This window comes from Streptomyces sp. NPDC059142, assembly GCF_042755665.1.
In the GTDB taxonomy this organism is placed as follows: domain Bacteria; phylum Actinomycetota; class Actinomycetes; order Streptomycetales; family Streptomycetaceae; genus Streptomyces.
The window spans coordinates 1-44,670 of record NZ_JBHZDA010000014.1 but is presented as its reverse complement, the minus strand read 5'-3'; the positions used below and the strand labels follow the sequence as shown (position 1 = coordinate 44,670).

Genomic DNA, 44,670 nt, shown 5'->3' with positions numbered 1-44,670 from the left:
AACCCCCCCCCCCTGGGGCCACCACCCCTCCGGCGCTGGTCTGGCTCTTGCCGCCCTGATGCGTGTGCCCCCCCCACACGACCAGGGGCGGATGCGCGCCCTGCCGCTGGAGCGTACCGAGCTGGACGAGATCGTCGGCGTACCGGACGACAGGGCGCCCGGCTTCACGGTGGAGCCGCACCGGACCGTCACCGTCCGGGTCCGGCTGGCGTTCACGGCGACGGCCCGTCCCAACGAGATCTCGGCCACCGCCGCGACGGTGCAGCGCCGGGGGGACGGCGGCGACTGGGTCGGCGCGTCCAACACCTACCGCTTCGCCGTCGCCGCCCCCGGCGGCCGGGTACGGGACGCGGCCCGGGGCGCCGCCTCCGCCGCCCCGGTCGCGGCCGACGGACCGGCGGAGCACCGTACGGAGGCGGGCGCACCCACCGGTGAGAGCACGCCGACCGGTGAGAGCGCGCCCGTGTCACGCCCCGAGAGCGCCGCCACGGGAACGGCCACCGGAGCCGCGCCCCGGACCACCGGAGCCGCCCCCGCCGCCGGAACCCGGGGCGAGCTCGTCGGCCGGGCCGCCGCCGCCCTCGCCCTGCTCACCGCCTGCGCCGTCCTCGCCCTCGGCGTCCGCCGCCTGCGCGACCACCGGCCCTGACCGCCGGCCCCGACCCCCGCCGAACTGCGAAGGCCCGCCCCGTACCGTCCCCGGAACGCCCTGGTTAGGCTGGGACGCGTCGACGGCACGTATCCGGCCATCCGGCCCACAGATATTCGGCCCCGCAGAGCGGAGAACAGTCCAGTGGCAGAGCGCAAGCCGATCGAGTCCTGGCTCACCGACATGGATGGCGTCCTCATCCACGAGGGCGTTCCGATCCCCGGCGCCGCCGAGTTCGTCAAGCGGCTGCGCGACTCGGGCAGGCCGTTCCTCGTCCTCACCAACAACTCGATCTACACCCCGCGCGACCTCCAGGCCCGGCTCGCCCGGATGGGGCTCGACGTGCCCGTGGAGAACATCTGGACGTCGGCGCTCGCCACCGCCAAGTTCCTGGAGGACCAGCGGCCCGGCGGCACCGCGTACGTCATCGGTGAGGCCGGACTCACCACCGCGCTGCACGACATCGGCTACATCCTCACCGACCACGAGCCGGACTACGTCGTCCTCGGCGAGACCCGTACGTACAGCTTCGAGGCGCTGACCCGGGCGATCCGGCTGATCAACGGCGGCGCCCGGTTCATCTGCACCAACCCCGACGAGACCGGCCCGTCGACCGAGGGCCCGCTGCCCGCCACCGGCGCCGTCGCCGCGCTGATCACCAAGGCCACCGGCAAGGACCCGTACTTCGCGGGCAAGCCGAACCCGCTGATGATGCGGACCGGGCTCAACGCCATCGGCGCGCACTCCGAGACCAGCGCGATGATCGGCGACCGGATGGACACCGACGTCCTCGCCGGTCTGGAGGCGGGCATGGAGACCTTCCTCGTGCTGACCGGCGTCACCACTCCGGGGGACGTCGACCGCTACCCGTTCCGCCCCTCGACGGTCGTTGACTCGATCGCCGATCTCGTCGATCGCGTCTGAGCACGTCAGAGCGGTGTACGGGGTGACGACGCGCCGTTGGGGATGCGAAAACCCCGCGCACGGGTGAGCCTGGCCAGTACCAGGAGGTTCACGATGCGTACAGCTCTGCTCGCTCTCCGTGCCACGGGTGTGGTCACCGTCCTGGTGACCGCACCCGTTCTCGGCACCGCCACCACCGCCCAGGCCCATGACGCCGTCCGGGTCACCGTCATCCCGTCCACCGCCGCCCCCGGCGACCAGGTGGAGATCCGCGCCGAGGGATGCAAGAGCCGCGAGGCCGTGGCCGTTTCCCGGGTCTTCGCCAACGACGCGAAGCTCATCCCCAGCGCCTTCGGCGAGGACTGGAACCGGGACCAGGCCGAGGCGGCCAGGAACCCGGAGAAGCCCGTCCCGCTCACCGGCCACGCCCGGCTGAAGGCGTCCGCCACCGGGGGACGGTACGAGATCGACATCAGATGCGACGGCCACAGCCACGCCGGCTCCGGCAGCTTCGACGTCGTCGCCAAGGGCCGCCCCGACCCGCCGCGGAACGACCGGCCCGACCACGACCGCGGTGACCAGGGCCGCGGTGACCACGACCGCCGCGGGGACCACGACCGTCGTGGCGAAGACCGCGGGGACCACGACCGCCGGGGCGACGACCGCTGGGACCGCGACCGGCCCGGCCACCACCGGGACCCCTGGGGCCCGGTCAGGGCGGGCGGCGGCGGTACGGCACAACTCGCCGCGGAGGCCCGCCCCGAGAGCCGGGTGGAGAAGGACAAGGCGGAGGAGCACAAGTCCGCCGGAACGGCCGGCCCCGGCACCCCGCACGCCGTGATCGGCCTGGTCCTGGCCGGGGTCGCGGCCGTCGCCGTGGCCTTCAGGAGCGTACGCAGGCAGCGTACGGCGGCAGGGCGGGACACGGACTGACATGTTCTCAGCGCACCGTTCGTCGGACCGACGTCACATAGGGCACTGCTCCTCCGGGCACTGTTCGCCAGGGCACTGCTCCGTGGACCCCTGCTCGTGGGGGCGCCGCTGGCACCGCCGCCACTACGGGTACTACGGGTCCGGCCGGCTGCTGACCGGCGTGGCCTGGGCCGTCCTGCTGCTCAGCCTGTGGATCTGGGGGCGGGACGGCCAGGTACCCGGCGCCGTCTCGGCCCCCACCGCCGGGGACGTGGCCGCGGTCGGCCGCCCGCTGGGCGCGCCGCTGCCGCCGTCCCGTACCCCGCTGGACTCCACGGCCGGGGCGGGCACCCCGCAGCGGGTCGAGATCCCCTCCCTCGGGATCGAGGCGCCCGTCGTCGCCCGGGGCCTCGACGCCGCCGGTGCGGTCGACCCGCCGCCGTACACGACGCCCGACACCGTCGGCTGGTACGGCGGCGGCGCCCGGCCCGGCGCGGAGGGGGCCGCGATCCTCGTCGGCCACGTCGACACCAAGACCGAACCGGCCGTCTTCTACGGGCTCAGCTCCGCCAAGCCGGGCGGGAAGGTCCGGGTCACCCGGGCCGACGGGAAGATCGCCGAGTTCACCATCGACGACGTCCAGGTCGTCGACCGGGACCGGTTCGACGCGAAGAAGGTCTACGGCGCCCACGAGAAGTCCCGCGCCGAGCTGCGCCTGATCACCTGCGGCGGCACCTTCGACCGCGCGGCACAGGCCTACACGGCGAATGTGGTGGTCTCCGCCTATCTGACCGGGGTGAGCTGACGGGGGACGTACGCCCGTGTGCGCCACCGGCGTTACGCGCCGGAGCCGGGACCCGGTATGCCAGGATTGGCGGCCCCGGACGAGGTACCGGGGAGGGGGCCCGCGAAGCGGCGATCACAGGGGCAGCGCACCAAGGGGGAGTGGATGTACGGCAGTTATTCCCGTCGCGGACACAGAGGCACGGGAAGTACGGGTGCCTCGGGGGGTGTCCGTAAGGAGCCGGGAGACCGTAAGGGGCCGGGTGTCCGTAAGGGGCCGGGGGACCGGAAGGGCCGGGCGTCCTTCGCGGTCGCCGTCGCGGGGGTGACGGCGCTGCTGCTGGCGGGCTGTACGTCCGGCGACGGGGGCGGCGGAGACACGAAGGGGCCGCCGCTGAGCCAGCGCCCCAAGGCCGAGGACCCCTACTGGGTCAACCCCGACGGCGGCGCGGCCCGTCAGGCGGCGGCGTACGAGAAGAAGGGCGACAGCGGGAACGCGGCCCTGATCAGGAAGATCGCGGAGCAGCCGGCCGCCGAGTGGATCGTCCCGGACAACGCGGAGGCGCAGACCAAGGGGTTCACGGAGGCGGCGGCGAAGGCCGACCGGGACGCCCTGCTCGTCCTCTACAACATCCCGCACCGCGACTGCGGCCAGTTCTCCAAGGGCGGCGCCGAGGACGGCGACTCCTACCGCGCCTGGGTCGACCAGGTCGCGCGGGGCATCGGGGACCGCAGGGCGACGGTGATCCTGGAGCCCGACGCCGTACTGCACCTCGTGGACGGCTGCACACCCGAGGAGTTCCACGAGGAGCGCTACCACCTGCTCAAGGGCGCCGTCGAACGGCTCAAGCGGCAGCCCGCCACCACCGTCTACCTGGACGCGGGCAACGCGGGCTGGCAGAGCCCCGACGCGCTCTTCGAACCGCTCCAGTGGGCGGGCATCGGCGCCGCCGACGGCTTCTCGGTCAACGTCTCCAACTTCTACACGACCGAAGCGAGCGTCGACTTCGGCAAGCGGCTCTCCGCGAAGGTCGGTGACAAGCCCTTCGTCGTCGACACCAGCCGCAACGGCAACGGCCCGTACACGAAGGGCGACTCCGGCGAGAAATGGTGCAACCCGCCGGGCCGCGCCCTCGGCGAGCGGCCGACCGTCAGGACCGGGGACCCGCTGGTCAAGGCGTATCTGTGGATCAAGCGCCCCGGGGAGTCGGACGGCGACTGCAAGGGCGGCCCCAAGGCGGGGGCGTGGTACGCGAGCTACGCCCTGGACCTGGCGCGCAACGCCCGGTAGACAGGGACGCCCGCCGTCCGTCTCCGTCCGTCCCCGTACGTCCCGTATCTCTCCGTCCCGCTCCCGCCCCTCCTGGAGAACCCCGGTGCACCGTCCGACCACCGACCCCGCGCCTCCCGGGTCCGCCGTACCTCCCGTACCTCCCGCACCTCCCGTACGTCCCGTGCAGCCCGGGGGCGGGCCCGCCGTGGAGACCGGTTTCGCCGCTCTCCTCGACCGGGCCCGGGGGCTCCTGGAGCGCCCCGGCCGTACCGTCCTCGGCATCGTCGGCGCGCCCGCCGCCGGCAAGAGCACCCTGGCCGAACTGCTCGTCCGTGAACTGGGGCCGGGCGCCTGTGCGGTGCCGATGGACGGGTACCACCTGGCCAACTCCGTGCTCCACGCCCTCGGCCGCCGGGACCGCAAGGGCGCCCCCGACACCTTCGACGCCGAGGGGTACATCGCCCTCCTGCGCCGTCTGCGCGAGGGGGCGGGGCCGGACGCGACCGGGGCGGCGGTGACCGTCTACGCGCCCCGGTTCCACCGGGAGATCGAGGAGTCCGTCGCCGGGGAGACCGTCATCGCCCCCGAGGTCCGGCTCGTCGTCACCGAGGGAAACTACCTCCTGCTGCCGGAGGGCCCCTGGGCCGGGGTACGGCCGCTGCTGGACGAGTCCTGGTACGTCGAGCCCGACGAGGCGCTGCGGCTGCGACGGCTGGTCGGCCGGCACGTGGAGTTCGGCAAGAGCCCGCAGGACGCCCACGCGTGGGCCCACGGCACGGACCAGCGGAACGCCGCGGTCATCGCGGCCACGCGCGACCGCGCCGACCTCGTCGTACGCCTCCCGGAGCGCTGACCGCCGGCGGGCACCACGCCCGCCGGCCCGTCGCGGGAGCCGCTACTCGACCTCCACCCACACCGCCTCCGACGGCGTGCCCTCCCCGTCCGTCACGAAGAGCATGTACCACCCCGACGGCACCAGCGCGCTGTTCTTCGGCACCGTGACCTCGACGCCGTCCGCCGTCTTCTTCACGTCCAGCGCGACCGTGCGCTGTTCGACGTCGGTGACGTGCGTGACCGCGCTCGGCCGCATCAGCTTCGCCGTCGTGACCGCGCCCGGATCCTTCACCTTGAAGAGGGCGGAGCCGCCGCGCTTCACCGCCTTCGGCCCGTCCGTGACCTCGGGCCGCGTGTCCGCGTCCCGGTAGAGGTACGGCGGTGTGTAGATCTCGATGCGCTGCTCGAAGACGCCCGGCTTGGTGTTGGCCTTGTCCGCGTAGAGCGAGTCCGAGCCGAAGATCATGACGCGGCCGTCCGGCAGCAGCAGGGACCCGGAGTGGTAGTTGCGCCCCACCTTCGGGTCGGCCATCCGCGTGTACGTGCCGGACGCCGGGTCGTACCGCCGCGCCTGGAGCACGTTCGAGCCGCCGCGTCCCCGGTAGTCCTCGGAGCCGCCCGTGACCAGCACACTGTCGTCGGGGAGCAGGGACGCGCTCGGGTAGCGGGTGCCGCGCTCCAGCGTCGGGCCGTCCTTGAACCGCGGGTCGGCCTCCTTCAGGTCGACCAGCCGGGACTTCTCGCTGGACTTCTCCGACTCGCCGATCCCGCCGCCGCCGATCACCATGAACTTCTGGTCCTGGGCGGGCGGCAGCATCACCGTCGCCGAGGTCTCCATCTGGTCCGGGTCGCTCAGTCCGGGGATCTTGTCGAACTTGTTGGTCTTCAGGTCCCAGATCCCGGGGTCACGGCCGACGTCGGCGGGCCCGTAACCGGAGTTGGAGCCGCTGTAGAAGAGCTTCCCGTCGTCCATCAGGAAGACCGCGGGGTAGGTGGGGAACTTCTGGATGTCCCCGGTGTACTCCCAGGTCCGCGTCTTCGGGTCGTAGATCTCGTTCTTGCCGGGGACGAGCTGGCCGATCTCGTCGAGCCCGGAGAGCGCCAGGACCTTGCCGTCCTGGAGCGTGGTCAGCGTGGGGTACCAGCGTGCCTCGTTCATCGGGTCGACGCTGATGTACTTCTCCGCGACCGGGTCGAACTCGTACGCTTCCTTGATCCCCTGGAAGTCCTTCTTGTCGAGCGCCAGCTTCTGCCCGATGCCGTACACGTTGCGGGCGTCGGAGCCCTTCATGCCGTGCACCCGGTAGTTGTCCTCGGCGCCGGTCTCGTACTTCGCGCCGGACTCGCGCGCCTCGACGTAGACCCGGCCCAGACCCGCGTCGTTGCGCAGATAGGCGCCGGTGGTCTCGTCGAAGACCTTCGTGGCCTTCTCCACCAGGATCGGGTCCTTGGAGACGAAGGTCTTGCCGTTCTCCTTGCCGGTGAACACGGTGCCGGCGGGCAGGGTGATCGGCTTGTCGGGGTCCTCGTTGTGGACGACCATCAGGCCGCCCGCCTTGGTGACGTCGCCCTTGAGCTTCTCGTACCGCTTGGTGCCGCCGGCTATGAGGAGTTTCCCGTCCGGGAGCTGGGAGTGCCCCGAGCAGAACAGGTCCTTGGGGGTGGGGATCTTCTTGTACGTGTCGGTCGCCGGATCCCAGAGGATCGACTCGAACGTGCCCGCGTCGAAGTTCTTCTGGTTGTTCCCCGAGCCGGCGATCAGCAGCACCTTGCCGGTGTGCAGCAGCGAGGCGTGGATCGAGTTGATCCGGAACCGGGCCGGGACGTCCAGGAAGTCCCAGTGGCCGTTCGCCGCCTTGTAGTCCGGGCGGTTGATCTTGTACTCGTGGTACTGCGCCGAGCCGAAGCGGTAGAGCGCGGGCCCGTTGAACCCGGCCACGGCGACGACGACCGCGGCGCCGATCGCGATACGCCTGGCCCGGTTCCTGCGGTGGTTCTGCCGGACGGGAATCGCGCTCATTTCTTACGTCCCCCAAGGGAAATCCGTGCTGTCGGTGCGGTGGGTTCCGCGGGCGCCTGGGCCTGGGCCGGCGCCGCGTGGCGCGGCATCCGCGGGAGCGGCGCCGTACGGTCGAGCGGCGGGACGCCCTGGCGGTCGGCGTACACCCCCGCCTGCGCGCCCGTGGGAGCGGGTGCGTGCGCTCCGGTGGTCGTGGGCGTGTGAGTGGGCGTGTGAGCGGGCGTGGGCGCTCCCTGGCCTCCGGGACCGCGCCTGCCGCGGTGCGAACCGCGCCTGCGCTTGGCGCGCTTCTCCTGGCGCAGCGACCACCACCAGATGAAGACCGGCGCCGCCGTGATCAGCATCGCCAGCGTCGCCCACGTCAGCATCGCCGGATGGTCGTGCCCGAAGACGAACGAGGCGATCATCGAACCGCCGAAGACCAGGATGAAGAAGAAGTGCACCCGGAACGTGCCGAAGAGCGTGTCCGGGCTGGACGAGTCGCCCTTCGGGGTGACCACGAAGCTGCTCTTGCGGCGCAGTACGGCGTCCATCAGCGAACGGGCGTACAGCGGCGCCGACATGGCCGACATCGCCATCCCCGCCAGCCCGCCGGAGCCCTCCGGCTCGTGCGGCGAGACGTTGTGGCGGCGGTTCCAGATGTAGAGGCCGATCTGGAGGGCCGAGGCGTTCCCGTACAGCATCATCCAGATCGCCGGGTCGATCTGCACACCCGAGGCGCCCATGCCCAGGAAGAGCGCGCAGCTCAGCGCGGCCAGAATCCAGTTGAGGGCGGACATCGGGTAGAAGATGATCATCATCGTGTAGTTGAAGAGCTTGCCCGGGGGCAGCGAGGAGAAGCCCTTCCAGTACTGCTTGAGGATCGTCTCGTACGTACCGCGCGACCAGCGGAGCTGCTGCGTGAAGAAGTCCGTCCAGGCGGACGGGCCCTCGCCCACGGCCAGCACGTCGGGCGTGTAGACGGAGCGCCACTTGTTGCCGGACTCGGGGTTGCGGTGGCGGTGCATCTCGAAGCCGGTCGCCATGTCCTCCGTGATGGAGTCGTACAACCCGCCGATCTGCTTGAGCGCCTTGATCCGGACGGCGTTGCTCGTACCGACGAACATGGGGGCGCCGTAGCGGTTGCCCGCGCGCTGGATCAGCGCGTGGAAGAGGAACTGCTGCGACTCGGCCGCCTTCGTGACGAACGAGTCGTAGTTCCCGTACACCTGCGGGCCGATGACGAAGCCGACGTCCGGGTCGCGGAAGTAACCGAGCATCCGCTCCAGATAGTTGGGCATCGGTACGTGGTCGGTGTCGACGGAGGCGAAGTAGTCGTAGTCGTCGCCGTGCGCGTCCAGCCAGGCGTTGTAGTTGCCGTGCTTGGTCTTGGCGCGGTGCGCGCCCTTGGGCTGGTTCCACTTCGCGATGCCCTTGCGGGAGAAGTGGTGCACACCGAGCCGGGCGCAGACCTCCTTGACCGCCGGGTCGTCGCCCTCGTCGAGCAGCCAGACGTGCATCATGCCCCGGTGCCGGATCCGGACGGCCGCCTCCAGGGTCTTCGTCACCATCTCCAGGGGCTCCTTGCCCGGCACGAAGGAGGTGAGGAAGGCCACGCGCGTACCGCCCTCGGGCACGACGGGGATCGGGTCACGTGCCACCAGCGTCGCGTGCGCGTTCGAGATGACATTCATCGTGCGGAACAGCTCGATCAGTCCGATCGAGACGAGCATCACGATGTCGAGGACGAGCAGCGTGTCGTTCTTGAGGTTCGGGTCGCGCTCGGTCCAGTGCTGCGGCTGCATCAGCCAGACGAAGAGGCCGAGCGAGAGCAGCGGCGCCGCGCCGAGCAGCAGGGCGGCCCGGATGCGGTGCGTCTCCTGGGAGAGCAGCGAGCGGTACTGCACCGTGTACGGTTTGTCCGCGTCGGGCCTGGTCAGCGGCCCGGCGAGACGGCTGTAGTGCTCGTAGTCGTACTTCGGCAGGACGTTCTTCGCCGGCCGGGAGCGCTGTAGTCCGGCCCGTCTGAGGTGCGAGGGTATGCGGAGCTGCGTGGTCCGGGACGCGTCGGTCTCCTGCCGCTCGCCGGCCGGGCCCTCTGGCGTCGACGTCATGAGTCATCCCCCCGCACGCACACGTACTGCGTGATGGATCGAGTTTTCGTCCGGATGTTCTGTCCGGAGCGGCCCCCTGGCCGTCACTCCGGGCGTGTGCCTCGCGGCCTTTGTCTCCCTCTGACCGGAAACACGGCCGATCCGGTTGCGTGATGTCGCCGGCGGCACCGCGCAAGCCGTGTCCCTACGGGCCCCCGCCCCGCCGCACCGCCACCGCTGGAACAATCCGGCGCGCCGCGCACAACTGTGCGGATCGCGTGTTCCTTTGATGGCGATGAGTTGAGGATAGGTTGTCCGACCATCGTCCGGATCGCAAGGGAGAGAAGAGCGGATTGCTGCTCATCCGGGCGATTTATGTGATCGGTGTGACGGATGCGATGGCGAGCTGCCGCCAAGTTGGGCGGGTTTCCGTGAGTCGCCGGCGGACGCGGGAATGAGAGAAGCCCCCTCACGTGGAGTGAGGGGGCTTCGCTGTGCGTGCGCCGCCAGGGACTCGAACCCCGGACCCGCTGATTAAGAGTCAGCTGCTCTAACCAACTGAGCTAGCGGCGCCTGCTGACCTGGAGAACTCTACCGGACGGGAAGGAGTGGCTCCGACCATTTGATGGCTGTTGCGGCCTGTCGGATTGTCTTTTCTTACCTTCGATCCGTCAAAATGCGATTTGTCGCGACAGTTGACACACTGGCGCCCGCGCGGCGGGGCTGAAACGTGCGGAGGGAAGGGTTCGCGGCGCCCCAAGAGTCCGAAAAGTCCCAAAAAACTCGAAGAGTCCGACGTATCCGACGTATCCGATGTGTTCGACGGGATTACTTGATGAGGATGAGTGTGGAGGGGATCGCATGACGGTTCCGGTCTTCGAGGAGTACGAACCCGCTCTCGACTGTCCCTGCGCCGGGTGCGCCGAGCGGCGGCGTGACCTGGCCAAAGGTCTGCCCGTACGGTCCGGCGGCCACCCGGCGGCGCACGGCGCCCGGCGGGCGCTGGTCCTGATGACCGCCGCCGGGGTCGCGCTGGGCGCGACGGGGGTGGAACCGGCGCGCGCCACCGACGCGGCGGCGCAGGCGGCCTTCGACCCCGACCCGTCGACCCCGCAGGGGGGCAGCGGGCCCCTCCACGGGCGGCCCCTGCCGGGTCCGGGCGCGGACCGGCCGACGGTGGAGCCCCGTACGTCCACCCGCGCCGAGATCATCAACCGCGCCAAGCTGTGGGTGAACGCGAAGGTGCCGTACAGCATGGAGAAGTACTGGTCGGACGGGTACCGCCAGGACTGCTCCGGCTATGTGTCGATGGCCTGGAACCTCGCGGGCAACGAATGGACGGGCAGCCTCGCGGAGTTCGGCGTACGGATCGAGCGCGAGGAGCTGCAACCCGGCGACATGCTGCTCTTCCACAACCCGGCCGACCCGAACAAGGGGTCGCACGTCACGCTCTTCGGCGGCTGGACCGACTACACGCACACCCATTACATGGCGTACGAGCAGACCAAGCCCCACGCCCGTCTCCAGTCCACGCCGATGGCGTACTGGAACAACTCCGACCGCTATATCCCGTACCGCTACAAGGGCGTGATCGAGAGCGGTGACGGCAAGGGCCCCGAGACGGGTACGGGGAGCACGCCCGCCGCCTACCCCGGGGCGCGCCTCTTCGGGCCCGGCGCCGACAACAAGTACGTCACCCAGCTCGGCCGGATGCTGGTGGAGCGCGGCGGCAAGCGCTTCTACGCGCGGGGGCCGGGCTCCCGGTGGGGCGAGGCGGACCGGCGGGCCACCCAGGCGTTCCAGCTCGCGCAGGGCTGGAGCGGCGCGGCGGCCGACGGGCTGCCGGGGCCGGGGACCTGGCGGTATCTGGTGAAGGGCCTGGGGAAGAACATCCCGTCCGGCGGCACCGCGAAACCCCCGGCGCCGAAGACACCGGCGTTCCCCGGCCGCACGTACTTCCGGCCCGGCGCGAGCAACCCGTACGTGCTCCAGATCGGCCGACAGCTCGTGAAGCGCGGCTTCGGCCGGCACTACACCACGGGACCGGGGCCGCAGTGGACGGAGGTAGACCGGCGCAACGTCGAGGCGTTCCAGCGGGCCCAGGGCTGGCGCGGCGCCGAGGCGGACGGCTACCCGGGCCCGGCGACCTGGCGGCGACTCTTCGCATGACGGACACGAGGATGACGGTGACGATGACGCACACCCCGCGACCGAACGACGACGAGGACGGCCTGCGAGGGCTGTTCACGGTACGCCCCGAGCCCGAGCCCGGACCGGCGCCCGAACCTGAGCGGGTGGAGGAGCGGGCGGAGGAGCCGGGGGGCGCCGTGGTGCCGGAGGTTTCGGTGGCCGCTGAGGCTCCGGTGGTTCCGGCTGTTCCGGCTGTTACGGAGGTGCCAGAGGTGCCAGAGGCTCCGGTGGTACGGGAGGTTCCGGTGGTGCGAGAGGCCCCGGAGGTCCCCGTCATCCCTGTGGCTCCGGCAGCCCCTGTGTCACCGGAGGCCCTGGAGGCCCTGGAAGCGCCCGAAGCGCCCGAGGCCCCTGAAGCGCCCGAGGCCCCGGGAGAGCTTGAAGCCCCACAGGCGGCACGAGCCCCAGAACGCTCAGAGGTCACCGTGTCACCGTCGCTCTCACCGGCCCCCGCCTTCCTCAAGGCCCCCGAGGCCCCCGAGGTCCCGTCGCCCCCACCACCCCCGACGCCTCCCATGGCCCCGCCGGACCGGCACCCCGTGCTCGATCTGGAGCCGGATGCCTTCGGCCGGGGCGCCGGGGTCTCCGTACGGGCGGCGCGTCCCGCGCGGTCCGGTGAGCGTCCCCGCTGGAGCCCGCTCATCGTCGGCGAGGCCACCCACGAGATCCCCGTCCACCTGCTCTTCCGCGACGAGGCCGAGGCGCCGCCGGCCCCCGGGGGACCGGTCAGGCCCACCGTCGTCGGGCGCCGGCTCGGCACCGGTGAGCAGCCCCGGATCCGCCGGGTGCCGCCGCCCGCCCCGGCGCCCGTCGTCCCCGCGCGCGCCGCGCCGTCCGGCGACCCGCACCTCACCGAGCGGCCGGGCCCCGCCCTGCCCGGCTGGTCCGCCGTTCTCGTCGGCCTCGTCGCACTGCTCGGGTGCGCGGCCGTGGCCTGGTGGGCCGGGGCGCTGCCGGCCCCGGTGACCGAGGCGCTGCGGCTGCCCAGGTTCCCGTACGACGGCGTCAGGATCAGGGAATGGGCGCTGCTCGGGCTCGGGGTGACCGTCGCGCTCTTCGCCTTCGGCGGGCTCGGCCGTGGCCGGGCCGGTCACGCGTGGGTGCTGACGCTCTTCGGTGACTACCGGGGGAGCGTGCGCCGTACGGGACTGCTGTGGATGAGCCCGCTGCTGCTGCGCCACCGGGTGGACGTGCGGCTGCGGCACTGGCGCAGTGAGCCGATGCCCGCCGTCGACTCGAACGGTACGGCGCTGCGCGTCGTCGTCCTCGTCGTCTGGCGGGTGCGGGACACCGTACGGGCGGCCCTCGGCGTCCAGGACCACGAGGAGTATCTGCGGGAGCAGGTCGAGGCGGCGATGGCGCGGGTGCTCTCGCAGCTTCCCGCCGACGCGTTCCACGACGAGGCGCCGACGCTGCGCAACGCCGAGGCGGTGGGGGACGCGCTGACCCGGATGCTGTCGGCCGAGGGGCGGCCCGTCGGCGTCGAGGTCTTCTCGGCGCAGCCGACGCGGATCGAGTACGCACCGGAGATCGCCGCGGCGATGCAGCGCAGCCGGATCGCCGCGATCGACGCCAGGCACCGGGACTCCGTACTGACGTCGGTGGTGGACGCGGTGGACGACACGGTGAGCCGGCTGACGACCCGCGGCCTGGTCGAACTGGACGACTACGAGCGCAAGGCGCTGGTGAAGGACCTCACCGTCGCGTTCTACACGGGCCGGCAGGGGGCCGGGGAGCGGCTGTGAGCGTCCCGGGGGCCCGTCAATTGGTCTGGACCGGGTTGTGTAGTTGATATGGACACGATCAAAGTTCCTTCATACCCTGGGGCTTGGTCCAGACCAACCGTTGTCCTCTGTCTGCGCGCGCGTGCGGCACGGCTCACCGAACTCCCCCACGTTCTCTGGAGCGAAGCATGCGAAAGAAGATGGGCGCGGCCGTCGTCGGCCTCGTCGTCACCGCCGTCTCCCTGCTCGCCACCGGCAGCGCCAGCAGCCATGGCTACACCGACTCACCGATCAGCCGCCAGAAGCTCTGTGCCAACGGCACCGTCGCCAACTGCGGCAACATCCAGTGGGAGCCGCAGAGCGTCGAGGGGCCCAAGGGCTTCCCGGCGGCCGGTCCCGCCGACGGCAAGATCTGCTCGGGCGGCAACGGCCAGTTCGCGCAGCTCGACGACGCGCGCGGCGGCTCCTGGCCCACCACCAAGCTGACGAGCGGCCAGAGCCACACCTTCCGCTGGCAGTTCACGGCCCGGCACGCCACGACCGACTTCCGTTACTACATCACCAAGAACGGCTGGAACTCCTCGCAGCCGCTCACCCGCGCCGCGCTGGACACCCAGCCGTTCCTGACGGTGCCGTACAACAACCAGCAGCCGCCCGCCACGCTCTCGCACTCGGGCACCCTCCCGTCGAAGTCGGGGCGCCACGTGATCCTGGCGGTCTGGACGATCGCGGACACCTCGAACGCCTTCTACGCGTGCTCGGACGTCCAGTTCTGATCTGACGGACGCCCGGTACGGCCTTCTCGTCACGGCCTTGGGAGTACGACGCCACCTGCCCGGTACCGACCGGGCGGGGGCGGACGGACCGGACGGACCGTCAATCCGCGTCGCTCCCAAGGCATGTGAGTGCGCCACAGGGGGTTCCGATGGCTGGAATTGGGGGATCATTCCCGCAACGGTCATCGCGCGTAGATCCGTGCGACAGCCGCGGAGTTCACGCTGTGGGCGCTCCTTGTCACCCCGGTCAGGGAGCGTCTCCCCCCATATGCCCGGAGGTTTTCCGTCATGCGCAGACGTCTGGCACTTCCTCTCGCAGCAGCAGTACTCGCCCTCCCCACCGCCCTTCTGACCGCCACCCAGGCCACTGCCGCGCCGGCCGACAAGCCGCAGGTGCTGAGCAGTTGGACCCAGGAGAGCGCGGCGAGCTACAACTCCTGGGTCGCGGCCCGCGGCAATCAGGGCGCCTGGTCGTCGTACGCCTTCGACTGGTCCACGGACTACTGCTCCTCCTCGCCGGACAACCCGTTCGGCTTCCCCTTCCAGACCTCCTGTGCCCGCCATGACTTCGGCTACCGCAACTACAAGGCGGCCGGTCAGTTCGACGCGAACAAGGCCCGGCTCGACTCCGCGTTCTACGCGGACCTGAAGCGCGTGTGCTCCGCGTACTCCGGCGCGCAGAAGACGTCCTGCGACGCGACGGCGTGGACGTACTACCACGCGGTGGACATCTTCGGCGTGGACGGCCAGAAGGGCGGCGGCGCGAAGGGCGCGGCCTGAGCCCCGTCCGATCTCGGCCTGATCCCGGTCTGATCCCGGCCTGATCCCGGCCTGATCCCCACGTCAGGACACGAGGAAGGCCCCCCGCTCGCGCGAGGGGCCTTCCTGTGTCGGTGCGCCGCCAGGGACTCGAACCCCGGACCCGCTGATTAAGAGTCAGCTGCTCTAACCAACTGAGCTAGCGGCGCCTGCTGACTCGAAAATAATACCCGGTGCTGCGGGGTGCTCCGAACCAGCGCCCCGCGGGCCCGGAGGGCCACGCGGGTCCGGCAGGATCCGGAGGCCGGACGGAAGAACCTAGATCGTCAGGGCCAGCGCCACCGGGGCCGCCCCGCGGTTCAGCGACTCCGCCGCCGCGCGCAGCCGGTGCGCGTGTTCGAGCGGGAGGGAGAGGGCGAGGCACCCGACCGAGGAGCCCGCCGTCAGCGGGACGGCCGCGCAGACCGTGCCGACCGCGTACTCCTGGAGATCCAGTACGGGGACGGTGGGCGGATGGCCGTCCAGCCGGGAGAGGAGCAGCCGCTCGCTGGTGATCGTGCGGGAGGTGAACCGCGCGATCTTGTGACGGGCGAGATGGTCCTTGCGCCCGCCGTGGTCGAGCTGGCTCATCAGGCACTTGCCGATCGCGCTCGCGTGGGCCGTGGTGCGGAAGTCCACGTACTCGTTGACGGCGGGGGTGAGCGGGCCCTCGGAGATCTGGGTGATCCTGATCTCGCCGTCGACGTAGCGGCTGACGTAGATGGCCGCGCCGATCGCGTCGCGCAGCTCGGCGAGGGTGTCCTGGAGCCGCGTTTCGAGGACCTGCGTCCGGTCGTTGCCGGAGCCGAGCAGGGTCAGCGAGTCGCCGATCACATAGGCGCCGTCCGCCGCCTGCTCCACATATCCCTCGCGGCGCAACATGGCGAGCAGCGGCGCGAGATGCCCGGCCGGCAGCCCGCTCTCGCTGGCGATACGGGCCGCGGTCACACCGCCGCCGTGCCGGGACACCGTCTCCAGCACACGCAGCACGTACCGCACCGAATGGAACGGGGCGGTCGGCTCCGGCCTCAGCACCACGGTCCCCCCTTGGCAGGTTGTTACCGCAAGCTCACCACCACGATAACCGTCAAGGGTGGGGAAAAGGGCGGCGGTTGACCAGCGAATTCGGCGCGGCCCAGGGCTCTGTACTGGGCCGCGCCACTCTGGCATATGCCAGAGGCGTAGTTCTCCACTCCGGCGCGGACTGCCGCGCAGGTCAGCGCGGTCCGGGTGCGACCCGCATATGCGCCGGGCGTGCGCCGGGCGCAATCAGAGCACGGCGCCGAGGAACTCACGCGTACGTTCGTGCTCCGGGTCCGTGAAGATCTTCTCCGGCGGTCCGGACTCGATGACCTTCCCCGCGTCGAACATCATCACGTCGTCGGAGATGTCCCGGGCGAAGTTCATCTCGTGCGTCACGCAGAGCATCGTGATGTCCGTCGTGTGGGCGATGTCGCGCAGTACGTCCAGGACCCCGGCGACCAGCTCCGGGTCGAGCGCCGAGGTGACCTCGTCCAGCAGCAGGATCCGCGGCCGCATCGCCAGCGCGCGGGCGATCGCCACGCGCTGCTGCTGCCCGCCCGAGAGCTGGGTCGGCTTCGCGTCGCAGCGGTCGCCGAGCCCGACGAGGTCGAGCAGTTCACGGCCGCGCTCCTCGGCCTCGTCCTTGCCGAGCCCGAGGACCCGGACCGGGGCCTCGGTGACATTGCGCAGGACGTTCATGTTGGGGAAGAGGTTGAACTGCTGGAAGACCATGCCGATGTTCTTCCGTACCTCGCGCACATGCTTGCGGTTCGCGGGGAACAGCTTGTCGCCGTTGACGGTGATGGTGCCCTCGTCGGGCTGGACCAGCGTCATCAGCAGCCGCAGGATCGTCGTCTTGCCCGATCCGGACGGGCCGACCAGGGTGACGTGCTTCCCCGGCTGTACGGAGAAACAGAGGTCGTCCAGGACGGTGTTGGTCCCGAATCTCTTCGTGACGTTCTCGAAGCGGATCAGCTCGGTGTCCGCCGTGGATTTCTCGGTGCTCGGGGGAATTCGGTCAGCGGACAAGACGACGCTCCAGGGCTCGCATGAGAAGAGAAGCCGGATAGGCGATGAGGATGAAGGCGACACCGACCACGGTCAGCGGCTCGGTGTACTGGAAGGTGGCCGCGCTCTCCAGCCGGGACTGCTGGAGCATTTCCAGCACACTGATCCCGGCGAGCAGCGGGGTGTCCTTCAGCATCGAGATGACGTAGTTGCCCAGCGCCGGCACGATACGCCGGATCGCCTGCGGCAGGATCACCGCGATCCAGGTCCGGCCGACGGGCAGGCTCAGCGCGGTGGCCGCCTCCCACTGCCCGGCGGGCACCGCGTCGATTCCGGCCCGGTAGACCTGTGCGGTGTACGTCGAATAGTGCAGCCCGATCGCGAGCGTGCCGGTCGTCAGCCCGGAGAACTGCACGCCCCACTCGGGCAGGACGAAGAAGAAGAAAAAGAGCTGCACGAGCAGCGGGGTGTTCCGGATGAATTCGGTGAAGACATGGACCGGCCACCGGATCAGACGCGTCGGCGCCCGGAATCCGATCGCCCAGACCAGACCGAGGGTGAAGGAGAGGAGCGAGCCCACCACGAGCACCTGGAGGGTGAGGAGCAGGCCGTCCCAGAAACGTGGCATGAAGTCCGCGACGGCGGACCAGTCCCAGCTGTTCATCGGGTGCCTCCCGGTGTGCCCGGCGTACCCGGTGTCATGGTGATGCCGATTCCGGCCTTCGTCTTCCGCTCAAGTGCCTTCATGCCGCGCGTGAGGACGAACGCGAGCACGAAGTAGATGACCAGGGTGATCGAGTAGATCTGTGCGCTCTCCTGCGTGGCCAGCCGCACCAGATAGGCGGCGAACGACACGTCGGCCACCCCGAGCAGCGAGACCAGCGCCGTGCCCTTCAGCAGTTCGACGAGGAGATTGCCGAACGGCGGGATCATCTCCGGGATCGCCTGGGGGAGCAGGATGAGCCGCAGCCGCTGCCACGGCGTGAAGTTGAGGGCGATACCCGCCTCGCGCTGCGCGGGCGCCACGGAGTTCAGGGCGCCGCGCACGACCTCGGCGCCGTACGCCCCGTACGACAGGCCGAGCGCCAGGACGGCGGCCCACAGCGGGACGAGGGCCCAGCCGAAGAGGCCGGGCATCACGAAGAACAGCCAGAACATCAGGACCAGCGCCGAGGTGCCGCGGAAGACCTCGGTGTAGAAGCCGGCGAGGAAACGGACGGTGCGCGAACGGTGCGTACGGGCCGTTCCCACGGCGAATGCCACGAAGGCGGCGAGCGCCGCGCTGTAGAGCGTGAGCTGAACGGTGATCCAGACACCGGGGAGCACCCAGTGGGTCCAGAGGCCGGCGGTCATGCGCACAGCTCCTTAGCCGTCAGCGTCGTCATCTCCGACTCGGCGAAGCCGAACGGCTTGAGGACGCGGAACAGTTCGCCGCTCTTCTTCATCTTGTGGATCTCGACGTTGAAGGCGTCCCGCAGACCGGAATCGGTGGGGCGGAAGGCGAAACCGCCGCCGTCGACCTTCTTCTCGCCGTCCACGAGCGGGGCGAACGGCTCGGTCGCCTCGGCCTTGCGGCTGTTCTTGACCACTTCGCGCCCGGTCAGCGCGGTACCGGCGAAGACGTCGACCCGGCCGGATTCGACGGCGTTCAGCCCGGCGACCGGGTCCTGGAGAATGACGATCTCGCTCTCGGGTATCCCGGCGGCCTTCGCGTAATCGATCTCCGCGTAACCGGTTCCCGTGGCGAGTTTCGCCTTGGAGCGCACCACGTCCTGATAGGAGAGCAGCTTCTTCGGATTCCCCTTGCGCACGATGAAGGAATCCAGCATCTGATACTCGGGATCGGCGAAGATGACCTGCTTGCACCGGTCCGCGTTGATGTACATCCCGGCCGACACGACATCGAACTGCTGCGAGTTGAGGCCGGGTATCAGCGAGGAGAAGTCGGTGGCGACCGGCTGTACGGAAGCTATGCCGAGCCGCTTGAAGATGATTTTCGCGAGTTCCACCGCCTCGCCGGTGAAATCACCCTGGTCGTTGATGTACCCGTACGGTGCCTCGCCCGCGATCCCCAGCCGCACCGTGCGCTGCGATTTCAGCCGGGCGAGGGTGTCCCCGGTCGGAACCCGGCTGCATCCGGCGGCGCCGAGCGCCCCCGCGGCGCCCAGCACGGCCGTGCCCAGCAGCAGGGAGCGTCTGCGTATGGGCCGTTTTGGTGCTCTTTCCGTGGTGTTCTCAGGTGGTGAAGCCATGGGCGCGCGGCTACCCGACTCCATCCGGGTTATGCGTATCGATTTGAGCCGATCTTGCCCGTCCGGTGTGCTCTTGACTGTGCGGACCGGACGAGGACGATGAAGGCATGACCGATCGATTCGTCACCGTGTCATTGGACAAGCGCGGCGTGCACTGCACCGCGAAACTGCTGGACGACCGGGCTCCGGTCACCTGCGCGGCGGTGTGGGAGGCGCTGCCGCTCGGCTCGGACGTCTACCACGCCAAGTACGCGCGCAACGAGATCTACGCGCTGTTTCCGGCCTTCGCCGCCGAGGAGCCACCCCTCGAAAATCCGACAGTGACCCCGATCCCCGGGGATCTGTGCTACTTCACCTTCTCCGACACGGAGCTGGGCACGTCGTCGTACGGATACGAGGAGAAGGCCACCGCGGGCCGCCGCACGGTCGTGGATCTCGCCCTCTTCTACGAGCGCAACAATCTGCTGATCAACGGCGACATGGGGTGGATCCCCGGCATCGTCTGGGGCACGGTGGTCGACGGCCTCGACCGGATGGCCGACGCCTGCCAGGACCTCTGGCGGGCGGGGGCCATCGGCGAGACGCTCAGCTTCCGGCGCGAGTAGGGACGCCCTCGGCCGGGGCGCGGGCTTCCGGATCGAGCAGGGGCGCGCGGAAGCCGGGGCGCGCGGGAGCCGGGGCGCGCGGAAGCCGGGGCGCGGGCTCCGGGCGCGCCCCGGCGGGGCGCTCAGGCTCCGGCGGGCGCCGGGATCCGGGCCGCGCCCGAGGCGTACAGCGCGTGCGCCGCGCGCAGCACCAGCTCGTCCGCGTGGCGCGCCGCGACGATCTGCACCCCGATCGGCAGCCCGTCCGCGTCCACCCCGCACGGCACCGTGGCGGCGGGCTGCTGCGTCAGGTTGAACGGGTACGTGAACGGCGTCCACGCCGTCCAGCGCCGCTGCCCCGAACCCTTCGGGGTCTCCACACCCGCCTCGAACGCGGTGATCGGCAGCGTCGGGGTGACCAGCAGGTCGTACGAGGCGTGGAACCGGCCCAGCCGCCGCCCCAGCTCCATCCGCGCGTCCACCGCCGCCAGGTAGTCCAGCGCGCTCCGCCGCTCACCGATCGCGATGATCTCCCGCAGCCCCGGGTCGAGCCCTTCGCGCTGCTTCTTCCCGAACGGGGCCACCAGCCGGGCCGCCCCCGTGAACCACAGGGTGTGGAACGCCTCCACCGGATCGCTGATGTCCGGGTCGGCCTCCTCGATGTACGCGCCCAGCTCCGCGAGCCGGCTCACCGCCGCCCGTACGGCCGACGCCACCGCGGGGCGCACCGCGACCTGCCCGCCGAAGGACGGCGAGTACGCGACGCGCAGCCCCTTCACCCCGTCGGCGCCCGCGGCCAGCGCGTCACGCGCGCCCGGCGCCGGGGCGAGCTGCGACCAGTCCCGCCAGTCCGCCCCGCTGATCACGTCCAGCAGCAGCGCCCCGTCCGCCGCGTCCCGGCTCATGGGCCCGGCGTGCGCCAGCGTGCCGAAGGGGCTCGACGGATAGAGCGGTACGCGCCCGTACGTCGGTTTGAGACCGAAGATCCCGCAGAAGGACGCCGGGATACGCACCGAACCGCCGCCGTCCGTACCGACCGAGAGCGGCGCCGCTCCCAGCGCCACCGCCGCCGCGCTGCCGCCGCTCGACCCGCCGGTGGTGCGGGAGAGGTCGTAGGGGTTACGGGTCACCCCGTTCAGCGGGGAGTCCGTGACGCCCTTCCAGCCGAACTCGGGGGTCGTCGTCTTCCCGACCAGGACCGCGCCGTGCTCCCGCAGCCGCGCGACCACCGGGGCGTCCTCGTCCCACGGGCCCCCCGGCCGCACCGCCAGGGAGCCGCGCAGGGTCGGCCCGCCCCGCTGGAGGAACAGGTCCTTCACGGAGACCGGCACCCCGTCGAGCAGCCCCTGCGGCTCCTGCCTGCGCCAGCGTTCGGCCGAGGCCGCCGCCTGCGCGAGCGCCGCCTCGGAGTCCACCCGTACGAACGCGTTGACCAGCGGCTGCACCGCCTCGATCCGGTCCAGTACGGCGCGGACCACGTCGACGGGGGAGAAGTCGCGCCGCGCGTAGCCCGCCAGCAGCGCGTGCGCGGAGAGGTCGGTGAGGAGGGTGTGGTCCGTAGCGGTGTGATCCCTGGTGCCGCGGTTCGTCATGTGGCCTCCGATGCGATCAGTCATGCATGGGGACGTACCCACGTTTCTTGTCCACCACGTTGGGAAGGGGCTTTCCGGCCACCCACAGTTCGTACAGGCCGACGAACTGCTCCCCCAGCCGGTCCCGCCAGCCGACCGTGTCGCCGCTCATGTGCGGGGAGACGATCAGCCCGGGGACGTCCCACAGCGGACTGCCGGGATCCAGCGGCTCCCGCTCGAAGACGTCGAGCGCCGCGCCCGCGATCCACCGCTTGGAGACCGCGGCGACCAGGTCGTCCTCGACGACGAGCTGCCCCCGGCCCACGTTGACGAACCGCGCGGACGGCTGCATCAGGCCGAACAGCCGGGCGTCGAACATGCCGCGCGTCGCGTCCGTCAGCGGCGCGGCGCCGATCACCCAGTCCGCCCGGGTCAGCAGCCGGTCGAGCTGGTCCGCGCCGTGCACACCGGGGCGCGCCGTCCGGCCGGTGACGGCCACCGTCACGCCCAGCGCCCGCAGCGTGTGGGCGACGGCCCGGCCGATCGGGCCCGCGCCGACCACGACGGCCCGGCTGCCGGCGACGCGCAGCCCCTCGCGGTGGTGCCAGCGGCGCCGGCTCTGGAGCTCCAGCGTGCCGGGCAGATCCTTGGCCATGGCCAGGACGAGCCCCGCCACGTACTCGGCGATCGGCTCCTCGAAGATGCCCCGCGCGTTGGTGACGACGGTCTCGGAGTCGACCAGACCGGGGAAGAGCAGCCGGTCCACCCCGGCGCTCGCGGTGTGCACCCAGCGGGGCCGCGGGCCCGTCCCCGGCCAGGCGTCCCGTACCGCGTCCGAGGTGAAGTCCCAGACCAGCAGGGCGTCGGCGAGCGGGAGTTGCGCGGCGAGGCCGTCCGCGTCGACCGACACGATCCTGGCGTGACCGGTGAGCCGGCCGAGGCGCGGCGGCGGGTCCGCCGTCAGGACGAGGAGGGTGGGTGGGGGCATGGGGAGCAGCCCTTCTGCCGGGGCCGGTACACCCGGCGGGGGCCGGGCGGGGGCCGAGCGGAGTTTCCCGTTGGAAAATTCCGTGCAACGTCTGAGATGTGCCGATTGACCACGCTCGCATCACACTCCTACCGTCGTCAACAAGAGCTGAACCTTGTCAGCGCGGGCGTGAGCAAGGGGGCCGACAATGGATGTCTCCTTTCTGGGCGGACCACAGCCACAGCGTGGTGTGGGAGTGGTCGCTCCGTTCGATTTCGCACTCGACCGCGAACTGTGGCGGTGGGTGCCCGACAACATCTCGTTGCGTCTGACCAGGACGCCTTATGTGCCGGTCGAGGTCTCCCTCGACCTGGCCAGGCTGGTCAGCGAGCACGAGACTCTGGGGGAGGCGGTCCGGGCGCTCGGCGTCTCCGAGCCCGAAGTCATCGCGTACGCCTGCACCTCGGGCAGTTTCGTCGGTGGCCCGGCCGGGGAGCGGGCCATGTGCGAGGCGATGACCAGGGCCGGGGAGGTGCCGTCGCTCACCACGACCGGCGCCCTCGTCGAGGCCCTGGAGGATCTGGGCGTGGGCAGGATCGCGCTGGTCACGCCCTATACGGAGTCCGTCACGAGGTCGCTGGAGGAGTATCTGGCGGAGGTGGGGGTAGCCGTTACGGGTCGCGCTTTTCTCGGGCTGACGCGGGACATCTGGAAGGTTCCGTACCGGTCGGTGATGGACATGGCGCGACAGGCAGTCGTCGGAGCGGCCGACGCGCTGTTCATCAGTTGCACGAATCTGCCGACGTACGACGTGATTCCGCAGTTGGAGGCCGAACTGGGCATGCCGGTGCTCTCCGCCAACCAGGTCACCATGTGGGCCGCGCTGCGCAGGCTCGGCGCCCACGCGGTCGGCCCGTACCAGGCGCTGCTGCTCGATCCGCCGCCGGTGCAGACGGCTCCGCCGATGACGCCGATCGCACCGATCACGCCGATCTCGCCGATGACATCGGTTCCGGCGGTCCCGCCGATCGCCCCGGTCACGCCGATCTCTCCGGGGGTGCCGGCCCAGCCGGTGGCGCCGGGACCGGCGCCAGGACCGTCCGTTTCGCCCTCCTCGCCCGTCGAGGGCCTGTCGGCGGCGGAGTCCGTGCCTACGGTGGAATCGGTCGCCCCCGCGTCACCCGTCGCACCGGCAGGCCCCGGCGGGCCCGTCCCGCCGTCCCTGCCGGACGATACGGAAGGATGGACATGACCACCGTCGGATTCCTCTACCCCGGCCACTCCGCCGAGGACGACTACCCGCGCATCGAGATGCTGCTCGCCAGCGACATCAGACTGCCCGTCGTCCACACCGACATCGGGGAGGACGCCCACCGCGTCGACGCGCTGCTGGAGATGGGCGCGGGGGAGCGGCTGGCGGCCGGGGTGGAGGAGCTGCGGCTGGCCGGGGCCGAGTCCGTGGTGTGGGCCTGCACCAGCGGCAGCTTCGTCTACGGATGGGACGGCGCGCACGAACAGACGCGCGCCCTGGCCCTGGCGGCCGGGCTGCCGGCGTCGAGCACGTCGTTCGCGTTCGCCCACGCGGTACGGGCGCTCGGCGCGGAACGGGTCGCCGTCGCGGCGACCTATCCGCAGGACGTCACCGAGTACTTCGGGGTCTTCCTCAAATCGGCGGGCATCGAGGTGGTGGCCGACCGCGCGAGCGGGATCATCACGGCCGCGGAGGTCGGTACGTGGGAGCGCGACGAGGTGCTGGAGCTGGCCCGCGCGGGCGATCATCCGGACGCCGAGGTCGTCCTCCTCCCGGACACGGCGCTGCACACGGCGGCGTATCTGCCCGAGCTGGAGGAGGCGCTCGGCAAACCGGTGCTCACGGCGAACCAGGTCAGCGTCTGGGAGGGGCTGCGGCTGGCAGAGCGCAAGGCGTGGGCGCCCAAGCTGGGCACGCTCTTCGCGAGCCGGCCGTAGCCGTCCTGTCGCGCTGTCGGACTGTCGGCCGTCGGGCTGTCGCGCTGTCGGGCTGTCGGGCTGTCGCGTCAGCGTGCGGGAATAAACGGAGATACCCTCCTGTTGGTGGTGGAGCAGTGACTTCACGTTGACGCACACGCAGGAGGGTCTGACCGGTGGACGAGGCGAGCCGAGGCGCTACGGATCGAGACGCGACACAGACGGATCGGGAGACCGGCGACGCGTCGCGGGGCGCCACCGGTCCGGCCGCAGGCGCCGCCGACCCGGTACGGGGGACCGTGCGGGGCACCGCGCCCGTACCGCTGTCCGTACTGGACCTGGTCACCGTGGGCAGCGGCTCCACCGCCGGCGAGGCGCTCCGCACGAGCGTGACGCTGGCGCGGCTCGCCGAGCGCCGGGGCTTCCACCGGCACTGGGTCGCGGAGCACCACTCCATGCCGGGCGTCGCGTCCACCTCGCCCGCCGTGATCCTCGCGCATCTCGCCGCCCACACCGAGCGCATCAGGCTCGGCTCGGGCGGCGTGATGCTGCCCAACCACGCGCCGCTGGTGATCGCGGAGCAGTTCGGCACGCTGGAGGCGCTGGCTCCGGGCCGCGTCGACCTCGGTCTGGGCCGCGCGCCCGGCACCGACGGGGCGACGGCCGCCGCGCTGCGCCGCACCGAACGGCTGAACGAGGGCGCCGACGACTTCCCGCAGCAGCTCGCCGAGCTGACCCGGTTCCTGGACGACGACTTCCCCGACGGCCACCCGTACTCCCGGATCCACGCCGTGCCGGGCCCGGTCCAGGGTCCGTCGGGCCGCCCGCCGATCTGGCTGCTCGGATCGTCGGGCTTCAGCGCCCGGCTGGCCGGGGTGCTGGGGCTCCCGTTCGCGTTCGCCCACCACTTCTCGGCGCAGAACACCATCCCGGCGCTCGACCTCTACCGCGAGTCGTTCAGGCCGTCCGCCGTGCTCGACGCGCCGTACGCGCTGATCGGCGTCGCGGCGCTGGCGAGCGACGACGAGCGGGAGGCCCGCCGCCAGGTGCTGACCGGCGCGCTCTCGATGGTGCGGCTGCGCACGGGGCGGCCGGGGCTGGTCCCGACGCCGGAGGAGGCCGAGGCGTACCGGTTCAGCCCGATGGAGGAGGAGTTCGTCAACGGCTGGCTCACCAACATCGTGCACGGCACCAAGGACGCGGTGATCGACGGCCTGAACGACCTTCAGAAGCGGACGGGCGCCGACGAGTTGATGATCACGGCCAACGCGCACGGCGGCGAGGCGCGGCTGCGCAGCTACGAACTGATCGCCGACGGGTACGGACTGCCGGGGTCGGACTGACCCACGGAACCCGGGGGCGCCCGGCCGCCTCAGGGGTGTCACCCGGGGGGTGGTGAGGGGAACCTCGGGGTGGGATCGGGGGCTGCCCGGATCCGGCGGGAGGCGCGGAGCGTCAGTCTGGAGACATGACCGAATCCTCCGCACGTCGCTCCGTTCCGCCGCCCCCGCCCGGCGTGGTTCCCCCGCGGGCTCCCCCGGTTCCGCAGGCTCCCCCGGTTCCGTCGGCTCCCGCGGCTGCCTTCGCCATGCGTCGGCCCACCCGCCGGGTCCTCCACGGAGCTGCGCGGACCCGGTCGGCTCACACGCCGTTCGGGCTGACCGCCGCGATCATCTCCGCGATCCGCTCCGGCGCCACGGGGCGGGAGAACAGCCACCCCTGTCCCGTGTCGCAGCCGATCCGCTGGAGCCGCGCCGCCTGCCCCGAGGTCTCCACGCACTCCGCCGTGACCGTCAGCCCCAGCCGGTGCGCGAGCTGGATCAGCGCCTCGACGATCGTCTCGTCCGCCGGACTCGGGTGCACGCCCTCGTCGTACCGGAACCCCCGGACGAAGGAACCGTCCAGCTTGAGCACCGAGACGGGCAGCCTGCTCAGATAGGCGAGATTGGAGTAGCCCGTGCCGAAGTCGTCGATCGCGATCCGCACGCCCATGTCGCTCAGCGCCTGGAGCGCCTGGAGCGGGCGGCCCGCCGAGCCCATCACCGCGGACTCCGTCAGCTCCAGTTGCAGCAGATGCGGTGAGAGCCCGGTCTCCGCCAGGATCCCCGCCACGTCCCCCACCAGATCGGAGTCCCATACCTGGCGTACGGCCACATTGACGCTGACGAACAGCGGCTGGGCGTGCGGGTGGTCGAGCTGCCAGCGCCGCGCCTGGCGGCAGGCCGTGCGGAGCACCCAGCCGCCGAGCTGCACGATCGAGCCGTCCTCCTCGGCGATACCGATGAACCGATTCGGCGACAGCGTCCCGAACTGCGGATGGTTCCAGCGGACCAGCGCCTCCACACCCCGGACGATCCCGTCGGCCATCCCCACCAGCGGCTGGTACTGGAGGACGAACTCCTCGCGCTCGACGGCCGGACGGAGCGCCGAGGTGAGCGCCTGCCGCGTCATACGGTGGGCGTTGCGCTCCGGGTCGAAGAGGGTCCAGCGGGCCTTGCCGTCGGCCTTCGCCCAGTACAGCGTGGTGTCGGCGGCCTGCATCAGACCGGTCGGGGTGGTGCCTTCCGCGGCGCGCTCCACGACCCCGATCGACGCCGACACCGAGAGCCGCTGCCCGGCGAGGTCGAAGGGACGCTGGAGCGCGGCGAGCACGGAGCGGGCGAGATCGGCGAGCTGTTCCGTACCGGTGGAGTCCTCGACGAGGATCGCGAACTCGTCGCCGCCGAGCCGGGCCACGAGGTGGCCGCCGCTGCGCGTGTAGCCGCCGTGGTCGGCGCACTCGGTGAGCCGGCCCGCGACGGCGGCCAGCAGCCGGTCGCCGGTGCGGTGGCCGAGGGTGTCGTTGACCGCCTTGAAACCGTCGAGATCGAGGTAGCAGAGACCGATCCGCCCTGTTCTGCCATCCCCTCTCCCGTTTCCCGCGCCCCGGTCGTGGCCACGCGCGGAGTACGCGGCCGACACACCGTAGGCGACGCCCGTGCCGTACGCCGCCGCGCCCGTGGTGTACGTCCTGCTGCCGTACGTCCCGCCCTCGAAAGGACCGGCGCCGTAGGACGACGTTTCCAGCGCCGCGGCCAGCCGTTCGAAGAAGAGCGTGCGGTTGGGCAGCCGGGTCACCGGGTCGTGCTGCTGGAGATGGCGCAGCCGGGCCTGGAGTTCGCGCCGGTCGCTGATGTCCGTGACCGACAGCAGTACGCGTTCGGTGTCCGGTACGGGCGCCACCGTGACCTCGGCCCACAGGGTCCGCCCGTCGGGGTGCTTGAGCCGGCGGGTGCAGCGGAAGCGGGCGCGCAGGCTGTCGAGGGCCTCGCGGTACGCGTTCCAGGTGCGGGCGTCCGACGCCAGGTCGAGGAGGTCGGCGGCGGCCTGGTCGGCCAGCGCGTCGGGTCCGGTGCCGAGGAGCGCGCCGAGCGCGTCGTTGGCGTCGAGGACGGTGCCCTCGCGGTCGAGCAGCGCCATGGCGAGCCGGGAGACATGGAACGCGGCGCGGTAGTCGTGCGCCTCGCCCGTCCGGTGCGGCGCGCGCTGTTCGGTGCGCTCGGTCTGTTCCGCGGTGGTCCTGTCGTGCCGCTCGGTGTCGTCGTCCGGCAGGGCGTGGCCCGCCTCCTGACGCTCCGTGGGTTCCGCGCGCGGCGCGGGGTCCGCACGCCGTACGGGGTCCGCGCGCGCCGCACGGTCCGTACGCTCCGTGTTCGGCGGGTGGCTTCCGCCTGCCGCCGCGACCGCCGCTGGGCGCGGCCCTTCGGGGGTTCCGCTCACGGCTCGCTCCCGCGGTGCAGTCGTGTTGTACAGGGGGGTGGTGGAGACGGGTCAGCCAGAGAAAGTGTGCCGATCATAGAGGTAGGCCGGGTTGCCATTCCAGCTCCCCCGTACCGGAGGCGGCCCCCGGGAGACGTTCCCACATGATCGAGCGATCGTTTCTGCACGGCTGTGGCACCGGGCCACCCGATGGTGACGGGTGGTGACATCGCCGCCGCGCCCGGGGTGTCGGGCCGCGCTCACCCGCGTGGGGCAGCCCAACAAGGCGTACCCCTGCAAACCGTCACAAGGTGGAGTGCGACGTGTCCCCGCGTCGCAGCCTGCCCCACCCGCCGTGTCCCCATCCGCAGCCGGAGGTCGATGTGGAGCGTCCGCAGCCACCCGAGGCGGTGGAAAGGCCCCGGCTGCGCAGGGCCGCTGCTGCCTTCACCTCGCTCATGGCGGTCGCCGCCACCTCCCTGGTGACCGGGCCCGCCGCGACCGCGACCGCGCAGGGGCCGTGCGCCCTGCCCCGTACCGCCGCGCACCACTCCCTCGGTCTGGACACCTGGAACGACGCCTATCCGCGCCCGGCCCGTTCCCTCGACGCGGTCATGATCTTTCTCTCCTTTCCCGACTCCCGGCCGCTCGCCACCCCCGAGGCGCTGGTGGCCGACCACTTCCCGGCGACCAGCCGGTTCTACGAGCGGGCCTCGTACGGCAGGTTCACGCTCCGGGCGCACCCGCAGCTCCGCTGGTTCGCGATGCCGCGCCCCTCCACCTCGTACGGGATACGGCGCGACTGGGAGCCGGCGCGGCGCACCGCCTATCTGCGGGACGCGCTCGCCGCCGCCGACCCGGAGGTCGACTTCTCCCGCTACGACGTGGTCTATTTCGTCGCCGACCCGGACGCGCCGGGCGTCGACTCCGACGCCACGAAGGTCGTCAACTTCGACCAGCCGATGCGCGCCGACGGCAAGGACATCAAGCGCGTCGTCACCGTCTTCGAGCGCCATCCCCCCGACCGCAACGTGCTGGCCCACGAGACCGGCCATGTCTTCGACCTGGCGGACCTGTACCACCGGCCGACCAACGACAAGGGCGACTGGGACACCTATGTGGGTGACTGGGATGTGATGGGCAGCCAGTTCGGTCTGGCGCCGGACTTCTTCGCCTGGCACAAGTGGAAGCTGGGCTGGCTGGACCGGCGGCAGGTGAGCTGTGTCTCCCCCACCGGCACGACCCTGCTCACCCTCGACCCGGTCGCCGCCGAGCCCTCCTTCGGCGGCGGCGCGGGCACCCGGCTCGCGGTGGTGCGGACCGGTACGGACTCGGCGCTGGCGATCGAGGCGCGCGCCGCCACCGGCAACGACCTGCACACCTGCACGGAGGGGGTGCTGATCTACCGGGTACGGAGCGGGAAGGCGTCGGGCGGCGGCCCGGTCGAGGTGGTGGACACACACCCAGGCAGCGAGGCGTGCTGGGAGCGGTCGGTCTACCCGCCGCTCGCGGACGCGCCGCTGGAGGTCGGCGAGACGTTCACGGTGCCGGGGGAGCGGACCCAGGTGCAGGTGGCCGACCGTACGGCCTCGGGCGCCTTCACCGTCAAGATCACACCGGCCGGCTGACGGCGCCGGGCGCGGGAGGGCGCCGCGCGGCCGACGGCACACGAAAAGGCCCCCCGCCCGGGCGCGGGGGCGTTGCCCTGGGGGGGCCGCCAGGGACTCGAACCCCGGACCCGCTGATTAAGAGTCAGCTGCTCTAACCAACTGAGCTAGCGGCGCCTGCTGACGTCGTAGACCTTAGCACCCGGATCGGCGCGAAGAAAAATCGATCGTGCGCAGGCGTTCGCGGAGGTCAGGCCAGGCGGCCGAGGGCGGTGCGCGCCGCCGTGCGGGCCGCGCGGACGCACGCCCACAGCAGCACGTCGGGGCCCGGCAGCCATGGGTGGCGGGTGTCGGGCGCGACCACCCAGCGCGGACCTGACCGGGCGCCGGGGGTGAGCGCCGGTACGGTCACGGCGTCGCCCGCGCCGTGGCAGAGCAGCGGCGGCGGCGCCGCGGCCCGCCCGTCGGGCCCCCGGCGTCCCCACTCCTCCCAGGCGAGCAGCGACGGCAGCCGCTGCGCGGTGCCGGGCGCCGCGAACAGCAGGGTGCGGCCCCGGTGCGCGGCGACCGGCCCCGAGCCGGGGCCGTCGCACCACAGCCGGTTGAGCATGCGGCGCCCGAACATCGAGGGCGCGCTCACCACGTCGAAGGCCGAGCCGCAGGGCAGCACGCCGGGGGCGGCCGGGCGGGCGGCCCACAGGGACAGGGTGGAGCGGGGGTAGGGGCCCGCGGAGGCGAGCCAGTCCGCCCCGGCCGGGGTCACCTGGGCGGTCTCGTGGCGGTCCTCGTCGTGGAAGAGGCCGAAGATGTCGGTGCGTCGCTCCTCGTCGCTCGCTCCGGGGCTCAGTGGCTGTACCGGGGATTCATCTCGTAGCCATGCACTCATGGCAGACAGATCTACCCGGAGTAACGATTCGGTTCCCCAGAGTTCACGAAAATCGGGACAGGGCGCCGCAGAGGGGCGTAACCTGCCCCACCCGGCATATGCCATGGACCCGGTTCGCGGGGTCACCACCCCGGCTGTACGTCCCCGGCCACCGCCCCGGCCGGCCGGGTCACTGCCCCGGCTGTACGTCCCCGGCCAGCAGGCCCCTGCCGAACTCGACCATCTTCTTCGCGTAGTCCTCGGTCCACTCCGCGCGCTCGGCGATGGCCGCCGTCGTCAGCCGGTCGAAGCGGCGCGGGTCGGCGAGCTGCGCCGCCGCGACCGCCTGGAACTCCACCGCCCGGTCCGTCGCGGCCCGGAACGCCAAGGTCAGCTCGGTCGCCCTGGCGAGCAGCTCGGCGGGGTCCTCGATCGATTCGAGCGCGAAGAAGTGCTCGGGGTCGGCGGCCGCCTCGGACGGCTCGAAGAGCAACGGCGCGGGGCGCAGCCGCCGCTCGCTCCGCTCGGGATCCGCCATGTGTCTCCTCCTGCTCGTGCGTGTACCGGGCCCTCGGGCCACGATCCATTGTCCCGCCCGCCGCAAGGGGGCCTCGGGCCCCGGCGGGAACGGGACGCCGGGCCGGCGGCACGGACCCCCGGGCGGCGGTACGGAACGGGCCCGGCGCCGCTGTCGGTGCCGGTCGGCATAATCCGGCCATGACCCTTACCGCGCGACAGCTTCTGCTGTCCACCCTGGACCGTCAGTTCCTGCTCGAACGCCGCCGTATCGAGGTGGCCGAGGCGGTACGCCGGATCTGCGCCGTGCAGGCACAGACACCGGCGTCGCCGTACCTGGCCCTGTGGAACCGCGTCCAGGACTTCGCCCCCGGGGATCTCGACGCGGCGTTCGCGGACCGCCGGGTCGTGAAGGCGACCCTCCTGCGGGGCACGCTGCACGCCGTCCACGCGGAGGACTACGCGCCGTACCACGCCGTCATGGAGAGCACCCTGCGCGCGGCCCGCCTCCACGACCGCCGCTTCACCTCGACGGGGCTGACCCTGGAGGACGCCGACGCGCTCCTGCCGGAGCTGGCCGCCTTCCTGGCGCGGCCGCGTACCGGCGCCGAGGTGGAGCGGGAGGTCACGGGGCGGTTCGGCGCGCACGCGCACCTCATGTGGTGGGCGCTGCGGACGTACGCGCCGATACACCACGCGCCGACCGGCGGCCCCTGGTCGTTCACGCAGCGCAACGCCTATCTCGCCTCGCCCCCGGCGCCCGGGGACGGGCCGCCGGACGCGGCGGCGGGGGCGGTGCGGCTGATCCTCGCCCACCTGCGGGCGTTCGGGCCCGCCTCCGCGCGGGACATCGCCCGGTTCACCCTGCTGGGACGCCAGGTGATCACGCGGGCGCTGAAGGAGCTGGAGGACCGGGTGGTGCCGGTCGCGGGGCCCGGCCGCGCCGCCCTGTTCGACGTGGCGGGGGCGACCGTGCCCGCCGAGGACACCCCGGTGCCGCCGCGGCTGCTGCCGATGTGGGACAGCACGCTGCTGGCCCACGCCCTCCCCGGGCGGCTCATGCCCCCGGAGTACCGGCCGCTGGTCGTCCGGCGCAACGGCGACATGCTGCCCTGTCTGCTCGTCGACGGGCAGGTCGCCGGGGTGTGGCGCGCGACCGCCGGCGGGCTGGAGCTGACCGCCTTCCGCACCCTCGGCAAGGACGCGTGGCGCGGGCTGACCGAGGAGGCGCGGAAGCTGTCCGTGTTTCTCGCCGACCGCGATCCGGCCGTCTACGGGCGTTACGGGCACTGGTGGGACAAGGGGTTCCCCGGTGTCGAGACCCGGATCGTCAAGGACTGAGGGCCCACCGGCCCCGCCCGGCCCGCCGGTAGGGTCCGCCCGCCGGTAGGGTCCGGGCGGCTCCGCCGGTCTCAGGGGCGCCACGGGACGCGGTGGTTCGACCACTGCGCCCACGTCGACTGCATGGCCTCCCAGCCGTCCGGGAACTTCACCGTCACCCCGAGCTGCACCGGCTCGGTGGACGGGTGTTCGTCCAGCAGCTCCGCGACGCCCGCCCGGCAGACCACGATGCACGCGTGCCGGTGCCGGGAGGCCAGGACGCAGAGCCGGCCCGTCTCCAGATGGAAGGCGGTGGCGTCGGGGCGGCCCGAGAGCGGGTGCAGGACGACCGTGACGTCGAACTCGCGCCCCTGGAGCCGGTTCGCCGTGTCCACCGCGACACCGCTCACCCCCAGCTCCGCCAGGGCCGCGCGGATCGCCGCCGCCTGGTCGCGGTGGGCCGTGCCGACCGCGATCCGGTCCGCCGTCACCGGCACCGGGCCGGGAGCGCGCTCGCTCGTGGCCGCCGCGCCCCGGTCGAGCAGCCTGCGCACCACCAGCGCCACGGCCCGCACCGCCTCGGGATCCGTACGGGGCGTGCGCCGCGCGGGCAGCTCCAGCAGCCCCCACCCCGACGCGGCGGCCTCGTCCAGCACCCGGTCGGGCCCCGATCCGTCCGACGCGACGCCGAACGCGAGCCGCCGGTCGCCGTGGTCCGTACCGCTGCGGAACGGGGTGTACGGGTAGAACGCGTTCGAGACCAGCGGCGCCGCCGAGGCGGGCAGCCGCCACGAGACGGGCAGCCGGTGCTGCGGCAGCTCGGGGTTGTGCGCCAGGAGCGTGGAGACGGCGCTCGCCGACGGGTCGTACGAGAGCCCCGCCCACTGGTCCGCGCCCACCACGCTGAACGGGTCGAGCTGGCCGGGGTCCCCGACGAACAGCGCGTGCTCGAAGAGCCCGGCCACGGCGAGCAGCGCGTCCGAACGCATCTGGTACGCCTCGTCCACGATGGCGTGCCGCCAGGGCTCGACACCCTGGACGTGCGCCCACTTCGCGGCCGTCGAGATGACGATGTCGAGACCGGCCAGATCGGCGGCCTTCGCGGACTTCCGTACGTTCTCCAGCCCGTCCAGCGTCTTGTCGTACGGGTCGGGGTCGTTGCTGTGCAGCCGGCCGACGGGCAGCTCGGGGTCCTTCTCGGCGAGGCGCCCGACCAGATCGTCCACCTGCGCGTTCGTCTGCGCGACGACCATCAGCGGGCGCCCCGCCGCGGCCAGTTCCAGAGCGGCCCGCACCACGAGCGTCGACTTGCCCGCGCCGGGCGGGGAGTCGACGACGACACCGCGGTGCGCGCCGTGCAGCGTGTCGCGCAGGATCGCGTCGGTGGCCCGGGTCGCGGCGGCGCCCGGGTCCAGGACGGTGGGCTGGTTCATCGACGGCGCTCCGGGGATCGGGTACGGAACCGGCTACGGGGTCGGGGGCGGGGTCGGGGCCAAAGCGGGAGACGGGGGCGGCGGGGGCTCACAGGAAGTCCTCCTCGGTCACCGGATCCGGCACCGGGAGCGCGCCGTCGAGCGTCGCCTCCGGGCCCGCCGGGGGGCCGCCGTGGGTCCACGGCGTGTGCTCCGGGTCCGGCAGCTTGGGGCCGCCGCGCTGGTCGTGCTCGAAGAGCGTCCACACGATCCGGTCGCCCTTGGCCGGTACGGAGCCCGGCGCGGGCTCCTTGCTCCGGCCCATACGGTCGGTCAGCCGCACCACCAGCACGCCGCCGCCGTCCTCCGCCGGACCCGACGCCGCGTCGCCGTCCTCCGGCGGCGCGGACTCCTCGTACCGGACGAACTCCGCCGTCTGCGGTTTGCCGTCCAGCGAGCGGAAGACCTTCACCCCCGCGCCCAGATGCGGGCGGTCGTCGGTGCGGAGGGTGACCAGCGGGCGCGGGCTCGGCCGTTTGCTCTCGCTGTACGCCATCTCCACCTCCGTCACCTCCCCGAGGAACGCCTCCCCGGAGAGCCGCCGCCCCGCCAGCACCAGCGGATCGTCCAGGGCCTCCTGCGCCTCCAGCTGTCCCTGGGCCGTCTCCCGCGAGGCGAGCTTCTGGGCGGCCGTCACCGCGTCGTCCCGGCGCGGCTGCGGCGGCTCCCCGGCACGCACCCGGTCGCGGTGGCCGGTGAAGGACCAGCGGTCCCGGGTCCAGCGGTCGCCGACGCGCTCGCCCTCCGGCAGGGCGCGCAACAGGTCCAGACCGTGCCAGACCGCGTCCCACGTGGGCCGCAGCACCGACTCCAGCAGGACCCGGATCCGCCGCTCCGCCGCCGTCAGCCGGGCCAACTGCTCCTCGGCGTCCGGCCCGTCCTCCGCCGCCGCAAGCGCGGCGCGCGCCCGGTCGTACGCCTCGATCGCGGGCGCCAGCAGCGTGTTGTCGAACGCCGGGTCCGTCGCCGGGCCGGCCGGCGGGCAGACCAACTGCCCCTCGCCGTCCCGCGCCAGCTCCGCCCGGAGCGCCGCCTCCGCGCCCGGGGCGCCGTCCGGCGGATCGAGCCAGGCGAGCAGCGCGCCCAGGTGCTGGTCCTCCAGGTTGGACTGGCCCGTCGCCCAGTGACGGTTCAGCAGATCGGTCGTCGCGAGCAGCAGCGAGGAGCCGGGAACGCGGGCCCGCTCGCCGTAGTGCGTCAGCCAGCGGCCGAGCAGCGGCACCCGCGGCGGCGCCGGGTAGGGCGCGTCCGGGTCGTCCTCCGCCGTCCGCCGGAACCGCATGGACCGGCCCAGCAGCCGGACGAAGTCGACACCGGGCCGGTTCGGCACGATCACCTGCGGCGCGTCCACGCACAGCTCGACCTCGACCTTGACCCGCTTCCCGGTCTCCGGGTCCGTCTCGTTCCGCTCGGCCGGCTCGATCACGTCCGCGTACCCGTCCAGGTACGGCAGGACCGTCTCGGCCAGCTCGCCGAGGAACGCGAACCGCAGATCCCGGTCGCGCGGCTGTGCCACCGTCAGCAGCCGGGGCGCGTCCCGGTCCGTCCCCACGAGCGCGCCGAGCGGCGCGCCCGCCTCGCCCGCCGTGGTGAGCGGGACGAGCACGAGCGGCCGCTCGGAGATCCGGCGGTGCCGCACGGTCGTCAGCGGCTGGGCCCGCCCGCTCTCCGTGGCCTCCAGTCGTGCGAGCGTACTGATCAGCGACATACGGCCTCCTCGGCGCGCGCGCCGGCCGCGCGGCGCCGCCCCTCCGCCAGGGCCTCCGCGCGCAGCGCCGCCGCCCGCCGGAGCGTCGCGACCGTCGGGTCCGCCGGATCGCCCGCCTCCCCGCGCGCCGCCGCCAGCACGGCGGGAACCGTCGTCAGACCGCCCAGCTCCCCGCGTACCCCACGGCCCAGCGCCTCCACCGCGCCGTCCGCGCGCGCCGCCGAGCGGCAGTGGAAGGCCAGCTCGCAGGCGGCCAGGCAGTCGGGCGCGTACGCGGCGGAGACCGCTTCGACGGCGGTCGTCAGCTCCGCGCCCGAGCAGCGCTCCACGTCGAAGGTGGTGCCCTCGGGAAGCGCCTCGGCGATCTCCTCGATCCGGGTGAGCCGGGCGAGCTGGCGGCGCGTCACCGAGAGCTGTTTGCGTACGTCGACCACGGACGCGGTCGGCAGGTTCGAGAAGTCCTTGGGGCAGACCAGCAGCACCCGGTGGCCCACCTCGGCGCCCTCGGTGACCTTCGCGACCCGTTCCAGCGCGAGCGCGTACACCGCCGCCTGCCGGGCCGCCGCGCCGACCTTGGCGGCGTCCGCCGAACCGTCGATCATCGGGAAGGACTTGATCTCCACGACCGTCCACCGCCCGTCGGGCCGCACCACCACCGCGTCCGGCTCCAGATAGGCGGGGGAGCCCGCGACCTCCAGCGCCAGCAGCGGATGGTCCAGCAGCGCCCACCCCGCCGCCTCCGTCGCCTCACGCAGCGCCAGCGCCGTACGCGCCACGCGGCCCTCGGGGCCGGCCGCCGACAGGTCCGGTACGAAGACCTCGCCCGCGCCCGGCGGCGCCGCGCCGCCGAGGCGCTCCGCGACCAGCCGCATCAGCTCCGTACCGCCGTCGGCCTTGACCTTCGCCTCGAAGGCGTTGCCGCGCATGAACGCGAACTGCGACTGCCCGAACGGTGCGGGCGAGCCCAGCGCCGTCGCGAGCGCGGCCTTGTCGACGCCCGCGCCGTCGAGCAGCGCACGGCGCCGGCAGCCGGGGTTGGCCGCGAGGGCGGCCAGCGCACGGGCGTCGAGCGGATGCGGCGCGACCGTGGGGCCGCGCAGCTCAGCGAGCCGTCGCCGGAGTGTCGTCTGCGGAGGAGTTGCTGGTGCTGCTGCGGGTCCGCTGCCCAGGGAATCGCTCACCCGCCGAAGTCTCGCATCCACCGCTGACAATCGGGGCCGGGCGGGCCGAAAGGGCCGGGGGCGACGCCGGGGACAGGGCGGTCGGCCGGGACGGCGGCGGCTGGTGGGGAGCGGTGCCCGGGGTCAGCAGGGCCCGTGCGCGCTCCACGGCGCGCGTCGCGGGGCCGGTCAGCAGCGCGCCCGCGCCCATCACGGCGGCGCCCGCGACCGCGTCCAGGAAGTAGTGGTTGGCGGTGCCCATCACCACCACGGTGATCAGCAGCGGATAGGCGAGCCCCAGCCACCGCACCAGCGGGGTGCGCGCGTGCTTCCACAGCAGCACCCCGCACCACAGCGCCCACCCCACGTGGAGGCTCGGCATCGCCGCGTACTGGTTGGTCATCCCGCCCAGTCCGCGCGGCGCGCTGGCCTCCGTGCCCCACCAGCCGTACGCGCTGTACTGCGCCATGGTGTCGACGAAGCCGTACCCCGCGTCCAGCAGCCGGGGCGGGCAGGTGGGCAGGAGCGTGAAGCCGACCAGCCCGAGGAGGGTGGAGACCATCAGCCAGGTGCGGGCGGCCCGGTAGCGGGCCGGGCGGCGGCGGAAGAGCCAGACGAGGACCGCCGGGGTCACGAGGTAGTGCAGCGAGGCGTAGACGAAGTCGGCGGGTATCCCGATCGCCGGGGTGCTGGTGAAGAGGCGGTTGAGGGGGTGTTCGGCGTTGAGGAGGAGCGCCTTCTCCACCCGGAGGATCGCCAGCCCGTGGTCGACCGCCGTCGACACGTCGCCGCGCGCCAGCAGCCGGCCCGCCGAGTACGCGGCGTACACCACGACGAGAAGGGCCAGTTCGGTCCACCAGCGGGGCCGGGGGCGCGGGCGGTGCGTCGCTCCGGTGTCCCCACGGGTGGCACGGGCGGCGCTGACGCTGGCGCGGTACGGCATCCGGGCGGTCTCCATCATGTTTTCATGCGGCTTTCGGCCGACGTTCAACCGTACGGTGTAGGCGCCGGCCGCCTTCGGCCGGGTGTACCCGGGAATCCGTGTTCGACAACCGCACTCCGACGCACTGTGGGACGCCGGTACGGGGCGGGAGGTTGCCCCCTGGAAGTCGCCGTTCGTTCAGGTGCGCGATGATGGAAAGGCACCAATGTGAACCTCAGGGAGCATTTCCATGGCACCGCGCATCCTGCTCGCCCGGCACGGCCAGACCGCCTGGTCGCTGTCCGGACAACACACGGGCAGGACGGATGTCCCCCTGCTCGAGGAGGGCCGCAGGGGCGCCAAGCTGCTCGGTGAACGGCTGCACCGCGAGCCCTGGTCGGGGCTGGCGGACGCGGAGATACGCACCAGCCCGCTGGCCCGCGCGAGCGAGACCTGCGCGCTGGCGGGGTTCGGGGAGCGCGCGCGCCCCTGGGACGCCCTGATGGAGTTCGACTACGGCGCGTACGAGGGGATGACCCCGGCGCAGATCAAGGCCGGCCGCCCGGAGTGGCTGATCTGGCGCGACGGTGTCCCGGACGGCGAGACCCTGGCGCAGGTCGCCGCCCGCGCGGACGAGGTCGTCGACTGGGCCCGCTCCGCCGACCGTGACGTGCTGGTCTTCGCGCACGGCCACATCCTGCGCGCCATCGGGGCCCGCTGGCTGGGCGAGGACATCTCCTTCGCGGCCCGCATCCGGCTCGACCCGACCTCGCTCTCGGTGCTGAGCTGGGCGTACGGCCTGCCCGCGCTCCAGGTCTGGAACGACACGGGCCACCTCGTGGCGTGAGCGTGAGCGGGCCGGGGCCGGGCGCGGGGGTGCGGTCCGGTCGGCTACGGGCGCGCGTCGAGCGTCGCGTGGCGCTCCAGGAAGGCGCCGACCTCGGGCAGCCGCCGGTGCGGCAGCAGCACCCGCGCCGTCGCGGCCAGCTTCGTCAGGATGCGCGACGACTGGACGTCGTCCAGCAGGTCGAGCACCTGGTGCCCGGCCGCCGCCGCCTCGTCCGGCGCCCCCGCGCGGGCCAGGTCCGTGGCCAGCTCCGCACGGTAGAGCGCGAGGTTGCGGGCGAAGTGCGGCTGCTGGAGGACCGTCGCGCGGTACGCGTGGCGCGCGGCCCGCGCCCAGTCGCCCAGCGCCGCGTGGCACAGCGCCTCCTGCGCCTCCAGCTCCGGCTCGCCGAAGAACGACATCCACTCCGGATCGGAGTCCGAAGGGCCCCGCTCGAAGTAGCCGTGGGCCTGGGACAGCGCCTGCGCGCACCCCGTACGGTCGCCGAGCCACGCCCGGCCGCCCGCCTCCCGCAGCGCGAGCAGCGACAGCAGCCGCTGCGAGGAGAGCCGCGCGGCGGCCCGCCGCCCCGCCTGCGCGGCACGTACCGCCTCCCGGTACCGGCCCGCGTCCCTGGCCAGGAACGACGTGTTGCAGAAGGCGTGCGCCTCCAGCCCGTGGTCGCCCGCGATCCGCGCCGTGGCCAGCGCCTCCGCGTAGTGCGAGCGCGCCTCGTCGAAGCGGCCGGAGTCATGGGCGAGCCAGCCCACCGAGATCGACAGCTCGCCCGCGCCCGAGTAGAGCCGGTCGGCGGTGGCGCGCCGGGTCGTCGTGCCCGCGTCGAGCAGGGTGTACGCGGCGCGCAGCGGCTGCGCGGCGCTCCGGTAGAGGCCGTCGGCGCCGTGCCGGTCGTCGAGCAGCCGGATCCGCCGTACGGCCTCCTCGACGACGTGCACCTCGGCCTCGCCGACCCGCCGGGGGGAGGGCACCGAGGCCACGGCCGTACCGCCGAGTCCGAGGGAGGCGGCCATCACCGTGGCGGGGCCGGTGGTCATGAATGCGCGACGCAGCACGTCGCTCTCCTCGCTGGTGTCGCTGGGGTGGTTCGTCGGGGCCGTGGACACGGGGGTCCAGGCCGGTACGGGTCTCCGGGCGGGAGCAGGGGCGGGGGCGGGGGAGGGGACGGCCGCCGGGCGGCGCTGGGCCGTGACCCGCGCCGCCCGGCCGCGCACGTCCTCGCGCGCCGAGAAGCCCAGGTCCCGGAGCGTCAGTCCGGGGAACATGTGCAGGAAGACCCGTTCGTACGCGTAGTTGGGGCAGCGGATCTCGCCCGCCTCCACCCGCCCGATATAACGTGCGTCGCACGCCACGTGTTCACCGATCTCCCGCGCGGCCCTGCGCACGGCGGCGGCGAACTCCCCCGGCGAGCGCTGTCCCCGCAGCCGGCGGAAGGCGAGGTTGGGAACTGCCCGGGACGACGTCATGGCCGAGCCCCTCCTGGTGCAGCCGTGTACAGCCGAATACAGCCTGAAAGACAGCCGAATCGCGACCGGGCCCCGGCCGGTGTGCGGCCGGTGGTCCCGGCAGAGCACGAACGTACCGTCCGTGACGGTGGTTATACACAGTGTTTGCCTACAAATCGGATTTCTCGCCCACGATCCGCCATGAACTGCCATCCTTTGCGGCGGCGTTTCGCCGTAGCCGTTGACACCGCGTCGCGTTGAACCTGGAGGAGACGCTCAACGTGTCTGCATTCGACGAGGAGGGCTTGCCTTGTTGGAGTGGGAGTGGAAGGTCGGTATGGAGACCAGCGGTGGCTCACGCACGACTGCTCAGCACGCGCATCACCAGGAGTCCAGCGCACGCCCCTACGGCACCGGGGAGCCCTGCGACCTGGTGACCGTCCCGGCGCGCCAGGGGCTGGAGGCGGTGGACATCCTGCGGCGCGGCGCGGCCCCGGCGGGCGCCGCTCCGGCGGGCGCCGCCCCCCGGGTGGGGCCCGTGCTGCACGACGGCTCTTGCGACACGCTCGGCTTTCTCGTGCCGCCCGGCACGGCGGCCGGCTGGGACCTGCCGGGCAGCGCCTGTACGCAGACGTACGGCCGGGGCCTGCGGATCCCCTCCGAGCCGCCGGTCACCGGGTCGGGCTGGCTGCTGCCGCCCGATGTGACGGGGCCCGTCACGGACCCGGTGGTGCTGCGGGCGGCGCTGGGGGAGGCGGCCCGGCTGATCGAGGCCGCGGACCGCTGCTCCTGACCGCCGCTCCCGGCCGCCGCTCCTGACCACTGCTCCCGCTCGCGCGCGGCCCTCCCGGGCGAGGGGAGCCACGGCCCCGGCGCCGCCCCGGGTCAACGGCCCGCCCCCGCCTCCGCGATAATGGGGGCGTGGCACGCGGCAGGCGGGACCGGGCGGACGCCGTCGTCGAGAGCGTCGACGCCGGTGTCGCCGAGCTGACCCCCGACCGCGAGCGCGCCCGCGCCTGGACGCTGCTGATCGACGGCGCCCCGCAGTCCCACGTCGACCTCGACGACCCCGCGCACCTCTCCTTCGCGTACCAGCGCAGGCTCGGCCACATCATCGATCTGGTGGCCCCCGCCGGGCGGCCCCTGCACGTCGTGCACCTCGGTGGCGGCGCCTTCACCCTCGCGCGCTACACCGCCGCGACCAGGCCCCGCTCCACCCAGCAGATCGCCGAAGTGGACGCGGCCCTCGTCCAGTTCGTACGGAAGCACCTGCCGCTGGACCCCACCGCCCGGATCCGGGTCCGCTCCACCGACGCCCGCGCCGCGCTCGCCAAGGTGCCCGACGGCTGGGCGGACCTGGTGATCGCCGATGTCTTCGGCGGGACGCGCACCCCCGCCCATCTCACCAGCGCCGAGTTCCTGACCGACGTACGGCGGGCGCTCAGGCCGGAGGGCTGGTACGCCGCGAACATCGCGGACGGCCCGCCGCTCACCCACCTCAGAGGCCAGATCGCCACCGCCGCGGGCGCGTTCGAGCGGCTGGCGCTCGCCGCCGACCCGGCCGTGCTGCGCGGACGCCGCTTCGGCAACGCCGTCCTGCTCGCCGCGGACCGCGAACTGCCCGTCGCGGAACTGACCCGCAGGGTCGCGGGCGACCCGCACCCCGGACGCGTCGAACACGGGCGCGCTCTGGCCGGCTTCAGCGGCGGGGCGGCCGTCGTGAACGACGCGGACGCGAAGGCGTCACCGCTGCCCCCGCCCGGTACGTTCACGTCCTGAAGCCGCCGGAGCCCCGAGGCCGCCCGCACCGGCCGAAGCCGCCCGCACCGGCCGAGGCCGCCCGAGCGTCGGAGCCGCCGTCTCAGCGTTTGTCGAACTCCACCTTCGGCGGATGGTCGTGCCAGGTGCAGAACACCGAGACCTCCCGGCCGTCCCGGGTGAACGTCACCCGGATCCAGTACTCCTCCGTCCACGCCTGCACCTGCCAGCCCGCGTCCGGCGTCGCGGAGACCAACTCGGCCGACTCCGCGCCCAGTTCCAGGACGACCCGGCCGCCGTCGACCGCGTAGCTCTCCACCCGGCCCCCGGAGCCGGACCCCGCCGACGCCGACGGGGACGGGGGCGGCGCCGGGACCGCCCCGGGATCCGCGCTCGCGGACGCGGACGGCGAGGCGCTCGGGCCGCCCTCCGGAGCCTCGGGCGACGGCGACGGGGACGTCGGCGCGGGCGGCGGCGGCGAGGGCTTCCGGGGCCGCCGCGTCGAGGAGTCCAGCGGCGCGCGCGAGGCGGCGGACACCCCCTCGGCGCCGTTCACCGGCAGCGGGAGCGCGCGCGGCGGGTCGTACGCCGTCCCGGCCATGACGGTGTGGACGCCCCACCAGGTCAGCGTCGTCGCCGCGCCGGTGGCGAGGAGCCAGGCGATCGTGTGTACGAGTCCTCTGCGCATCGGGGCCATAGTGCACCACGTACGTCACCGCTGTCCGCCGGTCGCCCCGGTACGGCGCCCGGCTCCGGGGACCCCTCTCCCCGCGGCTCCCCGATGGCGTACGGTGCCGCCCATGCCCAGTGTGCTCGTCGTCGAGGACGACCAGTTCGTACGCTCCGCCCTCATCAGGCACTTGACCGAGGCCTCCCACACCGTACGGAGCGTCGGCACGGCCCTGGAGGCGCTGCGTGAAGTGGCCCATTTCCGGTTCGACGTGGTCATCCTCGACCTCGGACTGCCCGACCTCGACGGCTCCGAGGCGCTGAAGATGCTGCGCGGCATCACCGACGTACCGGTGATCATCGCGACCGCGCGGGACGACGAGACCGAGATCGTCCGGCTCCTCAACGACGGTGCCGACGACTACCTGACCAAGCCGTTCTCCGTGGCGCACCTCTCGGCCAGGATCGCCGCCGTCCTGCGCCGCTCCCGCGCCGCCGGGGGCGGGGACCCCGCCCCGAACGTGCTGCGGGTGGGCGGCCTCGCCATCGATCCGCTGCGCCGCCAGGCCGAGTTGGACGGGACGCCGCTGGACCTCACGCGCCGCGAGTTCGATCTGCTGACGTTTCTCGCCGGGCGCCCCGGGGTCGTCGTACCGCGCAAGGAACTCCTCGCCGAGGTGTGGCAGCAGTCGTACGGCGACGACCAGACCATCGACGTCCATCTCTCCTGGCTGCGGCGGAAACTGGGCGAGACGGCAGCCAGGCCCCGCTATCTGCACACCCTGCGCGGCGTCGGCGTGAAACTGGAGCCGCCGGCCGGACCGCACGGGGAGTCACGCCGGTGAGATGGGCCCTGATCAAGGTCTCCCTGGCCGTCACCGTGATGGTCGTCGTCGCCTTCGCCTTCCCGCTCGGCCTGGTCATCAAGGAGATGGCCAGGGACCGCGCCTTCACCAACGCCGAGCGGCAGGCCGCCGCCATCGGCCCCACCCTCTCCATCACCACCGACCGCGCCGAACTGGAACGCGCCGTCGCCTCCACCCAGGCGGGCGCCGACGGGCGGATGGCCGTGCACGTCCCGGCCGCCGGGGAGGAGGAGGCGGCCGTGGAGATCGGCACGCGCCGGGCGGGCTCCGCGGAGCTGGAGACCGTACGGCGCACCCCGCGCGCCGCCACCGCCGAGGTCGCGGGCGGCTCCGTACTGCTCCAGCCGACCGCGCTCGGCTCGGGCCGGATCGCGATCGTCGAGATCTACGTGCCCGAGGACGAGGTCACCAACGGGGTCACCACCGCCTGGCTGGTCCTCGCGGGCGTCGGCGTCGCCCTGATCGTCGGCTCGGTCGCCGTCGCGGACCGGCTCGGCGTACGGATGGTCGAACCCGCCCGGCGGCTCGCGGGCGCCGCGCACGCCCTCGGCGAGGGGAAGCTCGGGGCGCGCGTCCCCGAGGAGGGACCGGTCGAACTCCACTCCGCGGCCGTCGCGTTCAACGCCATGGCCGACCAGGTCGTCCAGCTCCTGGCCAACGAGCGGGAACTCGCCGCGGACCTCTCGCACCGGCTCCGTACCCCGCTCACCGTGCTCCGTCTCAACGCCGCCTCGCTCGGCGAGGGCCCGGCCGCCGACCAGACCCGGGCGGCCGTCGCGCAGTTGGAACGCGAGGTCGACACGATCATCCGCACCGCCCGGGAGGCCAAGCCGCAGACGGTCGCGGCCGGACCGGCCGGTGGCTGCGACGTCTCCGAAGTGGTCCGCGAGCGGATGGACTTCTGGTCCGCGCTCGCCGAGGACGAGGACCGTACGGTACGGGTCGCCGGCATCGGCCGCCCGGTGCGCGCCCCGGTCGTACGGACCGAACTGGCCGCGGCGCTCGACGCGTTGCTCGGCAATGTCTTCCGGCACACCCCCGAGGGCACCGCCTTCTCGGTCGACGTCCACAACGGGGAGGACGCGGTGATCGTCCTCGTCTCGGACGCCGGGTCCGGGATCGCCGACCCCGAGGCGGCGCTCGCCCGCGGCAACAGCGGGGCCCGCGAGGGCTCCACCGGCCTCGGCCTCGACATCGTGCGCCGGGTCGCGGAGTCGACGGGCGGCGATGTACGGATCGGCCGTTCGGTGCTCGGCGGTACGGAGATACGCATCTGGATCGGGCTCGACGGCTGGCGCTCCCCGGACCAGGGGCGCGGCCACCGGCCGCGCGGGCGGGGGCGCGGGCGACGGCCGGGCGGGACCGGCCGGGGGCCACGGGCGTCCGAGGGCGCCGAGGTCTGAACCGGCCGTGAGGGGCGGGCGGACCGGGCCCCCCCCCCCCCCGGCCCGGCGGCCCGGCCGGTCTCGTATAAAAAAAACACAGCCCCCCACA

General features: G+C 72.7%; 38 protein-coding genes, 3 tRNA genes and 1 pseudogene. 21 read left to right on the top strand and 21 right to left on the bottom strand.

All coding sequences use genetic code 11. From position 1 onward, the window contains the following. Window positions 1–64 precede the first annotated feature (64 nt). The 6 genes from ACFXPK_RS07980 to ACFXPK_RS07955 all read left to right on the top strand — a co-directional run bounded on the left by ACFXPK_RS07980 (window position 65) and on the right by ACFXPK_RS07955 (window position 5,373). Window positions 65–649 carry a hypothetical protein gene (locus ACFXPK_RS07980; protein WP_385072857.1) on the top strand — a complete coding sequence of 195 codons (585 nt, stop codon included), beginning with the start codon at window positions 65–67 and terminating at the stop codon, window positions 647–649. A gap of 144 nt (window positions 650–793) precedes the next feature. Next, complete coding sequence (locus tag ACFXPK_RS07975; RefSeq protein ID WP_384994410.1) at window positions 794–1,573, top strand: HAD-IIA family hydrolase; 780 nt, start codon at window positions 794–796, stop codon at window positions 1,571–1,573. Between the two features lie 93 nt (window positions 1,574–1,666). Further along, window positions 1,667–2,485, top strand: coding sequence for a hypothetical protein (locus tag ACFXPK_RS07970; RefSeq protein ID WP_385072854.1), 819 nt, complete (start codon window positions 1,667–1,669; stop codon window positions 2,483–2,485). An 82-nt stretch (window positions 2,486–2,567) separates the two neighbouring features. Then, window positions 2,568–3,269 carry a class F sortase gene (locus ACFXPK_RS07965; RefSeq protein ID WP_384994406.1) on the top strand — a complete coding sequence of 234 codons (702 nt, stop codon included), beginning with the start codon at window positions 2,568–2,570 and terminating at the stop codon, window positions 3,267–3,269. A gap of 144 nt (window positions 3,270–3,413) precedes the next feature. Continuing rightward, window positions 3,414–4,538: a glycoside hydrolase family 6 protein gene (locus tag ACFXPK_RS07960; protein WP_385072849.1), complete on the top strand. Its 1,125-nt coding sequence runs from the start codon at window positions 3,414–3,416 to the stop codon at window positions 4,536–4,538. Window positions 4,539–4,701: 163 nt separating this feature from the next. Beyond that, window positions 4,702–5,373: a nucleoside/nucleotide kinase family protein gene (locus ACFXPK_RS07955; protein ID WP_385072846.1), complete on the top strand. Its 672-nt coding sequence runs from the start codon at window positions 4,702–4,704 to the stop codon at window positions 5,371–5,373. Between the two features lie 42 nt (window positions 5,374–5,415). Here the strand turns inward: ACFXPK_RS07955 and ACFXPK_RS07950 are convergent, their stop codons facing one another. From ACFXPK_RS07950 to ACFXPK_RS07940, 3 genes are all read right to left on the bottom strand, one after another. Continuing rightward, window positions 5,416–7,374: a galactose oxidase-like domain-containing protein gene (locus ACFXPK_RS07950; protein ID WP_384994399.1), complete on the bottom strand. Its 1,959-nt coding sequence runs from the start codon at window positions 7,372–7,374 to the stop codon at window positions 5,416–5,418. Then, entirely contained in the window at window positions 7,371–9,467 is a 2,097-nt protein-coding gene (locus tag ACFXPK_RS07945; RefSeq protein WP_385072842.1) for a glycosyltransferase family 2 protein, read from the bottom strand. Before ACFXPK_RS07945 ends, ACFXPK_RS07950 begins: the two co-directional genes overlap by 4 nt. A 478-nt stretch (window positions 9,468–9,945) precedes the next feature. After that, window positions 9,946–10,019, bottom strand: a tRNA-Lys gene (locus ACFXPK_RS07940). 288 nt (window positions 10,020–10,307) lie between these two features. Between ACFXPK_RS07940 and ACFXPK_RS07935 the strand changes: the two genes are divergently transcribed. From ACFXPK_RS07935 to ACFXPK_RS07920, 4 genes are all read left to right on the top strand, one after another. Continuing rightward, on the top strand, window positions 10,308–11,615 hold the full coding sequence (locus ACFXPK_RS07935; protein WP_384994393.1) for a peptidoglycan-binding protein: 1,308 nt from the start codon (window positions 10,308–10,310) through the stop codon (window positions 11,613–11,615). Between the two features lie 446 nt (window positions 11,616–12,061). Beyond that, the gene (locus ACFXPK_RS07930) at window positions 12,062–13,381 is read left to right on the top strand and encodes an SPFH domain-containing protein (RefSeq protein WP_385072839.1); all 1,320 of its coding nucleotides are present in this window, start codon (window positions 12,062–12,064) and stop codon (window positions 13,379–13,381) included. Between the two features lie 167 nt (window positions 13,382–13,548). After that, a complete protein-coding gene (locus ACFXPK_RS07925; protein ID WP_384994388.1) occupies window positions 13,549–14,136 on the top strand; it encodes a lytic polysaccharide monooxygenase in 588 nt (195 codons plus the stop codon). A 288-nt stretch (window positions 14,137–14,424) separates the two neighbouring features. After that, on the top strand, window positions 14,425–14,916 hold the full coding sequence (locus ACFXPK_RS07920; RefSeq protein WP_384994385.1) for a phospholipase: 492 nt from the start codon (window positions 14,425–14,427) through the stop codon (window positions 14,914–14,916). Window positions 14,917–15,030: 114 nt separating this feature from the next. Here the strand turns inward: ACFXPK_RS07920 and ACFXPK_RS07915 are convergent. From ACFXPK_RS07915 to ehuB, 6 genes are all read right to left on the bottom strand, one after another. After that, window positions 15,031–15,104 (bottom strand) — tRNA-Lys (locus ACFXPK_RS07915). 109 nt (window positions 15,105–15,213) lie between these two features. After that, on the bottom strand, window positions 15,214–15,972 hold the full coding sequence (locus tag ACFXPK_RS07910; RefSeq protein ID WP_384994382.1) for an IclR family transcriptional regulator: 759 nt from the start codon (window positions 15,970–15,972) through the stop codon (window positions 15,214–15,216). Between the two features lie 231 nt (window positions 15,973–16,203). After that, window positions 16,204–16,986 (bottom strand): ectoine/hydroxyectoine ABC transporter ATP-binding protein EhuA, encoded by a 783-nt coding sequence (gene ehuA, locus ACFXPK_RS07905; protein WP_384994380.1) that lies wholly within the window; start codon window positions 16,984–16,986, stop codon window positions 16,204–16,206. Further along, the gene (ehuD, locus tag ACFXPK_RS07900; protein WP_384994378.1) at window positions 16,976–17,629 is read right to left on the bottom strand and encodes an ectoine/hydroxyectoine ABC transporter permease subunit EhuD; all 654 of its coding nucleotides are present in this window, start codon (window positions 17,627–17,629) and stop codon (window positions 16,976–16,978) included. The genes ehuA and ehuD overlap by 11 nt, the downstream gene beginning before the upstream one ends. After that, window positions 17,626–18,318 (bottom strand): ectoine/hydroxyectoine ABC transporter permease subunit EhuC, encoded by a 693-nt coding sequence (gene ehuC / locus ACFXPK_RS07895; protein ID WP_384994376.1) that lies wholly within the window; start codon window positions 18,316–18,318, stop codon window positions 17,626–17,628. The genes ehuD and ehuC overlap by 4 nt, the downstream gene beginning before the upstream one ends. Then, entirely contained in the window at window positions 18,315–19,217 is a 903-nt protein-coding gene (gene ehuB / locus ACFXPK_RS07890) for an ectoine/hydroxyectoine ABC transporter substrate-binding protein EhuB (protein ID WP_384994373.1), read from the bottom strand. The genes ehuC and ehuB overlap by 4 nt, the downstream gene beginning before the upstream one ends. Before the next feature lie 107 nt (window positions 19,218–19,324). Here ehuB and ACFXPK_RS07885 point away from each other — a divergent pair, with 107 nt between their 5' ends. Then, complete coding sequence (locus ACFXPK_RS07885) at window positions 19,325–19,822, top strand: DUF3830 family protein (RefSeq protein ID WP_384910249.1); 498 nt, start codon at window positions 19,325–19,327, stop codon at window positions 19,820–19,822. Window positions 19,823–19,944: 122 nt separating this feature from the next. Here the strand turns inward: ACFXPK_RS07885 and ACFXPK_RS07880 are convergent, their stop codons facing one another. Together ACFXPK_RS07880 and ACFXPK_RS07875 are read right to left on the bottom strand one after the other, a co-directional pair. Beyond that, complete coding sequence (locus tag ACFXPK_RS07880) at window positions 19,945–21,393, bottom strand: amidase (protein WP_384994415.1); 1,449 nt, start codon at window positions 21,391–21,393, stop codon at window positions 19,945–19,947. Between the two features lie 16 nt (window positions 21,394–21,409). Further along, entirely contained in the window at window positions 21,410–22,360 is a 951-nt protein-coding gene (locus ACFXPK_RS07875) for a D-2-hydroxyacid dehydrogenase (protein ID WP_385072832.1), read from the bottom strand. A 187-nt stretch (window positions 22,361–22,547) separates the two neighbouring features. Between ACFXPK_RS07875 and ACFXPK_RS07870 the strand changes: the two genes are divergently transcribed. From ACFXPK_RS07870 to ACFXPK_RS07860, 3 genes are all read left to right on the top strand, one after another. Then, complete coding sequence (locus tag ACFXPK_RS07870) at window positions 22,548–23,591, top strand: decarboxylase (protein ID WP_384994369.1); 1,044 nt, start codon at window positions 22,548–22,550, stop codon at window positions 23,589–23,591. Further along, window positions 23,588–24,307, top strand: a complete 720-nt coding sequence (locus ACFXPK_RS07865) for a decarboxylase (protein WP_384994366.1) — start codon at window positions 23,588–23,590, stop codon at window positions 24,305–24,307. The genes ACFXPK_RS07870 and ACFXPK_RS07865 overlap by 4 nt, the downstream gene beginning before the upstream one ends. 278 nt (window positions 24,308–24,585) lie before the next feature. Further along, window positions 24,586–25,629 carry an LLM class flavin-dependent oxidoreductase gene (locus tag ACFXPK_RS07860; protein ID WP_384994363.1) on the top strand — a complete coding sequence of 348 codons (1,044 nt, stop codon included), beginning with the start codon at window positions 24,586–24,588 and terminating at the stop codon, window positions 25,627–25,629. 298 nt (window positions 25,630–25,927) lie between these two features. Here the strand turns inward: ACFXPK_RS07860 and ACFXPK_RS07855 are convergent, their stop codons facing one another. Beyond that, entirely contained in the window at window positions 25,928–28,045 is a 2,118-nt protein-coding gene (locus ACFXPK_RS07855) for a putative bifunctional diguanylate cyclase/phosphodiesterase (RefSeq protein ID WP_385072828.1), read from the bottom strand. A gap of 362 nt (window positions 28,046–28,407) precedes the next feature. Here ACFXPK_RS07855 and ACFXPK_RS07850 point away from each other — a divergent pair, with 362 nt between their 5' ends. Continuing rightward, a complete protein-coding gene (locus tag ACFXPK_RS07850; protein WP_385072825.1) occupies window positions 28,408–29,652 on the top strand; it encodes a M6 family metalloprotease domain-containing protein in 1,245 nt (414 codons plus the stop codon). Between the two features lie 82 nt (window positions 29,653–29,734). Here the strand turns inward: ACFXPK_RS07850 and ACFXPK_RS07845 are convergent. The 3 genes and pseudogenes from ACFXPK_RS07845 to ACFXPK_RS07835 form a co-directional block, all read right to left on the bottom strand. Next, window positions 29,735–29,809: transfer RNA gene (locus ACFXPK_RS07845), tRNA-Lys, on the bottom strand. Then, a pseudogene (locus ACFXPK_RS07840) lies at window positions 29,799–30,517 on the bottom strand (hypothetical protein). The gene ACFXPK_RS07845 and the pseudogene ACFXPK_RS07840 overlap by 11 nt, the downstream one beginning before the upstream one ends. Before the next feature lie 169 nt (window positions 30,518–30,686). After that, window positions 30,687–31,034: a hypothetical protein gene (locus tag ACFXPK_RS07835; RefSeq protein ID WP_384994358.1), complete on the bottom strand. Its 348-nt coding sequence runs from the start codon at window positions 31,032–31,034 to the stop codon at window positions 30,687–30,689. A gap of 179 nt (window positions 31,035–31,213) precedes the next feature. Here ACFXPK_RS07835 and ACFXPK_RS07830 point away from each other — a divergent pair, with 179 nt between their 5' ends. Next, the gene (locus ACFXPK_RS07830; protein ID WP_385072822.1) at window positions 31,214–32,353 is read left to right on the top strand and encodes a winged helix DNA-binding domain-containing protein; all 1,140 of its coding nucleotides are present in this window, start codon (window positions 31,214–31,216) and stop codon (window positions 32,351–32,353) included. A gap of 71 nt (window positions 32,354–32,424) precedes the next feature. On the opposite strand, the gene ACFXPK_RS07825 is transcribed toward ACFXPK_RS07830, so the two are convergent. From ACFXPK_RS07825 to ACFXPK_RS07810, 4 genes are all read right to left on the bottom strand, one after another. Continuing rightward, the gene (locus ACFXPK_RS07825) at window positions 32,425–33,765 is read right to left on the bottom strand and encodes an AAA domain-containing protein (protein ID WP_384994353.1); all 1,341 of its coding nucleotides are present in this window, start codon (window positions 33,763–33,765) and stop codon (window positions 32,425–32,427) included. A gap of 88 nt (window positions 33,766–33,853) precedes the next feature. Beyond that, window positions 33,854–35,512 (bottom strand): hypothetical protein, encoded by a 1,659-nt coding sequence (locus ACFXPK_RS07820; protein ID WP_385072819.1) that lies wholly within the window; start codon window positions 35,510–35,512, stop codon window positions 33,854–33,856. Then, window positions 35,503–36,693 carry a hypothetical protein gene (locus ACFXPK_RS07815; RefSeq protein ID WP_385072817.1) on the bottom strand — a complete coding sequence of 397 codons (1,191 nt, stop codon included), beginning with the start codon at window positions 36,691–36,693 and terminating at the stop codon, window positions 35,503–35,505. The genes ACFXPK_RS07820 and ACFXPK_RS07815 overlap by 10 nt, the downstream gene beginning before the upstream one ends. After that, window positions 36,614–37,630: a phosphatase PAP2 family protein gene (locus tag ACFXPK_RS07810; protein WP_385072972.1), complete on the bottom strand. Its 1,017-nt coding sequence runs from the start codon at window positions 37,628–37,630 to the stop codon at window positions 36,614–36,616. Before ACFXPK_RS07810 ends, ACFXPK_RS07815 begins: the two co-directional genes overlap by 80 nt. Before the next feature lie 214 nt (window positions 37,631–37,844). Between ACFXPK_RS07810 and ACFXPK_RS07805 the strand changes: the two genes are divergently transcribed. Continuing rightward, on the top strand, window positions 37,845–38,441 hold the full coding sequence (locus ACFXPK_RS07805; protein ID WP_384994348.1) for a histidine phosphatase family protein: 597 nt from the start codon (window positions 37,845–37,847) through the stop codon (window positions 38,439–38,441). Between the two features lie 44 nt (window positions 38,442–38,485). Here ACFXPK_RS07805 and ACFXPK_RS07800 read toward each other — a convergent pair whose 3' ends face one another. Beyond that, complete coding sequence (locus tag ACFXPK_RS07800) at window positions 38,486–39,904, bottom strand: tetratricopeptide repeat protein (RefSeq protein ID WP_385072814.1); 1,419 nt, start codon at window positions 39,902–39,904, stop codon at window positions 38,486–38,488. A gap of 316 nt (window positions 39,905–40,220) precedes the next feature. Here ACFXPK_RS07800 and ACFXPK_RS07795 point away from each other — a divergent pair, with 316 nt between their 5' ends. After that, window positions 40,221–40,676, top strand: a complete 456-nt coding sequence (locus ACFXPK_RS07795; protein ID WP_385007314.1) for a hypothetical protein — start codon at window positions 40,221–40,223, stop codon at window positions 40,674–40,676. Window positions 40,677–40,804: 128 nt separating this feature from the next. Beyond that, the gene (locus ACFXPK_RS07790; protein ID WP_385072812.1) at window positions 40,805–41,662 is read left to right on the top strand and encodes a spermidine synthase; all 858 of its coding nucleotides are present in this window, start codon (window positions 40,805–40,807) and stop codon (window positions 41,660–41,662) included. Between the two features lie 82 nt (window positions 41,663–41,744). On the opposite strand, the gene ACFXPK_RS07785 is transcribed toward ACFXPK_RS07790, so the two are convergent. After that, entirely contained in the window at window positions 41,745–42,329 is a 585-nt protein-coding gene (locus ACFXPK_RS07785; protein WP_385007308.1) for a hypothetical protein, read from the bottom strand. 112 nt (window positions 42,330–42,441) lie between these two features. On the opposite strand from ACFXPK_RS07785, the gene ACFXPK_RS07780 reads away from it, so the two are divergent. After that, window positions 42,442–43,155: a response regulator transcription factor gene (locus ACFXPK_RS07780; RefSeq protein WP_385007310.1), complete on the top strand. Its 714-nt coding sequence runs from the start codon at window positions 42,442–42,444 to the stop codon at window positions 43,153–43,155. Beyond that, window positions 43,152–44,579 carry an ATP-binding protein gene (locus ACFXPK_RS07775; RefSeq protein WP_385072808.1) on the top strand — a complete coding sequence of 476 codons (1,428 nt, stop codon included), beginning with the start codon at window positions 43,152–43,154 and terminating at the stop codon, window positions 44,577–44,579. Before ACFXPK_RS07780 ends, ACFXPK_RS07775 begins: the two co-directional genes overlap by 4 nt. The last annotated feature ends 91 nt before the right edge of the window (window positions 44,580–44,670 follow it).

Bases quoted from the DNA above. Each gene is read 5' to 3' on its own strand.
- ACFXPK_RS07970 (WP_385072854.1), top strand. From the start codon at position 1,667: ATGCGTACAGCTCTGCTCGCTCTCCGTGCCACGGGTGTGGTCACCGTC.
- ACFXPK_RS07960 (WP_385072849.1), top strand. From the start codon at position 3,414: ATGTACGGCAGTTATTCCCGTCGCGGACACAGAGGCACGGGAAGTACG.
- ACFXPK_RS07950 (WP_384994399.1), bottom strand. From the start codon at position 7,374: ATGAGCGCGATTCCCGTCCGGCAGAACCACCGCAGGAACCGGGCCAGG.
- ACFXPK_RS07945 (WP_385072842.1), bottom strand. From the start codon at position 9,467: ATGACGTCGACGCCAGAGGGCCCGGCCGGCGAGCGGCAGGAGACCGAC.
- ACFXPK_RS07935 (WP_384994393.1), top strand. From the start codon at position 10,308: ATGACGGTTCCGGTCTTCGAGGAGTACGAACCCGCTCTCGACTGTCCC.
- ACFXPK_RS07925 (WP_384994388.1), top strand. From the start codon at position 13,549: ATGCGAAAGAAGATGGGCGCGGCCGTCGTCGGCCTCGTCGTCACCGCC.
- ACFXPK_RS07920 (WP_384994385.1), top strand. From the start codon at position 14,425: ATGCGCAGACGTCTGGCACTTCCTCTCGCAGCAGCAGTACTCGCCCTC.
- ehuD (WP_384994378.1), bottom strand. From the start codon at position 17,629: ATGAACAGCTGGGACTGGTCCGCCGTCGCGGACTTCATGCCACGTTTC.
- ehuC (WP_384994376.1), bottom strand. From the start codon at position 18,318: ATGACCGCCGGCCTCTGGACCCACTGGGTGCTCCCCGGTGTCTGGATC.
- ehuB (WP_384994373.1), bottom strand. From the start codon at position 19,217: ATGGCTTCACCACCTGAGAACACCACGGAAAGAGCACCAAAACGGCCC.
- ACFXPK_RS07885 (WP_384910249.1), top strand. From the start codon at position 19,325: ATGACCGATCGATTCGTCACCGTGTCATTGGACAAGCGCGGCGTGCAC.
- ACFXPK_RS07880 (WP_384994415.1), bottom strand. From the start codon at position 21,393: ATGACGAACCGCGGCACCAGGGATCACACCGCTACGGACCACACCCTC.
- ACFXPK_RS07875 (WP_385072832.1), bottom strand. From the start codon at position 22,360: ATGCCCCCACCCACCCTCCTCGTCCTGACGGCGGACCCGCCGCCGCGC.
- ACFXPK_RS07870 (WP_384994369.1), top strand. From the start codon at position 22,548: ATGGATGTCTCCTTTCTGGGCGGACCACAGCCACAGCGTGGTGTGGGA.
- ACFXPK_RS07865 (WP_384994366.1), top strand. From the start codon at position 23,588: ATGACCACCGTCGGATTCCTCTACCCCGGCCACTCCGCCGAGGACGAC.
- ACFXPK_RS07835 (WP_384994358.1), bottom strand. From the start codon at position 31,034: ATGGCGGATCCCGAGCGGAGCGAGCGGCGGCTGCGCCCCGCGCCGTTG.
- ACFXPK_RS07830 (WP_385072822.1), top strand. From the start codon at position 31,214: ATGACCCTTACCGCGCGACAGCTTCTGCTGTCCACCCTGGACCGTCAG.
- ACFXPK_RS07825 (WP_384994353.1), bottom strand. From the start codon at position 33,765: ATGAACCAGCCCACCGTCCTGGACCCGGGCGCCGCCGCGACCCGGGCC.
- ACFXPK_RS07820 (WP_385072819.1), bottom strand. From the start codon at position 35,512: ATGTCGCTGATCAGTACGCTCGCACGACTGGAGGCCACGGAGAGCGGG.
- ACFXPK_RS07810 (WP_385072972.1), bottom strand. From the start codon at position 37,630: ATGGAGACCGCCCGGATGCCGTACCGCGCCAGCGTCAGCGCCGCCCGT.
- ACFXPK_RS07805 (WP_384994348.1), top strand. From the start codon at position 37,845: ATGGCACCGCGCATCCTGCTCGCCCGGCACGGCCAGACCGCCTGGTCG.
- ACFXPK_RS07800 (WP_385072814.1), bottom strand. From the start codon at position 39,904: ATGACGTCGTCCCGGGCAGTTCCCAACCTCGCCTTCCGCCGGCTGCGG.
- ACFXPK_RS07795 (WP_385007314.1), top strand. From the start codon at position 40,221: ATGGAGACCAGCGGTGGCTCACGCACGACTGCTCAGCACGCGCATCAC.
- ACFXPK_RS07785 (WP_385007308.1), bottom strand. From the start codon at position 42,329: ATGCGCAGAGGACTCGTACACACGATCGCCTGGCTCCTCGCCACCGGC.
- ACFXPK_RS07780 (WP_385007310.1), top strand. From the start codon at position 42,442: ATGCCCAGTGTGCTCGTCGTCGAGGACGACCAGTTCGTACGCTCCGCC.